The following is a 57,671-nucleotide window of genomic DNA, read 5'->3' on the forward strand; positions in this document are numbered from 1 at the left end:
CCCGCCCATGCGCTGGCCGGCCAACCTGACGGCGCGGCGGCTCCTGTTCAACGCCACGCTGCCGGCGCTGCTGCGCACATTTCGCTACGACCTAGTGCTGGGTTTCGATATCGACGGCTGGCAGTGGTCGCGGGCACGCGGCGGCACGCCCTACCTGGCGAGCATCAAAGGCGTGATTGCCGAGGAAATGCAGCATGAAGGCGGGCAGGTGCGCGCTTTGTTCGAGGTTCTGTCGCGGCTGGAAGGGGCGAATGCGCGCCACGCCGACGCGGTGCTGACCACCAGCGACTACTGCCGGCGCGCGATTGGGCGGCACTATGGCATTGTGCAGGAGAAGGTGCGGCTCGTGCCGGAAGGGATCGACCTGCCGCGCTGGCAGCGCCTGGCCGCCGAGGAAGCGCACACGAGCGACGGCGCGACCATTCTGTGCGTGGCGCGCCAGTACCCGCGCAAGCATGTGGCCGACCTCCTGCGGGCGCTGCCGGTGGTGCGGCGGGCGGTTCCGCACGCCCACGCAATCATTGCGGGCGATGGCCCCGAGCACGGCGCACTGCGAGCGCTTGCGGCGCAGTTTGGCCTGGGCGAGGCGGTGCGCTTCACCGGCGCGCTGTCCGACGACAAGCTGGCGCGCTTGTATCGCCACGCCGACGTGTTCTGCCTGCCGAGCGTGCAGGAAGGCTTTGGGATTGTGTTTCTGGAGGCAATGGCGAATGCGCTGCCAGTGGTCGCAACCACGGGCGCGGCCATTCCCGAAGTCGTGCCGCAGCGCCGGGCTGGCACGCTCGTCGCGCCGGGCGATCACGCCGCGCTGGCCGATGCGCTGATCGAATTGCTGAGCGACGCGGCGCTGCGGCGAGCGTATGGGCAGGCCGGGCAAGCGCATGTCGCTCAGTTCGATTGGGAGCGCGTGGCGGGCGTGTTTCTTGAGCAGGTAGCGGCGTTTGCGGGGTGAGGGTTGTAGGTTTGCACGTTCGCAGGTTGCAGGTTCAGATGCTCATCGCGCTCTTTGTGCCCTTTGCGGTGAAGCGCAATGGCGTGCGGCACCCTTCGATACGCGGCTGCGCCGCACTCAGGATGCCGCAAGTGCAAGCCCATTCTCCTGCGTTCTTCGCGCCCTTTGCGCCCTTTGCGGTGAAGCGCAATAGCGTGCGGCACCCTTCGATACGCGGCTGCGCCGCACTCAGGATGCCGCAAGTGCAAGCCCATACTCCTGCGTTCTTCGCGCTCTTTACGGTGAACCCTCGATCGTCGGTCGTCAGTCGTCGGTGGTCGTTTTCGCCGCATCCAGCGCCGCCCGCCCAATCAGCTCCAGCGCCGCGTCGTCGTTCGGCGGGTGGGTCAGGCCGGCGCGCGCGTCGCGGTACAATCGCTCAAGCGGCAGCGCGCGGGTGAGCGCAAAGCCCCCCGCGATGCGCAGCGCCTGATCGGCGGCGTCGACGGCGGCGTTGGTGCAGAGGTATTTCGCCAGCGCGATCTGCGCGGCCATGCCCATGCGCGCGTCGGGCTGCTCGGCCCAGGTGCGCGCCGCGTCGTAGAGCACCGTGCGCGCCGCGCTCAGCGCGGCCTGGCCCTGGCCCACGCGGCGCTGAATGGCGGGCAGCGTCGCAATCGGCTTGCCCAGCGCACTTGGCACGCGCTCCTGCGCGTAGCGGCACACCGCGTCGATGGCGGATTGCCCAATGCCCAGGTAGGTCGCGCCCATGGTCAGCGCGAACCAGGCCGAGGCAGTCGGCGGGCCGGGCGGCGGCTTCTGCCCAACCGGGTTGCGGTCGATCAGCCAGTCGTCGGGCACAAACACATTCTGGTAGAACACATCGTAGCTGCCGCTGGTGCGCAGGCCCAGCGCGTCGCCCCAGGTGTCTTCCAGGCGCAGACCCTCGGTCTGGGCGCGCACAATCGCGTTGGCGGTCGCGCCTTGCGGGGCGTCGGGGCCGGGCGGCAGCGCCACGCTGGTGACGAAATAGCGCAGCGCGGGCGCCATGGTCACAAACTGCTTGTGGCCGTTGATGAGCCAGCCGCCCGCCGTGGGCGTGGCGCTCGTGGCGGGCAATCCGCCGCGCGACGGGCTGCCAAGCTCGGGTTCGGATGCCGCGCCATTGATCAGCGCGCCATGCTCGGCAATGTCGCGGCAGATCGCTTCGAACACGGGCGCGGGGTAGTTGCCAACTTCGCGCACCCTGCCGATCAGGTGCATGGTCATGTTCGCGGCCATCGCCGTCGCGCCATCGCCCTGGGCCAGCCGCTCCTGCATCAGCACCGTCTCGAACAGGTTCGCGCCCGCGCCGCCATACTCTGTCGGTACGATCTGGCGCAGGTAGCCGCTACGGTGCAGGTCGGCATAATTCTCGATTGGGAAGCGCCCGGCGCGGTCGTTCGCATCCACACGCGGCGCAAGCTCGTCGGCCAGCGCGGCGGCAATCGCAAGCATGTCGTGCTGGCGGGGTGACAGGTTCATCGCGTTTCTCGTCTCTCTTCTCAGCTCGTTCGCGCCTATTATACCCAATTCATCCAGCGCCAGCCGCGCATTCTTTGCGATAATTCGCGCAATGTTGACACTAAAGTACTGTATTGATACACTGTGTATCAGGCAGTGAAGTACTTTTTACCACAGAAACCAGCCTGTATTGCATTGCCGCCCCTCTCCTCTCCTCTTCCCAAGCGCTGGCGCATACTCGCACTGTGCGCCAGCGGCCCCTTTCCGCGCCGAACACAGCTGCGGCGGGCGTGGTATACTGCGGCCGACAGGAACAGCACAGCTTCAAGCCACAGGAAGCCCATGTTTGATCGAATGTTTCGGGCCGGCCGGCAGCTGCTGGGCGCGACGCCAGAACCCGCGCCAGCGCCGCCCTACACCGGCGCGCCGGTGCGCCCGCGCGTGCTGCAAATCATCCACAACCCGCCGGTTGCGTCGGAAGGCGGGCGGCGGCTGACGCAGATTTTCGGCTGGAACGACCCCGACCGGCTTGCGCGCCAGTATATCGACGACCTGGCCACCAGCAGCCACGGCTTTCTGCACTACCAGATCGTCGAGCGCGTCGAGGCCGACTGGTTTCCGGCCAAGATCGACGGGTTTCACTACAGCGGCGAAAGCTATGTGCAGGGCTGGCGCAGCCGCCGCATGCACGAGCCCGACCGGATCGACTACCCGGCGCAGGTGCGCGCTTTCAACCTGATCGAGCGCTACGAGCGCGGCGAGTTCGACGAGGTCTGGTTCTTCAGCTTCCCTTACTCGGGCGATTTCGAGTCGACGATGGTTGGGCGCGGCGCGTTCTGGTGCAACTCGCAGCCGGTGGCGGGCACCGAGCATTGCCAGGGCCGCTTTGTGATGATGGGCTTCAACTACGAGCGCGGCGTCGATTGCATGCTCGAAAACTTCGGCCACCGCACCGAATCGATTATGAGCAAGGTCTTCGAGCGGCACGCGCCCGCGCAGAATCTGTGGAACCTGTTCATTCGCTACGATCAGGTTGCGCCCGGCCAGTCGCACTGCGGCAATGTGCATTTTGCGCCCAGCAGCGCGCGCGACTACGATTGGGGCAATCGCCGCCCGGTGCACAGCTTCTGCGACAACTGGCGCAATTTCCCCGACCTGAGCGGTCCGGGGCGCACCGTCAGCGCGAACGAGTGGGGCGGCGGCGACATGCGCGCACACCATATCTGGTGGCTGCAACATCTGCCGCATGTGGCGGGCGAAACCTTTGGTGTTAGTAATAATTGGTGGCAGTACATTGTTGATCCCAACCTCGTCCGATGAGCGCCGAACGCATGGCAGCGCTGGACGCGATTGTGGACATGCTGGCCGCCACGGCGCAGCACTACCCGTTTGTGCGGGCCGCGCGCCTGCCCGGCATCGCCCTGACGACGCTCAACCGCATGCCCGCGTGGCAGCGCGACGACCCACAGCTGACGGCGGCGCGCTACCTGGTGTGGATCTTCGCGCTCGACGACCTGAGCGACGATTGGTCGCTGCCGCTGCCCGAGCTGCTGGCGCGCCACGCAACCTTTCGCGCAGTGGCAGCCGGCGCGCTGCCCCCGCCCGGCGACGGCGAGGCCGCGCTGCTGCACGAAATTGTTGCGGAACTGAGCGCGCTGCCGCTGTGGCCGCTGCTGGCCGACACATGGCGCGCCTCGTTGGGCGGCATGCTCGATGGCATGGCCGCCGAGCGCGACCCGTCGCCGCGCGCCTCGCTGGAAGCGTACATGGCGCTGGCGCACCTGAGCATCGGCGCAATGCAGGATGCCTGGACGGTGCTGATGCTGCTTGGCGACGGCACTGTGGCGCGGCAGATACCCGAAATCACGGCGGCATTGCGCGCCGAAGCCCGCGTGATCCGCTTTGCGAACGACCTGAACAGCGCCGACAAAGAGCTACTGGAAGGCAAGCAGAACGCGCTGACGGTGCTGGCCGCCCACGGCGACGGCCGCGCGCTGACGCAAGCCGCGCTGGAAGGGGCGATCCCCGATTTTCATGCGGCCATAGCGCGGGTTCGCACCGCGAGCGGGCGCTTCGAGCAGTGCATCAGCACAACCGTCGCGGCGACGGTGGCCTTTTATCGCAAGCACACCTTTCACGAGTACGATCATCGCGTGGATGGCGCTGAGCCACCCGCCTAGCGCATCACCAACACGAGGAGTTTATGGCGCGTCCGATTGGCATTCTGGCGCTGGCTGGCCTGAGCTTTCTGGCAGCGCAGGGCACCGGCATCCGCCTGTTTTTTCACCTGTTCTACCTGCTGCTGGCGCTGCTGGTGCTTTCCTACCTGTGGGCGTGGTTTAATTTGCGCGGCCTGCTGGTGCAGCGCGAAACCTTCACGCACCGCACGCAGGTGGGCGAACACGCCCGCGAGCGCATCACCATCCGCAACCTCTGGCCGCTGCCCAAGCTTTGGATCGAGCTGCAAGACCATTCGACCATGCCCGAGCACGGCAATGGCTTTGTGACCTACCTGCCAGCCAACGAGCGGCGGCGCTGGGTGTCGCGCACGCCCTGCACGATGCGCGGAAAGTTCACGCTTGGCCCGGCCACGCTGGTCAGCGGCGACCCGTTTGGTATTTTCAAGCTGGAACGCAAGGTCGAAGGCACGGGCGAGGTGTTGGTGTACCCGCAAACCACCGCGCTGCCGGGCTTTGTGCTGCCAAGCGCCGAGCTTCCCGGCGGGCAGGATGTGAAAAGCCGCACCTACCATGTCACGCCCAACGTATCGTCCATTCGCGAGTATGCGCCGGGCGACAGCTTCAACCGCATTCACTGGCGCAGCACCGCGCGCAGCGGGCAGCTGATGGTCAAGGAATTCGAGCTTGACCCCACCGCCGACGTGTATGTTGTGCTCGACATGCAGGAGCGCGTGCAGCAGCAACTTCCCGGCGACACGCCGCCAACGCCGGGCCGTGCCGCCCGCGAGCTGCGCGTGGCCGAATCGACCGAGGAGTATGGCGTGCTGGCGGCGTCCTCGATTGCGCGGCACCTGCTGGAGCTAAACCGCACCGTTGGGCTGGTTTCGTGGGGGCAGCACCGCGAGGTCATCCCCGCCGAGCGCGAGTCGCGCCAGCTGTTTAAGATGCTGGAGGCGCTTTCTGTTCTGCGGGCGCATGGCGCGCAGCCGCTGGCCGAGGTGCTGGCCGCCGAAAGCGTGCGCTTTGGGCGCAACTCGACGCTGGTGGTCATCACGTCGTCGCTGGACGAGCGCTGGGTGGTGAGCTTGCAGCAGCTGCTGTATCGCGGCGTGCGCGCCGTGGTGGTGCTGGTCGACCCCGAGTCGTTTGGCGGCTGGCGCAACACCTACACCGTTCAGGCGCGCCTGGCCGAGCTGCGCGTGCCGACGTTTATCTTCAAGCAGGGGCAATCGCTGGCCGACGCGCTGGTGCGGCCGGTGGCGCTTGGAGCTGTGCCGCATAATTAATGCGCTTTCAGCGCAGGGGTTAGGGTATGGGGAATAGGGATTAGCAATGCTGACGTTCTTCCCTGATTTCCGTATCGCTTTCCTGATAATGCATTCGAGCCGCAAGCATACCAATTGGGCCACAGAGCGCACGGAGATTACTCAGTACTCTGGAAAGAAAGTTCTTTTCTACAACGGGCAAGCTTCCAGGAAGCTCATCTGGCTACCAGATTGAAGCAAAACTGGCCTGAGCTTCCTGGAAGCTGAGTACAAGGAAACTTAGTTGACAGAGTACTGAGCAGGGTAACTAAAACTCGGTGTTCTCTGTGGCCCAATACTTCTGCGCTTTACTCTAGCGCACGGCCGGCAGCCGCGCAGTGGTCGCTGCCGGCTTTTTTGTTGGAAAGGGAGCGACGATGGACCTTCAGCTTGGCGGGAAAGTGGCAATCGTCACTGGCGCGAGCCGCGGGATTGGCGCGGCGATTGCGCGCACGCTGGCCGGTGAAGGAATGCGCGTGGTGCTGGCCGCCCGCTCCGCCGACCTGCTCGAGGCTGTGGCGGCAACGCTGCCGGGCGAGTCGCTGGTGCACGCGTGCGACCTGCGCCACCCCGACGCGCCGGACGCGCTGGTGGCCGCCACGGTTGCGCGCTTCGGCCAGCTCGATGTGCTGGTGAATAATGCTGGCGCAACCAAGCGCGGCGATTTTCTGGCGTTCGCGGATGCGGATTGGGCCGATGGCTTTGCGCTCAAGTTCTTTGGCGCGATGCGCTGCTGCCGCGCCGCCTGGCCGCACCTGCAAGCCTCGCGCGGCGCAATCGTCAATATCGTTGGCGTGGGCGGGCGCACCGGCAGCACCGAGTTTGCGATTGGCGGCTCGGTCAACGCCGCGCTGCTGAACCTCACCAAGGCGCTGGCCGACCGGGGTGTGCGCGATGGCGTGCGGGTGAACGCGATCAACCCTGGCTCGATTGCGACCGAGCGCTTGCAGACGCGCATCCGCACCTTTGCGTCGGCCCATGGGCTCGACGCGGCGACGGCTGGGCAGGAAATGGCGGCGGCGATGAAGATTGCGCGCTTCGGCGAGGCGGGCGAGATCGCCAGCGCGGTGGCGTTTCTGGCCTCGCCACAGGCGGCCTACTGCCAGGGTACGATCCTCGACGTCGATGGCGGGCAGACGCGCACGCTGTGAGGGCCGGGAACCGCAGAACCGCAGAACCGAGAACCAAGAACCGAGAACCACAGAACCACAGAACCGGGAACCGAGAACCGCAGAAGAGCGTATTGCAATACGCCCAGACCAACGATTGAACATGCGCCTGTCGTCGTTCGTCGGTCGTCGGTCGTCGATTTACGTGCGTGCTACTGGCACAAACACGCGCCGCTCGGGTGCGCCCGAAGGCGTGCCGGTGGGACGCGGCGTGCGAGTCGGCGTGCGCGTGGGCGTTGCGGTCGGCGCGGCGCTGCTGCGGTTCCAGCCCATATCGGCAAACATGCCTCGCGTAATTGGGCCGGGGTCGAGGATCGCCTCGCCCTGGTCGAGCTGCGGCGTCATGAGCGAGTTGGGGTTGCCAGCCGGGTAGGTGTTTTCGTCGAGGTGTGAGTAGCTCGAACCGGGCTGCCAGCTTGAGGGCGCGTACAGGCGCGGCTTGCCGCCCGCAGCGGCGCTTGCAGCCGCGCCATTAAAAAAGATGTTGCCGCTCTTCAGCTGATCGCCCAGATCCAGGCTGCCATTCGGGAACAGCGAGCGATTCACCAGCGACTGATTGCTGCCATTCACCACAAAGCGGTCGTAGATCACGGGCGTGCCGCTCAGGCCAATCGAACCGCTGCCAAGCGCAGTCACGCTGGCGCTGCCCACAAAGCCCAGCCCGTGCCCAAGCTCGTGCAGCACGACGGTCATCAGGTCGTACTGGCCGGCGGGCGTGTTGCCATCGGTGCCGAAGTACCAGTTCGGGAAAGCACTGCTGAAGCTGGCGTCGATGTCGGCGTCGGCGGGGGCGAGGTCGCTGCCGGCGAGCTTGTTGGCCAGCGCGATCGGGTACCATGTCGTGCGGTCGGCCGCGCCCGAGAAATTCTTCGCGAACACACTTGCGCCCGCCGAGCCAAGAATCCCACTGCCGAGCGGCGTCCAGCTTGCGTTGACACGAATCGGCACGGGCGAGCTGATCTGGCTGGCCCAGATGTCGACTGCTGCCTGGAAGGCGGCGCGTGCCGGCGCTGAGAAGCCGCTGTAGCTGACAATAAAGGTGGCGGTGGCTGCCTGCGGGTGCGCGCCGGTGCTGGCCGCTGGCGGGCCGATGCGCGAAGGCGGGCGGGCCGGGCCTGCCCGCAGATCGACGATTGCGCCGGGGCGGAGCGTGGCGCTGGCTTCGGCGGGGCGCAGGCCGGCCTGCACGAATATCAGCGCAACAAGTGCGGCGGCAATGCCCACTGGCACCCAGCGCGCGTAGACATGACGCTTGCTCTTCGACATATGCGACTCCTCGACAACGCTGTGTGGGGAGCAAAAGCGGTGGGCATGGGCGAGGCATCCGCCAACGTCGCTGCCTGAGGTACACCCTTCTTTCTTCCCCTCCATTCGCAGCACAGTATAGCGGAATTTAATTGGTGGTGGACATAAAAAAGGGGCGTGGAAGCTGACGATTTGTTCACGGCGCGCTGTGGGCTATGCGGCGGCCTGGGCCAGCGCGCGCAGCAAGGCGCGGCGCGTGAGCACGCCAGCGAGGCGGCCGTCTGCACTGGTAACGATCAATCGCTCGTGATCGCCGTCGAGCAGCGCCCGAATAGCGTCGTCCTGCGCGGCCTGCTCGGGCAGGGTCGGCACGCTGCGTTCGGCCAATGCGCCAGCGGAGGCAGATTCGCCATCGGCCAGCGTTGCGTGGGTCTGACCGGGCATATGCAGGGCGGCGAGCCAGGCGCTGCGCGCGGGCGCAAGCAGGTGCTGCGTAAGCGTCGTGTCGCTGATGATGCCAAGCGGCCTGCCTTCTTCGAGCACCACCACGGCGCGTTCGGGCGCGGCCAGCACCTGCGCGATGAGCTGCGGCAGCGCGGCGGAAGACGGCACGGTTGGCACGACGCGCTGCATCACCAGGCTGACGGGCGTGGGCGGCTCGGCGTCGCGCACATTCGCTCCAGCGGCGGGCGGGCGCAAGGCTGCGCTCAGCGCCTGCTCGGCACCAAACACGCCCACCAGCGCGCCCTCGCGGTCGAGCACGGGCAGGGTGTCGATGCCCCACTCGATCAGCGGGCTGAGCGCCTGCGGAATCGAGGACTCGACATAGACCGAGCGCACGTCGCCGTTCATGATCTCGGCCAGCGTGCGCTCGGGCAGTGCGGCCAGCAAGCTCTGGCGTTCGCTGTTGCTGAGCGCGGGCAACAGCCGCAGCGGCAGGTGCATCTCGCCGCGCTGCGCGAGATCGGCCGCGCCAACCGTGCCCACCAGCGCGCCGCGCATATCCACCACCGGCAGCAGCACCTGCGCGCGCTCGATCATCAGCTCCAGCGCGGCGCGCAGCGGAGTGTCGGGGCGGGCGCTGGCAGGCTCTCGCTGCATCATCTGGCCGACGGTGCGCTCGCCAAAAGGCCCGCTGGCGCGCAGCACGGCGCGATACACGCGCAAGCTCTCGACGGTGACAAGCGCCTCGCCCAGCAGGTCGTCGAGGGCGGGCAGCACGCGCCCGACGCGCTCGGTGCGGTCGACCCACTCAAGCACGATTGGTGTGCTGTTGAGCGCGCCCGCGCCGCTGGTACGCAGCCGCTGGCCCGCGCCAAAGCCAGCGATGCCGCGCAGCACCGTCGCGCCGGTGGCGCCCTCGCGCTGCAAACGGTCGAGCACAGCGAGGTAGAGCGCCTGCCCGCCGGACTGGTCGCGCTCGCTGAGGTAGATGCGCACGCGGGTGATTGATTCGGTGCCTTCCATTGCGTTTCCCTTGATGATTCTGCGCTGCATTATAGCACGGGCTGTGGGCGATTTTCGGGGCTGCGCGCCCCTGTTGTTCTTGCGAGGGCTACGCGCCCTCGTGCTCTTTCGAGGAAGACTTGTCTGGGCGGACCTGCGTGTCCGCCCGCTTTTGCGAGGGCTACGCGCCCTCGTGCTCTACTTCTTCGGAGGTCATCGGGGCTGCGCGCCCCGAACCCGCGCCAGGAGACCGCCGCCGGTCTCCTGGACCTCTCCGCTGGGGCGTTGCCCCAGACCCCAAAAAGAGCGTGGTACAGGGACGAAATGATTTTGTGTCATGCCTCCGTTGTGGATACAAGCAAGGCATCAGGCGAGAACTTCTGTACTATCGTGTAAATATGTGTGCTTCTCTTATCGGTCGCTGCCAGCTTTGTGGCATAACGGAGGCATGACAGATCATCTTTGTACAAGCCAACCACCTAAAATTCGGGGTTCGGGGCGATAGCCCCGACGCCGGGTGCCGGGGCGGCGCGAGCCCCGGCGGCCCTGCGGCCTGAGCAAGCTGGCTCGCATTCAAGAATGCATTTCAAAGAAGCAAAAAAAGGCCCTGCGGCCTGAGCAAGCTGGCTCGCATTCAAGAATGCATTTCAAAGAAGCAAAAAAAGGCCCTGCGGCCTGAGCAAGCTGGCTCGCATTCAAGAATGCATTTCAAAGAAGCAAAAAAAGGCCCTGCGGCCTGAGCAAGCTGGCTCGCATTCAAGAATGCATTTCAAAGAAGCAAAAAAAGGCCCTGCGGCCCGAGCAAGCTGGCTCGCATTGAAGAATGCATTTCAAAGAAGCAAAAAAAGGCCCTGCGGCCTGAGCAAGCTGCGCGGAAACAGGCACTGCTTGCGGCCCTGCGGCCCGAGCACACGACACATCCCCCATCTATGGTACAATCGCCGCCAATGCCATTCCAAAGGAGAAAGCTATGCGCGTGCTAGAGACGCGAGTATACCGCGGGCCCAGCCCCTACGGCTACCGCCCGGTCATCCGCCTGACCATCGACCTGGAAGACCTTGAGCAGCATCCCTCGGGCGAGATCCCCGAGTTCAACGAGCGCCTGCTCACGCTCATCCCCACGCTCAGCGAGCATGGCTGCTCCTACGGCCAGCCGGGCGGCTTTGTGCGCCGCCTCTCCGACACGAACCGGGATGGCACGCGCGGCACCTGGCTCGGCCATGTGATCGAGCACGTTGCGATAGAAATTCAGTGCCTGGCCGGCACGCCCGTCACCTATGGCAAGACGCGCTCGGTGCCCGGGCAGGACGGCGTCTACTATGTGATCTACTCCTTCACCGAGGAGCAGGTTGGCCTCGAGGCCGGCGAGCTGGCGATCACGCTGGCGCGCAGCCTCCTGCCGGCCGACTACCCCAGCGCGCTGCCGGCCGACGAGCTGGCGCGCTTTGATTTTGCGCGCGAGCTGGAAGGGCTGATCGAGCGGGCGCAGGAGATTGCGCTGGGGCCAACAACTGCCTCGCTCGTGGAAGAAGCGCGTCGGCGCGGCATCCCCGCTATTCGGCTCGACACGAACAGCCTGGTGCAGCTTGGCTGGGGCAAATACCAGCAGCGCATCCGCGCCTCGGTGACGGGCAAAACCGGCAATATCGCCGTGGAAACCGCCAGCGACAAAGAGCTGACGATCAAGCTGCTTTCCGATGTCGGCATCCCCACGCCGCGCCACCGCGTCGCCCGCAGCGCCGAGCAGGCAGTTGAAATTGCCGAAACAATTGGCTACCCGGTCGTCACCAAGCCGCTCGATGTCAGCCACGGGCGCGGCGTCTCCATTCGCCTGACAACCCCCGACGAAGTGCGGCGCGGCTTTGCTGCCGCCAACGAGTACACCAACTCCGTGCTGGTCGAGACCTTTCTGGAAGGCAAAGATTACCGCGTGCTGGTGATCGACGGCAAAGTCGTGGCAGTGGCCGAGCGCGTGCCAGCGCACGTCATTGGCGATGGCGCGCACACGATTGCCGAGCTGATCGAGATCGTCAACCGCGACCCGCGCCGTGGCATTGGGCATGAAAAAGTGCTTACGCGCATCAAGATCAACCATCAATCCGAGCTCCTGCTCAAGCGAGCGGGCTACGCACTCGATACGGTTCTGCCCGCTGGCGAGGTTTTTTCCCTCGCCGCAACGGCCAACCTTTCCACCGGCGGCACCGCCATCGACCGCACCACCGACATTCACTACGAAACCCGCGAGATCGCCCGCCGCGCCGCGCTGGTGATCGGCCTCGACATCGCCGGCATCGACATCATCACGCCCGACATCACGCAGCCATTGCGCGAAGTGGGCGGCGGCATTGTCGAGGTGAATGCCGGCCCTGGTTTCCGCATGCACTTGCAGCCGAGCGAGGGCCAGGCGCGCAACGTCGCCAAGCCGGTGATCGACATGCTGTTCCCGCCGCGCACGCCCGCCCGCATCCCGCTGGTCGCGCTCACCGGCACAAACGGCAAAACCACCACGGCGCGCATGGTCGCCCACATCCTCAAGATGAACGGCGAGCGCGTTGGCCTGACAACCACCGACGGCATCTACATCGACGGGCAGATCTACATGAAGGGCGACATGACCGGGCCGTGGAGCGCGCGCGTGGTGCTGAAAGACCCGACGGTCGACTCGGCGGTGCTGGAAACCGCTCGTGGCGGCATTCTGCGCGAGGGCCTCGGCTTCGACCGCTGCGACGTTGGCGCGGTGCTGAATGTTTCTGCCGACCACCTGGGCCTGCGCGGCGTCGATACCATCGAGCAGCTCGCCGAGGTTAAGCAACTGCTGGTGGAAGTGGTGCGCGAAGACGGCGCTTCGGTGCTGAATGCCGACGACGAGCGAGTGGCCGCGATGGCCGCGCACGCCGAGGGCCGGATCGTCTACTTCTCGATGCACGGCGGCGAGGGCGCAAGCACGCTGGTGAAAGAGCACATCCAGAAGGGCGGTACCGCCGTGGTGCTTCAGCCCGGCGTGCGCGGCGAGATGCTTGCGATCTATGATGCCGAGCAGTACATTCCGCTGCTGTGGACGCACCTGATCCCGGCCACGCTCGAAGGCAAGGCGCTTCATAACGTCGCCAATGCGCTGGCCGCCGCCGCAATCTGCTACGCGCGCGGCGTCTCGGTCGAAAATATTCGCCAGGGCCTGCGCACCTTTGCCACCAGCTTCTACCTCACCCCCGGCCGCCTGAACGTCTTCGACGAATACGCCTTCCGCGTGATCGTCGACTACGCGCACAACCCGGCCGCCATCGCCGCGCTGGGCGATCTGGTCAGCCGCCTGCGCCCGAACTACCGCCGCACCATCGGCGTGATTGCCGCGCCCGGCGACCGCCGCGACCAGGATATTCGCGAGTTTGGCGAAATCGCCGGCAAGACCTTCGACCTGCTGGTGATCAAGGAAGACGACGACCGGCGCGGCCGCCAGCATGGCTCAATCGCCGCGCTGCTGCACGACGCCGCGCGCGGGGCTGGCATGCCGCCCGACCGTATGATTACCGTGCTGGATGAGCTCGACGCAGTGCGCCACGCGCTTTCCCTCGCCGAGCCCGACGACCTGGTGGTGATCTGCGCCGACGCAATTACAGCCGTATGGAAAGAAGTGATCTACTTCCAGCCGCGCCCCGTCCCCACCGACCCGCGCCACAGCGGTGCGCAGCGGCTGATGCGGTAGGTTCGGGGTTACAGCTTAGAAGGTTGCAGGTTCGCAGGTTTGCAGGTTTGCAAGTTGCAGGTTGCTGCTATGATGCCAGGGGCAGAAACATAGCATCCTGAGTAGGCCGAAGGCCGTATCAAAGCGAAGTTCTGAGCTTGCCGAAGAGGGTGCAGGCAATAAGCGATAAGGCACTGAGCGTATGGAAGCGCTCGGTGCCATCTATATTTGCGGCGGCGCTTGGTGCCTTGAATAGCAGTGCAAAGCTTCCAGGAAGTTGAGCAGGCACTCACTTGAAGTGGCAGCTACCCAAGCTTCCAAAACGCTGGCGACGCTGTTGCAACGAATGGCAGTGCGAAGCTTCCAGGAAGCTGGCGACGCTGGCCTATTCGGCGATGCCCAACCGACGCTTGACCTCGTCAATAGGTACGGTTTGTGTTTGCCGGGCGCGTTCGTCGAGAAGCGCCATCAACTTTTCGTTCTGGCGTGTCTGGGCAATCTCGACATCAAAGTCATCAACTACGCTTAATAAGAACTCACGGCCATCGGCGAGGCGAACGACTACATCTTCCTCATTCGCCTGCTCGAACAGTGCAGTGAGCTCGGTTGTGGGATTCGCTATATTCACGGTTTTCATAGATCATACTCCTCGCCGTGGATAAACAATGTGTTCCCTTGTTTGTATCCAATTGCTATGATCTTCACCACCGAACGATCAAGATCGACATCATAGAATATACGAAACGGAATGATGCGTAACTCCCATTCGGCAAGCATATTCGGGCGTAGTTTCTTTCTGTTTCGTGTGGTCGCAATCGGTTGATGCGAAAGTTGCTCTTGTACCGTTGCGATGATGTGTCGGCGATCAAATGCGCGTAACTGCTCGACGTCTTCAATTGCCTCAGGAGTGAATTCGATTTGAAACATTGGCACAATCCCGCTGCAATGAAGTCTGCATCCGATTGAAATTATATCATACGGTTGCGGCGCTTCTGTCCCTGTTCATCAGCATCTTCACCCAGGGCACGCTGCTCAGGATGTCGTCCTTGTAGGTCTCGAAGCAGGCCGCACAGTAGTAGGCCGGCACGCCGCCGATAGTCCGATGGATAGGTCGCTCGTCATACCAAATACGGGTGAACACTTATGGTATGGTCGGTTTGGGCCACCAGTGAAAGAGGGTGTGCGTGCGAATGATCTCCGGCTGCTCACGCAAGCGACGGCAGCGTTCTGTTTGTGCCTCAATCAAGGCGTCCAAATCACTGAAATGCTCATTCACCAGCGCTTCGTCGCTCAATGTCCACAACCGTTCGGCCGGCTGCACCTCCGGCGAATACGGCGGCTGAAACACTCCATGCACGCCTTGCGGTACTACCACCTTACTGCTACTGTGCCAGCCGGCTTGATCGATCACCAGCACAATCTGTTTGCTCGGACCAGCCCCGACTGCAGCGGCAAACTCGGCCAGCACCAGCGTCCACACTGCCACCGCGACCCGTGGCAGCAGCAGCCAGAAACTCTCGCCCCGTTGCGGACAGACAAACCCATACAGGTAGGTCCATTTGTAACGCGGCTGAACCGTCACAAGTGGCCGCTGCCCTTTCTTGCACCAGACCCGCCGCAGGATCGGTTTGAGGCCGATGCGATGTTCATCCTCGCCCCAGACCTCCACGCTGGCGTCAGGATGCTCGGCTTGGATCTGGGCGACGGCTTGCGGAAGCGTTTTTTTTAAACTGCTCTTGCGCCTCAGTATCGGCCTTGATATGGCGCGGACGCGGGACATAGGAGCGATAACCAAGCTGCTGCAAGACTTCCCAGCCGCGTGGCGCGTGTACCTTTCGAGCGAGCTTGCTGCTCATCCAGTCGGCGACTTTCGGGCCAGTCCACACGCCACCATCGGGGGCAGGACCTTCGAGGGCTTTGTCGAGTTCGGCACGCAGGGCGGGCGAGAGCAGCGGAGCCTGGCCAGGGTTGTGATGACGGCGGTCGCCGACGTGGTCAGGACCATCGGCGTTGTAGCGGCGGACAATCGCGTACAACCAGGTCAGCGAGTAACCACAGACCTGTGCGATTTCGGTAGGGGAACGGCCTTGGCTCAGCAACCAGAGCATCTGCCAATGACTGCGAGCGACAGGATCGGCGGCCTGGCGATAGCGCTGCCCGAGTTCCTCAACCGTCAGATGTTCAGCCAGTTTCAGTCGTCTCATGCTGTAAGTATACACCCGTATTTGGTATCACAGATGCAGCAGATGTTGCCGTCTTCCAGTAGGGCCACGCCGACCTCCTTCGCACACACAAAAAGGCCGCCCCGTTTGGAGCGACCCTCACAGAAGATATTCGGTTTTCTCAGACACGAAAAGACCGCCTTCTGTAGGGCGGCCTCTCGGTGTCTATCTTTAGTATAGCGCCTTTACCAGTAGGTTTCGGGACACTCACTTTGTTATATTTCCTGCTCACACAACTAGCAGTTGTATCGCACTTCCAAACGTGGTACTCTACTGGAAGAAGCACTCCGAACACTCAGTCGAGGACGTTATGCCAGCAGCTTTCAATTACATCGATGCAGTGAATTACGTATGTCGAGAAAAGTCTGCCGCATATGCTTTCATACCAACGGGGCGCGGTACAGCGATCGTCGGAGGCGCAATCTATATTATCGCGTACAACGAATTTCATAATATCGACCCCAACGAATACCCTAAATATAATGTCTATTATATGGGTGGCTTATTCCATTCTTCCAGCGGTGAGGAGGAGACGTATCTTCCTGAAGATGTACCGGAAGCAGCACAGCAGGTAACATACAAGCCCACCAAATTTGACACAGGTTATATAGACTACGAGATACAGATAGCCCTCAAACTCTTAGAAGGCAAGACCCTAGAGGAAGCACTCAGCGAAGAATAGCTGTAATACCGCAGGAAGACAATATGGAACTACTATCTACTATCCACTGTCCGCAGTGTGGCTTCAAAAAGGAAGAGATGATGCCAACGAACGCCTGCCAAGTGGTCTATGTCTGCGCGAACTGTGGCACTACGCTGCGCCCGCTGCCCGACGACTGCTGTGTGTTTTGTTCATATGGGAGCAATAAGTGCCCGCCAATTCAGGAACAAGAAGCGCAAGCATTTGGCGCGCCCTAAGCAACAAGAAGCAGGAGGGTTTATGCCAAAGCCGATGCTAGGTCTCCTCTGCGGTCTGCTGTTCGGGGCCGTCTCTGTTGCTACTATGATACCCTTGCCGTTTGATGACAAGCGAGCCGCAATGCTTGGGGCGTTTATCAATCGGTTTGCCATCGGCGTTGTCATAGGGGTGGCGGTTCTGCCGTTTCCCGGATGGCTGATAGGTCTACTCTTTGGTCTGCTCCTAAGTCTTCCTGATGCCATCATTACAAAAGCCTATGCGCCTATTATTGGGCTTGGTACGATTGGCGGACTGATAATCGGGTTCGTCGTTGGAAGTTGGGGGAGCTAGTGATGACTGAGACAACACAATCCGTAGATGCTCTTTTTGTGGGTAAGGATGCGGTGGTTCCCGCTATCTATCATCGGCTGATCGAAGTCCTGCACGCACTTGGGCCATTTCGGGAGGAGCCGAAGAAAACATCTATCCATCTCGTCCACACATCGGGCTTTGCAGGTATTCATCCACGCAAGAGCTTTCTATATCTCAACTTGCGAATGGATCGACCTTTGCAGGGCGAGCGAGTTGCAAAAAGCGAGCAGGTTTCTAAGAACCGCTATCACAACGAAGTTAAGGTTACCGCTCCTGACGATGTGGATGGTGAGCTTATCGAGTGGCTCAAAGAAGCATACGCACTTGGGTAATGCGCTGTGCAGCCGACTTCTCATAAGCCGTCAAAGTGTGATGCGGCGTGGCAATCGATGCTATACACTGCATCACAGTGGGGAATTACGAGGAGGTGAACTCTAACAACCTTGTGGAAGGAAGTAATCTACTTCCAGCCGCGCCCAACCCCCACCGACCCGCGCCACAGCGGTGCGCAGCGGCTGATGCGGTAGCTTCGGGTTGTTGCGGGTTAGAAGGTTGGCAGGTTCGCAGGTTTGCAAGTTGCAGGTTGCAGGTTGCTGCTATGATGCCAGAGGTGGAAACATAGCATCCTGAGTAGGCCGAAGGCCGTATCGAAGCGAAGTTCTGAGCTTGCCGAAGAGGGTGCAGGCAATAAGCGATAAGGCACTGAGCGTATGGAAGCGCTCAGTGCCTTGTGCTGGAAATTCTATTTTAGCGTTGCTTTGCCAGATTCTCCGTTATACATCTCTGCGAAATGTTCCATAATATAGCCGCCGCCGACCTTGCGCAGAAAAATCCGCTCGGCGCAGCCGTCGAGGAAAGGGAAGACGCAGGGGCAGCGTGCGCTCAAACCCTGCACGCTTGTGATCAAGCCCCACGAGCTTGTGTTCAAGCTCCGCACGCGAGTAATCAAACCCCGCGAGCTTGTGATCAACGCCCGCACGCGAGTGATCAAGCCCCGCGAGCTTGTGATCAACGTCCGCACGCGAGTGATCAAGCCTTCTGAGCTTGCAATCAAGCCCCGCGAGCTTGTGATCAACGCCCGCACGCGAGTGATCAAACCCCACGAGCTTGTGAGCAAAGCCCGTGAGCTTGCGATCAAGCCTTCTGAGCTTGCGAGCAAGCCTTCTGAGCTTGCGATCAAAGCCCGTTTGGCGCATCGGGTTGCGCGGGCGAAACCAAACGACCCACGGGCGTACTGCCGCGTGGGTCGTTTGCTTGTTGGCGAAGCGTGCCGCTACGGCGCGACTTCTTCCGCAGGCTCAAGCGGTTTCTTCGGCACAAAGCGCGACAGCAGAATGCCGAGCTCGTACAGCAGGTACATTGGCACCGCCAGCAACATCAGGTTATATGGGTCGCCAGTGGGCGTGATGACCGCCGCCGCAGCTGCCGCAGGGCGCGACGTTGCGCATCGCAAACCCCAAGCCCTAAACCCCTGCGCTGAAAGCGCATTAGTTGCCACAGGGCGCGACATTGCGCCAGTTCTCCACGGTGTCGCTGACGTTCTGCGTGCCATTGCTGCCGTAGCTCAGGGTGAGCTGGCGGTTGCCAATTTCGCCGCAGGTGCCGTCCTTTTCGACATAATCCCACGAGCTGAGCGCATACTTGTACTCGAGCTGGGTGGTTTCCTTGCCGGTAAAGGTGATCTTCCAGTGGGTCGCGTCCACGCGCGTGAGCTTCACCGCCGTTGGGTCCCACTGCGGGTAGCCGCCATCGAGCCGATCCAGGAAGCCGGCAATTGTGACATCGCGGGCGGCTGCATCGGTGGTGGCGGGCACGGTGACGGTGATGTTAAGCGTGATGGTGCGCAGCTGCGCGGTGGCGCTCACCTGGTTCGAGTTGCCCGAGCGGTTGAACGAGGTGTCGACGGCGCGCACGACGTAGTAGTAGGTTGTGCCTTCGGTCACGGTCGCGTCGGTGTACTCGGTGCCGCTGGTCGCCAGCGCGATGCGCGTGTATGGCCCGCCGCTGGTGCTGCTGCGCAGCACTTCGTAGCCATACACGGCAGCGTTGTCGGTAGAGGTGTTCCAGGCGAGCTGGATGCCTGCCGGCGAGGCCGACAGCGTGTGCAGGTTGCCCGGAGTCGATGGGGCGGTGGTGTCGCCGCTGGAGTTGACCGTCAGCTTGCCGGCCTGTGCTGCGCTGTAGCCGTTGCCAATGCCATCCAGATCGGCATATACCCAATCCTTGCCGCCGTTGGTGCTGTAGCGGTAGGCGTAGTCGTAGCTGCCGGCCTGCTCGGGCTGCAAGCTTGCCACGAACTCGTCGTTGTTGCCGGCATCGCCATTAAAGCCCGCGTCGAGCCACTGCCACGCGCTGTTGCCTGCCGGGTTGCTGCCGCTCGGGCCGTAGCCAAGCTGCGCCATCAGGCTGGGCGTTGCGCCGGGCTGGTTGGTCGCGCCCGCGATGTACACCTGCCCGTAAACATTGTCGGTGCGGGTGGCGGTGTTGAGCGTGTAGCTCAGCGTGGGCGGCCACTGCAGGTTGGCCCAGTCAATCGTCAGGTGGGGCAGGCCAAGCACCTCATTCGAGGCGGCGCTTTCGTTACCCGCGCCGTCGATAGCCTTCACAACGTAGAAGTAGCTGCGCGCGTTTTCCAGCCCGCTGTCGGTGAAGGTGGTGCCGCTGAGCAGGCTGCCGTTGACCTTCACATAGCCGCCGCCCGTCACCACACTGCGGTAGACGTTGTAGCCGCTTGCGCCGCTGACGGCGTTCCACGACAGCGCGACCGTGCCATTGCCTTCGCTGGTGACCCTGAGCTTGGCGGGCGCGGCGGTTGGGTTCAGGTCGGTGCTGCCGGTGGCGAGCAGCAGCCCGCTGAGCGGCTGGAGCACAACCTGCAGCGCGCCACTGGCGACGGTGATGGTTGTGCCGGTGCTGTTGCCCACGCCATAGAGCGCCTTGAAGACCACGCCGTTCGGGATATAGCCCGCCAGCGGAATGCTGAGCGTGCGCGCCTGCGTGCTGCGGTTCAGCGCCACAATCGCGCCCTGCGCAGTGGTCTTGCGGCCATAGGCAACCGTGTCAGCGGTGTCGTCGGCCAGCAGCACGCGGAAGTCGCCCGCCGTCAGCGCGGCGTTTTGCTTGCGCACCTTGGCCAGGCTCTGGTAGTGCGCGAACATGGCCGTGTCGGGGTTGCCGCCCAGGTCGGCCCACGGGTAGGTGCGGCGGTCGTCGGGGTCGTCGTCGCCGGTCATGCCAACTTCGTCGCCGTAGTAGACGGTTGGCGCGCCGGGCACGGTGAACTGGATGAGCGCGGCCAGGCGCTGGCGCAGCTTGCCAGCGGCGACGTTGGTGGCGTCCTGCTCGCGGGCGGCCTGCGTCTCGGCACCGGGCGTGAGCGTCCAGCGCAGGCGCTCGGTGTCGTGCGAGTCGAGCAGGTTCATCAGCGAGAAGAAGCTGGCGTCGCTGTAATCCTCGCGGATGGCGGCCAGGCGCGCGGCGAACTCGGACGGCTTGATAATGCGCCCGCTATCGCCAAAGCCCTTGGAGTCGAAGCTGCCCGGCGTCAGCAAGCCAATCACGGCGTCGCGCAGGCGGTAGTTCATGGTGCTGTCGGCGCGGTCGCCGCGCAGGAAGCGCAGCAGGGTGCTGTCTTTCTGCCACAGCTCGCCAATGATCAGCGCGTTCGGGTCGGTGTTTTTCACGGCGGTGCGGAACGTTTCCCAGTAGCCGTTCGGGAACGAGGCATCGCCCATCACGTCGAGCCGCCAGCCTTCCGCGCCGGCCTTCAGCCAGTGCTTGGTCACGCTGTCGGTGCTGGTCAGGAAGTAGTTCTGCACGTCGGCGTTGGTTTTCGTCAGCACCGGGATGCTGTCGAAGCCGAACCAGCCATCGTAGGTGGCCGAATTCGCGCCCGCGCTGCCAACGCATGTGCCTGTGCCGGCCGCTACATCGTGGAAGGTGAACCAGCTACGGTACGGCGAACTGAGCGACTCACATGCGCCAACCGTGCTGTAGTGGTGGTAGCGGTCGAAGAAGGGGCTGTCGGACGACATGTGGTTGTACACGCCGTCGAGCACGATCCGAATGCCAAGCTGGTCGGCGTGCTTGTTCAGGTTCTCCCAGTCTTTCTGCGTGCCGAAGTAGGGGTCGATCTTGAAGTAGTCCTGGGTGTCATAGCCATGGTTCGAGCCGGCGTCGAAGATCGGGTTGAAGTAGAGCGTGTTGACGCCCAGCGACTTCAGGTAGTCGAGTTTCTGATCGACGCCTTTGAGGTCGCCGCCCATGTAGTCGCGGCCGCGCGGCGTTTCTTTCTGCCCCACGCCCCAGGCCGGCGGGTCGCCAAAGCGCCACGGGCAGGTGGCCGTGGTTGCGTCGGCGTAGTTGCGGCAGTAGCCTTCTGGCAGCGTGCCCCACGGCAGCTTGATCACCGGGTCGTCGTAGCGCACATCGCCGGTTTTGGGGTCGTTATTGCTGCGGCCGTTGCGGAAGCGGTCGGGGAAGATCTGGTAGATCACTGCGTCTTTGGCCCAGCTTGGCGCCTGGAAGCCCGGCTTGTACACCATCAGCGCCCAGCTCTGGTCGATCGGGTCGCCGGTGGTCGCCCCCAGCCCGCCGTCGAGCGCGCTGGTGTTGTCGGCGTAGTAGGCGTTTTTGGTGCCGTCGGTGACGATAAAGCGGTACCAGTAGTTATTGGGCGTGCTGTTGGGCAGCGTGGCCGCCCAGAAGTCGCAGCGTTCGGCTTCCAGGCCGGCCTGCGCGCAGGGCACGTTGCTGGCGGCAATGCTCATTGGCACAATGCTCTGGCCGCCCGCATTCAGATCGTATACGCGCAGTTTCACGCTTGTGACGTCGCTGTGGAAGGTGCGGAAGCGCAGCGTGACGGGCGTGCCAGCCGGAACCGCGCCGCCCGGCGTGCGATACAGCGTGTCGCGCGAGTCGTGGCGCAGGCCATCCCACTCGACATTATTGTCGGCGGCGTGGCCGGCCAGGATGCTCAGCACGTGCGAAGAGGCGTTGTAGCTGAATGACACTTTGGCGTTGTTGGTGGGCACGGTGAAGGCGATATTCGCACCACCGGGCACGCCGCCCTGGCCGTAGTTCACGTCCCAGTTTTCGTTCAGCGCCACCTTGCCCTCGTAGGAGCCGGCTGGCAGCGCGGTTGTTTCATAGGTGTAGGTGCCATCGCCATCGACATCTTGCAGCCACGAGCGCAGGCAGTCGGGCTGCCAGTCGCCGGGGCAGCCAAGCTTGCTCTGAAAATCGCCCACAGCCACGGCAATCACCGAGGTTGTATTGTCGGTGACCCAGTGGGTTTTATTGTCGTAGTAGAACTTGACGGAGGTGCTGCCGCCGAGGTTGAGCAGGATGTTGTCTGAGCCGGCGTGCAGGCCATAGCTTTCCGTCCACGCATTGTCGAGCGCAGCCTTGTACTGCCAATTGCCGGCCGGCACTGTCCATGTGCCCTGCCAGACATCGTCTGCCGCGTCGTTGGCCATGTGGGTCGCTGCGCAGTCGGCCTGCCAGTCGCCCGGGCAGCCCAGCTCATTTTGCAGGTCGCCGGCGATCGTGACGCTGCTGGGGCCGGCGGCGAGCGCCACCGGGACGCGGATGGGAAGTGCCAGCGCGCCAAGCAGGAGGCCGGCAAGCGCCAGCAGGTTGAACCAGCCGAGGTTCCGAGATCGGTACATACTTGCTCCTTCGCACGAAACCGATAATTGCCGCCGTCGGCAGCCAGACGCAACACTACGGGCGCGGGCCTGCGTGGCGCCGAGCGATTCCACAAACAAGAAAAAGGATGTCCGAAAGTATAGCATTCCGTCCTAAACCGGTCAAGAGCTTTTCGGCTCGCGCCGAGCGACGGATCGCATCAGGGCGCGTTCGAGCCATGCAAAGATGAATAAAGTGTAAAATTGCCGGGAATGAAGAACCGTATGGGGGTCTGGGGTCTGGGGATTAGGCTCAATACCATCAAATAAGGACGACAGGAACGTTCACCACAGAGACACAGAGGCACAGAGGGCTTTAGAATACTTTTGAACTTGGTGGCTTGGTGGTTATCTTAACGGTACTAGGTTTACAAACCTTCAAACTTGCGAACATTCCAACTTGCAACCCCCTCACCTGCAACGCTCTGCGTTCTTGGCGCTCTTTGCGGTTCATTCTTACGGCTGTCGGTCGTCCCATAACCTGCAACCCTGCAACTTGCGAACCGCAGGCGAACGAACAGGAAAAATCAATGCTGCAAGCGATCGAGATGTTGGGAATTGTGGTGTTTGCGCTTTCGGGGATTGCCGAGGCGCAGCGCAAACGCATGGATCTGGTGGGCTGCTACGCAGTAGCGTTTATGACGGCCTTTGGCGGCGGCACGCTGCGCGACCTGCTGCTCGACCGCACGCCGCTGTTCTGGGTCGAGCATCAGGAATACGCCATTCTGGTGCTGGTGCTCACCGTGCTGGCCCTGCTGTTCCCGGCCTTCACGCGCATCCCCGAGCGCTGGCTGGTGCTGCCCGACGCGCTGGGGCTGGGCTTGTTCAGCGTGGCGGGCGCGGCCTATGCGCAGGCGGCAGGAACATCGCTGTTTGTGGCGGCGATCATGGGCGTGATCACGGGTGTGTTTGGCGGGGTGATTCGCGACGTGGTGTGCAACGAGATCCCATACGTGTTTCGCAACACGCACTGGTATGCGACATGCGCCTTCCTGGGCTGTCTGCTCTACCTGGTACTGGATGCGGCTGGCGTGTCGGCGGCGATTGCGCTGCCACTCGCGGTTGCGGGCATCACGCTGCTGCGCCTGGCGGCGCTGCGCTACAATTTCCGCTTGCCGGGCGGGGAGATTTGAGCTTGCCAACCAAGCCACAGAGCACACAGAGGGCACGGAGTTTGGTTACTTCCTCCGTGCCCTCTGTGTGCTCTGTAGCTAAACGCGTGAGCGAGAAAACTACGCGCCACGCGCCAGCGCGATCATGCGCTCGACGAACATCGCGATAAAGCGCTCGCTGTCGAACTCGGTGACGGCGCGCACATTTGGCGTGCTGCGCACCTTCGAGCCCCAGCGCATCGGCCACTGCGCCCGGTCGAAGCCAAGCTGGTCGTGCTCGTCGGGCTCGCGCTGGCTGTCGCCCACGTAGGAAATCACCGTCTTGCCGGCCGTCAGCTCGCTGCTGTACTCAATTGCGACGTGCATGGGCGTGGTGCGCGCCAGGTCGGGCATGAAGGCCAGCGCCAGCGCCACCGGGTCGTTGATCGAGCAGCCCGAGAAGCCAAAGCACAGCTCGTGAAACTCGATATAGAAGCGCGTGGCGTCGGCAATAAAGCGCGTGATTGGCGACGAAACTTCGAGCATGCGGTCGATGTCGGCCTGCACCAGCATCACGTCTTTCGAAATGTCCCAGGGCAAGAGCGTGATCGGCATGCCACTTTCGAGCACAATATGCGCAGCGTGCGGGTCGACATAAAAATTGAACTCGGCCAGCGAGGTGGTGTTGCCGTCGGCGCGCAGCGCCCCGCCCATAATAATCACTTCGCGCACATTTTCGACAATGCGCGGCTCTTTGCGAATCGCCACCGCCACATTCGTCAGCGGCGCAACCGCCACCAGCGTTGTTTCGCCCGGGCGCGCCATGATTTCGCGAATAATGAAATCGACGGCGTGCTCATCGACCGGGCCGACCGGCGAGGCTGGCAGGCGCGCATAGCCCAGGCCCGTGTCGCCGTGCGTTTCGGGCGCAGTGAAGGCCGGGCGGATCAGCGGCAGCGCAATGCCGGCGTGCACCGGCATGTCGGTGCGGTTGGCAGTCGCCAGCACATTCAGCGCGTTGCGCACGCCGTCGGCCAGCGCGCAGTTGCCGCCCGTCACCCCCACCCCAGCCAGGTCGATCTCAGGCGACGCAAGCGCCAGCAAGATCGCCAGCGAGTCGTCGATCCCTGGGTCGGTATCCATCACAACACGTTGCGGCATACAATCCTGTTTCTTCCCGTGCGCAGAATGCATAGAGTGGCGATTATACCACGCTTTGTCGTTCGGGCCTGCTGCGCGCGCCGCGCTTGCCAATGCCACAGCCATATGCCATAATGACACGGTTTCGCGCCGGCAGCGAGTGAGCGCCTGCATGCGCGGGCCGTACCAGAAAGCAGGCCGATGCGCGCATACCTCGATATCGAGACGACCTTCAGCAACACGATCAGCGTTATTGGGATCTACCGGCCCGACTGGGGCACCATCCAGCTCGTTGGCGCGGGCGTAAACGACCTTGCGCTGTATGCGGCGCTGGAAGGCGCGCAGACGCTGGTGACCTTCAATGGCGGCTCGTTCGACCTGCCCTATATTCGCAAAACGCTGTATGCCGACCTGAAGCGCGAATACGAGCACTGCGACCTGATGCATGTCTGCCGGCGCCATGGCCTGCGCGGCGGCCTGAAAAAGATCGAAGAGCGCCTGGGCATTGGCCGTGCCACGGCCGGCATCACCGGCTGGGATGCGCCGCGCCTGTGGAACCGCTACGAGACCTATGGCGACAAGGGCGCGCTGCACACCTTGCTCGACTACAATCGCGAAGATGTGGTCAACCTGGCCGTGCTGGAACACCACCTGGGCATTTCCGAGCCAACGCCGGCCTGCGAGCTGGTGCGTCATGTATTCGCCTAACGTCGTTACAGGTTGGCAGGTTGCATGTTTCAGGTTTTCGATGAGCGCGGCTTTCGGTAACTTGCAACCTTCTCACTTGCTAACCTGCCAACAGTGATCAATAGAATGCAACAAAAAGTTCTCAACAATCGCTATGAGCTAGAGCAGAAACTTGGCGAAGGCGGCATGGCGCGCGTGTACCGCGGGCGCGACTTGCGGCTGAATCGCCCGGTGGCGATCAAGGTGCTGCATAGCCACTATGCCTCCGATACCGGCTTTTTGCAGCGCTTCCATCACGAAGCCCAGGCGGTCGCGAACCTGCGCCACAGCAACATCGTCGATGTGTACGACGTTGGGCAGGATGGCGATATCCATTATATTGTGATGGAATACGTGCCTGGCAGCGACCTCAAGGCGCTGATTTTGCGCGAAGCCCCGCTCGCGGTTGATCGCGCAGTGTCGATTGCCGAAGGCGTGGCGAATGGCCTGGAAGCCGCGCATCGCCTGGGCATGATCCATCGCGACATCAAGCCACAAAATATTATTGTGAGCGATAATGGCGCGGTCAAGATCACCGATTTCGGCATTGCAAAGAGCAAAATGTCTACAGCAATGACGGAAACGGGCGTGACCTTCGGCACCGCCGACTATATTTCGCCCGAGCAGGCCCGTGGTCTGCCCGCCACCCCGCAGTCCGACATTTACTCGCTGGGCATCACCCTTTACGAGATGCTGACCGGGCGGCTGCCCTTTACCGGCGACAACGCGATTGCTGTGGCGATGCAGCACGTCAGCACCGAGCCGCCGCGGCCGCGCATGTACAACCCGCGCATTCCGCCGCAGCTGGAAGGCATTGTGCTGCGCGCGCTGAGCAAAGACCCGGCCGACCGCCCGGCCTCGGCGCGCGACTTTGCCCGCATGCTCGCCAACTACCTCGCCGTCGGCAACGAAGACACGGTTATTCGCCCGGTTGCGCCGCGCCCGGTGCAGCCGCAGCCTGCGCCGCAGCCGCGCCCAATCAGCAATACGACCGTGCCGCGTCAGACGCTCCCGCCCCCGCGCCCGGCGGTGGCAACGCAGCGCCCCGACACCAGCGGCGGCGGTTTTGGCGGCTTTCTGCTGGGCTTGCTGCTGCTTGGCGGCGTGCTCGGCCTGGTCTACCTGTTTGCAATTGGCGCATTCGATGGCTTGTTTTCGCTTGCCAGCGGCGTGAACCGCCCACCCGCCGCCGCAACTGCCACGCCCGAAACGCCCACTGCCCTGGTGCCCGAGGTGCCGGTGCCTGACCTGGTGGGCAAAACCGAGGCCGAAGCGCGCGCGCAATTGCAGGCGCAGGGCCTGGGCGTGTTTGTGGCCGAGCCGCGCAACAGCGATGTGATCACCGCCGGGATGGTGATGGAGCAGTTCCCGCCCGCGCAGGTGCCAGTGGCGCAGGCCGCTTCCAGCATTGTCACGCTCACGCTGAGCCTCGGCCCTGAGCTGGTGCTTGTGCCCGACGTGCAGCGCACGCGCGCCTCCGACGCGCAGAACCTGCTGGCGGCAGCGGGCTTTCAGGTGCAGGTGCAGCAGGAAGCCAGCACGATCAGCGAGGGCTTTGTGATCCGCCAGGACCCGGTGAATGTGAAGCTGCCGCGCGGCCAGACCATCACGATTGTCGTGAGCATTGGCAACAAGGTGGCGGTACCCGAGATCACTGGCATGAACGAGGCCGAAGCGCGCGCAGCAATTCAGGCGGCTGGCCTGTTTGTGTCGTTTGTGGATGTGCAGGGCTGCGACAAGCTGGGCGACCTGTGTAACCAGTTTGGCCCGGGTACAATTGTCAGCTCCGTACCGCGCCCCGGCACGCTGGTCGAGCGCGGCTCGGGCGTCACGCTGGGCCAGCGCGCGCCGTAGACGCCGACGCAGTAGGCAGCGGGCAGGAACCTGCGAACCTGTAACCTGCAACTTTCAAACATTCAACCTGAAAACCCTTTGCGTCCTTCGCGCCCTTTGCGGTTGTGTATATCGCCCGCCGCTCGCCCCATCGTCAATCGCACATCGCACATAGACGGAGCCTATGACACTCACAACACAGCCAATCGAGCCGCGCCTGGCCCGCGAGCTTAACCTGGCGCTGAGCCAGGTCGAGCGCACCGTCGCGCTGCTCGACGAAGGCAACACCATTCCCTTCATCACGCGCTACCGCAAGGAAGTGACTGGCGGGCTGGATGAAGAGCAGTTGCGCAAATTGGCGGATCGCCTCGAATACCTGCGCAACCTCGAAGCGCGCCGCGCCGAAGTGTATGCCGCGCTGGAGCAGGGCGGGCACCTCACGCCTGAGCTGGAAGCGCAGCTCGCCGCCGCCGAGACGCTTCAGGCCGTCGAAGATATTTATCTGCCGTTTCGGCCCAAGCGCCGCACGCGCGCGCAGATTGCCCGCGAGCAGGGCTTGCAGCCGCTGGCGGAAGTGCTGCTTGCGCAAGACACGGGCGGCAAATCGCGCGATGATCTGGCGTTGGCGTTTGTCGACCCTGAAAAAGGCGTGGCCGACCTTGAGGCGGCCTATGCCGGCGCGCGCGATATTGTGGCCGAAACCGTGGCCGAAACCGCCGCCGTGCGCCAGGCCGTGCGCGAAGCAACGCGCAAAACCGGCGTGCTGCGCGTGGCGCGCAAAGACGAGGCCGCCGACGCCGAGGGCAAATATCAGCTCTACCACGAGTTTGGCGAAAACCTCGCCACGCTGCCGCCGCACCGCATCCTGGCAATCAATCGCGGCGAGCGCGAGGGCGCGCTGAAAGCGGAAGTGGAAGCCAACCACGCTGCGTTCGTCACGACCCTCCAGCGCCGCTACGCAAAGGCTGCTGGCTGGCTGGGCGACGAAGTGCGCGCCGCCGTGGCCGATGGCTACAAGCGCCTGCTTGCGCCCGCAATCGAGCGCGACCTGCGCGGCGAGCTGACCGAGCGCGCCGAGGCGCACGCGCTCACGATTTTCGCGGCCAACCTGCGCGGCCTGCTGCTCCAGCCGCCGCTGCGCGGGCGCGTGGTGATGGGCCTCGACCCGGGCTTCCGCACCGGCTGCAAGGTCGCCGTGGTCGACGCGACTGGCAAATATCTTGAGGGCGGCGTGGTCTACCTGCACCAGCCCGACCGCGCCAAAGACAGCCTGCTGAAAACCGCGCAGCGCTGGGGCGTGCAGATCATCGCGATTGGCAATGGCACCGCCTCGCGCGAAACCGAGGCGCTGGTAGCTGAAGTGATCAAGACCGCAGCATTCCCGCTCAAGTACGTCATGGTCAGCGAGGCTGGCGCGTCGGTGTACTCGGCGTCGGAAGCGGCGCGCGCGGAATTTCCCGATCTGGACGCCACGCAGCGCGGCAATGTCTCGATTGCGCGGCGCCTGCAAGACCCGCTGGCCGAGCTGGTGAAGATCGATCCGAAGGCGCTGGGTGTTGGCCTCTACCAGCACGACGTCGACCAGAAACGCCTGGGCGAACAGCTTGGCACGGTGGTCGAAAGCTGCGTAAACTTCGTCGGCGTCGATCTCAACACTGCCTCGGCCGCGCTGCTGGGCTATGTCGCGGGCCTGAACAGCAAAACCGCCAGGGCGATTGTGGCGCATCGCGACGAAAACGGCCCGTTTGGCGCGCGCAGGCAACTACTGAAAGTCAAGGGTCTTGGGCCCAAGGCCTTCGAGCAGTCGGCCGGCTTTTTGCGCATCCCCGAGGCCAGCGACCCGCTCGACAACACCGCCGTTCACCCGGAATCCTATGCGGCGGCGCGGGCGCTGCTGGCGCGCTATGGCGAAAAGAACACGCGCCTGCCCGAGGTGGCCGCGCGCGTGCGCAAGCTCTTTGCCGACAAGGAAAGCACGCCCGCGCAGCTTGCCGCCGACCTGAGCATTGGCGAGCCAACCCTGAACGACATGCTCGACGCCCTGGCCCGCCCTGGCCGCGACCCGCGCGACGACGCGCCGCCGCCGCTGCTGCGCGCCGATGTGCTGAAAATGGAAGACTTGCAGCCGGGCATGCAGCTGCGCGGCACGGTGCGCAATGTCGTCGATTTTGGCGCGTTTGTGGATATTGGCGTGAAGCAGGACGGCCTGGTGCACGTTTCCGAAATGGCCGACCGCTTTGTGCGCAACCCGCTCGATGTGGTGCAGGTCGGCGACATTGTGGACGTGCGTGTGCTGAGCATCGATCACGCACGTGGGCGGATTGGCCTGAGCATGAAGAAGGGTAGCTAGCCGCTGAGCGCGCTGAGCGGCGGCTCGTTTGGCAGCACAATCGTGAAGGTCGTTCCAACGCCAAGCTGGCTGGCTGCGCGAACCGTTCCGCCGTGCGCCTGCGCGGCAAGCTGGCAGAAATACAGGCCGAGCCCATTGCCGCGGCGCGTGCTGTCGGCGGCCTGGTAGAAGCGGTCGAAAATATGCTCGAGATCAGCAGGCGCGATACCTGGCCCGGTGTCGCGTACGCTGATCTCGATTTGTTTGCCCGATGGGGCTGGCGCAACGCCGATGATGATCGATTCACCGGGCGGCGTGAACTTGATCGCATTGCCAAGAATATTTTGCACGATCCGCGTCAGCACGCTGCCATCGCCCCACAGCGTGTGAACGCGCTGGTCGACTGTGACCGTCAGGTGGAGCTTGCCCTGGTCAATCAGCGGCATCAGCGGCTCGATTGCAGCATCGAGGATGGTGCTGGGTGTGTGTGTCTGCCAGTTCAGGTTGAACTGGCGGTTGGCGAGCTGATTCGTGTCGAGAATGAGCTGGATCAGTGTGCTCATATTCCTGACGCTGTTTTGCGCAATCTGCAAAATGTCCTGCGGCGTCGCGTCGGTCCAGTCGGTTTTGAATTGCAGGAGATTGAGCGCCAGGCCAAGCCCTTCCAGCGGCGAGCGCAGATCGTGCACTAGGCTGGTCGTCAGGTCGTCGCGCCAGCGCTGCTGGGTGGTAAGCGTGGTGGTGGTGGCGGTTAGCGAACGCTGGAGCTGCTCTTCAAAATGAATCATCTCGCGGGTGAATTGCGAGATGATCTCAGGCTTGGGCGAAGGCGGCGGGAAGCTGCGGCGCGCTTCCTGAAGCCTTGCAAGCCGCTCGGGCCGATACTGCCCAACCACCTGCTCCAGCCGGTCGAGCACTTTGTCGATCACCTCGGGCGCGAAGGTAAACATGGTGTCGAACTGGCGCAGTGCCTCGGTTTCCGCGCCGACATGCTGATCCTGCCCGCACAGCAGCACCGCAAACTCTTCCGACAGCAAGGCCAGAAACCACTCCTGGCGCAGCGGGTCGTCGCCCTGGAGTACCACATGCATCTCGCTGGCGCGGCTTTCGGGCGGCAATGTGCCGCCCGCGAAAATGCACACCTGCTGCGCCACTTCGGCCAGCGCGCGGTAGCGCTCGGTTTCTGCGCTCCAGTGCGATGATTCCTGAAAGCCAGTGAAGAGCAGCGCGGGGAGACGATTCTTCAGCACGAGGTCTTCGATCGTGTGCGAGACGTGGACGAGGGTTGTTTTGGTGCAGCGCAGGAGAGGCAGCTGCTGGCCAAACTGCTCGCGCAGCAGGCCAAAGAGCGAAAGTGGCAGGGGCGGGGCGCTACTCATAGGCGCTTATCGCTTTGCGCTAGACGGAGCCGTGCCCTGAGACACGCGGAAATTGTGAGAATACGCTGCTTGTATAATAACCGTTTCTTTTCTTTGCAACATATTATTTTGATGACAGATTACAGCGTTTGGCGCGCGTTGTCTAGTAGTTTGTTGCGCCGCGCATAATTTTGTAATCCAGCCAACAGCTCCGCCGCCACTGGCGACAGCGGCGCGTCGCGGGCGGCACGCACCAGCGCGCTCTCGCGCCACAGCGGCGCGCCCGCGAGCGGCACCGCGCAGATCTCGCCACTCGCCAGCAGGTCGGCCACGAACGGGCGCGTGAAAAAGCCAATGCCAGCGCGGGCGCACAGCAGTGTGCGCGCCGTCTCGGGCGGCACATTCGCCACTGCGCTGGCCTGCCCGGCGATCCGCGCCACGCGCGCGTGCGTGGATTGCCACCAGCGCACCAGCAAGAGCGGCGCGCAGTGTGCGGCAACCTCTTCATCCGTGGCGGCTGCGCGCCCGGCCAGCGGGTGATCGCGCGGCACCGCCAGCACCACCTCTTCGCGCAAGTGCAGCACCGGCGCCAGCTCGATCATGGGCGCGTCGACGCAAGGCCAGGCCAGCAAGCCCAATTCGACCACGCCATCGCACAGCAGCTCGACCACCTTCTGCTGGCTGCCGCCGCGCACATACAGGTCGAGCGCGGGCCGCTCGCGCAGCAAGTCGGCCAGCACCGGCCCAAGCAGGCAGCCCGCCAGTGAGCCCAGCACGCCCACGGCAACACGCCCGCGCTGGCCTTCCTGCGTCTGGCGGGCCACTTCGACGCCCTCGCTGAGCATTGCCAGCGCGCGGCGCGCATAAGGCAAAAAGCTTGCGCCCAGCGGCGTCAGGCTGGCGCGGCGGCTCCTGCGTGTGAACAGCGCGCCGCCCACGGCTGTTTCCAGCGCCGCGATGCGCGCGCTAATCGTTGGCTGCGCGATCTGCATGGCCCACGCCGCCCGGCTGAAACTGCCCTCGCGCACAATTCGATCAAAGGCCTGAAGCTGATTGATGTCCATACCCTATCCAAAAAATCAATAGAAGCCATAGCTGAAATCGGCTTGTATTATAGAACGGCGCACGCTAGAGTAGCAAGGATGCCAAGTTTTTGGCGGGACTAACGTGGCTCGATAAGCCACAGAGCGCACGGAGAGCACTGAGTTGCTTAAAACGAAAGCGTAAGCCTTCCATCCAATACCTTTCAAATAACCACCGAGACACCAGGGCACCAAGATTTTATAGCATCCTCACGCTCTTCGTTTCTTCGTGCCTTCGTGGTAAACGTCCCTGGTGTTCTTATATGAATAGTATTGGTCATACATCAATCGAAGAAAAGGAGTACAGCAATGCATATTCTGGTAACTGGTGGCGCGGGCTACTGTGGTAGCGTCGCGGTGGCCGAATTGCTCGCGGCTGGGCATTCGGTGGTCGTGTTCGACAGCCTGGCGACGGGCTTTCGTGCGGCGGTCGATCCCGGCGCGGCATTTGTGGAAGGCGACCTGTGCGACGCCGACGCGGTCGCGCGCGTGTTTCAGCAGGAACACGCATTCGATGGCATTCTGCACTTCGCCTCGGCCTCGCTGGTGGGCGAGAGCATGCGCCAGCCGCTGCGCTACCTGCGCGATAACCTTGTTGGCGCGACCAACCTGCTTGAGCAGGCGGTATCGCACGGCGTCGAACGCTTTATTTTCTCGTCCACGGCCAATCTCTTCGGCACGCCCGACGCCATCCCCATTCCGCCCGACGCGCCGGTGACACCCGGCTCGCCCTATGGCGAGTCGAAGTATTTCATCGAGCGCACCCTGCACTGGTTCGGGCAGATATACGGCTTGCGCTACGCCTGCCTGCGCTACTTCAACGCTGCCGGTGCCACCGAGCAGCTTGGCGAAGCCCAGCAGCCGCCCCAGCGCTTCATCCCCATGCTGCTAGACGTGGCGCTGGGCCGGCGTGAGCAGATCACTATCTTCGGCGGCGACTACGCCACGCGCGACGGCAGCTGCGTGCGCGATTACATTCATGTCGTCGATCTGGCGCAGGCGCATATCCTGGCCCTCGGCGCGCTCGATCGGCTCGGCAGCCGCACCTACAACCTGGGCAGCGGCGCGGGCTTCACCAACCTCGAAGTTATTGCGGCGGCGCGGCGCATCACCGGCCACGCGATTCCCTGCACGGTCGGCCCGCGCCGCCCGGGCGATGCCGCCGCGCTGGTGGCCGACGCCACGCTGGCGCAGAGCGAGCTGGGCTGGCAGCCACAGCACAGCACCCTCGACGCGATGATTGGCAGCGCGTGGGCGTGGCGGCAGGCGCACCCGCACGGCTATTAGGGCGCTGTGATGCCTGCGTGGACTTGTATATCCACCCTGTGGCTGGGGCTGCCCCTGGCTCTGTCGAGGGCTGTGCGCCCTCGCGCTCCGCAACAAGGTTGTTGTCTGTGCAGAAGTTAGTCGAGGGCTGTGCGCCCTCGCGCTCCGCAACAAGGTTGTTGTCTGTGCAGAAGTTAGTCGAGGGCTGTGCGCCCTCGCGCTCCGCAGCAAGGTTGTTGTCTGTACAGAATTAGTCGAGGGCTGTGCGCCCTCGCGCTCCGCAGCAAAGGGCCGGCCGCGGCCCTCTGCACTCCCCGGCCGGGGCGCTGCCCCTGGACCCCGTAAAGAGCGTGATCAGCGGGCGAAAGAGCCGTTGTCATGCCTCCGTTGTGGATGCAGGCAAGGCATCGGGCGAGAGAATCAGCCTCGTTGAGAGAGCCCCGCAAATTCGTTTGACATTATCGCTTGCTGCCAGCGGCAAGCATAACGGAGGCATGACCCACAACCGCTTACTATGATGACCACCTAAAATTTGGGGTTCGGGGCGACAGCCCCGACGCCGGGTGCCGGGGCGGCGCGAGCCCCGGCGGCCCTGCGGCCTGAGCAAGCTGGCTTGATGCTGGCACTGGTTTTCACCAAGTAAGTACAGCCTTGCCAAAGTTGGTCGAGGGCTGTGCGCCCTCGCGCTCCGCAGTAAAGGGCCGGCCGCGGCCCTCTGCACTCCCCGGCCGGGGCGCTGCCCCTGGACCCCGTAAAGAGCGTGATCAGCGGGCGAAAGAGCCGTTGTCATGCCTCCGTTGTGGATGCAGGCAAGGCATCGGGCGAGAGAATCAGCCTCGTTGAGAGAGCCCCGCAAATTCGTTTGACATTATCGCTTGCTGCCAGCGGCAAGCATAACGGAGGCATGACCCACAACCGCTTACTATGATGACCACCTAAAATTCGGGGTTCGGGGCGATAGCCCCGACGCCGGGCGGGTACCCACGAAGTGGGTGGGGCGGCGCGAGCCCTGGCGGTCCTGCGGCCTGAGCAAGCTGGCTCAACGCTGTCACTGATTTTCACCAGGAAAGTATAGCCGTGCCAACAGGCAAGCCTAGCGGCCGTGCGGCCCAAGCACCTCTCGCTTGTCGTTTTCCCCAAACCATGTCACAATAGCTCGCATGTTCAAAAGCATCGCACCCCTGCCCGAAGAATACCCATGAACGAGCCATGGGACGAACTGCTGACCGCCGCGCTGCTTGGCACGGCCCGTCGCGCGCCGAGCCTCCACGCGCCCGACCCGGCGCTCCAGGCCCTGCTCGCACGGCTCGACGCGGCGGACGCCGAGGGCGCGCTGCTGGGCGCGGCCGCGCTGCTGGCACAGTATCGCGCTGCTGGCGCAGTGCCCGCGCCGCCCCTTGAGCGTGCCTTGCCGCCCGCGCCCGCTGAAGCGCAGCTGATCTGCCCGCCGCGCGCCCAACCGCACCTCCACGCCATGCTTGGCGGCAGCCACCGCGCACTGCTGCCCGAGTGGCTGGCCGCGCTGGAAGCGGGCGGCTGGCGCGTGCCGCCGGGCGTGCTGCCCGAGCTGCTGGAGCAGGGCCGCCTCCATGCCGAGATGCGCGCGGCGATTCTGCCTGCGCTTGGGGCGCGCGGGCGCTGGCTGGCGGGCCAGAACCCGGCCTGGGCCTACGCCGCGCCACTGCCCGACATGGCCGCGCTCGACGAGCGGGCGCTGGCCGAGGCGTGGGACACTGGCACGCGCGCGGCGCGGCTGGCGCTGCTGGCCGATCTGCGCCCGCGCGCGCCGGCACTAGCCCGTGAGCTGCTGGCACGCGACTGGGCCAGCGAAAAGGCCGACGACCGCGCCGCCTCGCTGGCGGCGCTGGAGCCGGGCCTGAGCACTGCCGACGAACCATTTCTTGAGCATGCGCTCGACGACCGCAGCAAAGAAGTGCGCCGCGCCGCCGCTGCCTTGCTCGCCCGCCTGCCCGAATCGCAGCTGGTTGCGCGCATGCGGGCGCGCGCCACTGCCATGCTCAGGCTGGCCACCGACCGCGCCGGGCTGCTGCGCCGCGCGAGCGAGCGCCTCCATGCCGAGCCGCCCACACAGTGCGATGCCGCCATGCAGCGCGATGGCATCGAGCCGCAGCCGCCCGCTGGCCGCCAGAAGCAGGGCGAGCGCGCCTGGTGGCTGCAGGGCGTGCTTGGTGCCATGCCGCCCGCCACCTGGAGCGCCGGCTGGGAGCGCGCTCCGGCTGACCTGATCGCGCTGGCCGAGCGCAGTGAGTGGAAAGGCGCGCTGCTCGATGGTTGGCGGGCCGCCGCGCAGAACTTCCGCGACGCCGAGTGGGCCGAGGCGCTGCTGCGGCATACTCCCACCGACACCGAATTGCTCCTGGTGCTGCCGCCCGCGCGTCAGGAAGCTCTGCTGCTCGACATTCTGCGCGGCGATTGCACGCCTCTGCACAAGCACCCGGTGCTCGATCTGCTGCGCGCCACGCGCCACACCTGGAGCCCCGCGCTCACCCGCGCCGCCCTGCGCGCCGTGCACCGCCACATGCGCGCCTGGCGCGACAGCTACGACTACCAACTGCGTGGCGCGCTCACCGATGAGTTCGCCCGGCGCCTGCCGCCCGCGCTGCTGCCCGAAATTGCGAACAGCTGGCCCAACGACCCCGGCGTGCGCGAGCGCTGGCAAGGCGTGATCGACAAGCTCCTGATCACGCTCCAGTTCCGCCACGACATGCTGCGCGAGCTGGGACAATGACGACCGACGGCGGATAACTTACCACAGAGACACAGAGGCACGGAGATTTTGCTTTTGGTGCGTGGCTACTACCAAACGAGTACCACTTGCGTCCTGAGTAGCACGAAGTGCGTATCGAAGGGCGCAGGTAATGAAGCCTCTTGGCGACCGACGACCGAAAGAATGAACCGCAAAGAGCGCAAAGAGCGCAGAGTTAGAGCCATAGGTGAGAACTCAACATTCAAAACTCAAAACTTCGCTGCCGCAGGCAACAACGCGCCAGCAGAATTTTCGCTTGCAGCGACGCCCGTCATCAATTCCTTGACACTGCCCGCCGCAGTCGTAAAATCCGCCTGAGCGAAAGTCCTAACCTGTAACTGCCAACTGAGCATTCAAAACGTAAAACTCAAAACTTCGTTTTTGATGAAATGAAAGACATTGCCAGAATGGCTGACGTACCATTCAACGAAATCCTGCGCGAGCTCATGCAGGCGCAGGTCCACAATTCCAATTTGCTTCAGTTCGGCAGCCTCGTGAGCGCGCGGCAATACTTGCGCGCCTACGATCTGGTGCGCCGCTACGTGCCGCCCGGCCGCCGCGTGCTCGACTGGGGCGCGGGCAACGGGCACTTTTCCTACTTCCTGATCAGGAGCGGCTACCGCGTCACTGGCTTCGATTTCTTTGGCACGCCCGCCATTTGCGCGCCCTTCGATCCTGCGCACTACACCTACCAGCTCGCCACCACCAGCGACCCGGTGGCGCTGCCCTTTGAGGATGCTGCTTTCGACGCGGTGGTGTCGATTGGCGTGCTTGAGCACGTGCGCGAGCACGGCGGCGACGAAGCCGCCAGCCTGCGCGAGATCGCCCGGCTGCTGCGCCCCGGCGGCGTGTTTGTCTGTTTCCACCTGCCCAATCGCTACAGCTGGATCGAATTTCTGCTGCGCCGCCTGGGCCGCTGGTCGCACACATACCGCTTCACCGCCGCGCAGATTCGCACGCTGTGCGCGGGCGCTGGCCTCGAGCCGCTCCAAATTCGCCGCTACGCCCTGCTGCCGCGCAACATCTGGTGGTGGAAACTGCGCCGCCTGGTGCGCGACGAAACCCGCCTGGCGCACTGGTACGACCGCGCCGACTCTTTTCTGGGCGTGCTCGTTTCGCCCATCTGCCAGAACTACCTGTTTGTCGCGCGCCGGCCCGAAAGGTAGTGAGCAGAGGCCCGGTTCGGGCGTATTGCAATACGCCCTTCGTCATCAGTTTGGGCGTATAGCAATACGCTCTTCGTCATCAGTTCGGGCGTATAGCAGTACGCCATTCGTCATCAGTTCGGGCGTATAGCAATACACCCTTCGTCCATACTCAGGAGCTTCCCGATGACAACACTTTTGCGCGAACACGCCGAGCAGCAATATGCCGACGAGCTGGCCGCCCTGGCCCGCCACGACCAGCGCACCCGCCCGCCGAGCTGGCGGCTCTCGCCCTGGGCAGTGGCAACCTACCTGCTGGGCGGCACCCTGCCCGATGGTACGGTTATTTCGCCCAAGTACATCGGCCAGCGCCGCCTGATCGAAATCGCTATTGCCACGCTCGCCACCGACCGCGGGCTGCTGCTGATTGGCGTGCCTGGAACCGCCAAAAGCTGGGTGTCCGAGCACCTCGCGGCGGCGATTGCGGGCGACTCGACTATGCTCATTCAGGGCACGGCTGGCACGAGCGAAGAAGCGATTCGCTATGGCTGGAACTACGCCCGCCTGCTGGCCGACGGCCCCTCCGATGCCGCGCTGGTCGCCAGCCCAATGCTGCGCGCCATGCGCGAAGGCAAAATCGCCCGCATCGAGGAGCTGACGCGCATCCCCGCCGACGTGCAGGACACGCTGATCACGGTGATGTCGGAAAAAACGCTGCCGGTTCCCGAGCTGAATAGCGAGGTGCAGGCGGTGCGCGGCTTCAATATTATCGCCACTGCCAACGACCGCGACCGTGGTGTGAACGAGCTTTCCAGCGCGCTCAAGCGCCGTTTCAACACGGTGGTGCTGCCGCTGCCCGACACGCTGGAAGAAGAAGTGACGATTGTGCAGGGTCGCGTCGCCGCGCTCAGCCGCGCGCTTGAGCTGCCCGCCGAACTGCCCGCGCTCGATGAGATTCGCCGCATTGTGACGGTGTTTCGCGAGCTGCGCGCAGGCGTTACCGCCGACGGCAAAACCAAGCTCAAATCGCCCAGCGGCACGCTCAGCACCGCCGAAGCGATCTCGGTCGTGAACAGTGGGCTGGCGCTGGCCGCGCACTTCGGCGATGGCCACCTGACTGCGCAGGATGTCGCGGCCGGCCTGATTGGCGCAGTGGTGAAAGACCCGGTGCAGGATCGGATTGTCTGGCAGGAATATCTCGAAACCGTGGTGAAGGAGCGCGCCGGCTGGAAAGATGTATACCGGGCGTGCCGCGAGGTTGGGGGGTAAATACGTTGAACCACGAAGACACGAAGGCACCAAAGTTTATGTTCCTGCCGCTCTTCGTGTCTTGGTGTCTTGGTGGTAAATTTTCGTAGTGTGGGAATAGAAACTATGCCCCCAACCCCCAACCCCCAACTCCCATCCCCCTATATTTTCGGTATCCGCCACCACGGCCCTGGCTCGGCGCGGAGTTTGCGTGCCGCGCTGGAGCAGCTTCAGCCCGATTGCTTGCTGGTGGAAGGGCCGCCCGACGCCGACGCGCTGATTCCCGCCCTAGCGAAAGAAGGCATGCTGCCGCCGGTCGCGCTGCTCCTGTACATGCCCGATCAGCCGCGCCGCGCCGTCTACTACCCGTTTGCGCAGTTCTCGCCCGAGTGGCAGGCGCTGCACTTTGCGCTGGCGCACGGCATCCCAGCGCGGTTTATGGACCTGCCGCAAGCCTACCAGCTGGGAGAAGTTTTGAATGTTGATCGCTCAGTTTTGAGTAATGAGCCGCCCAACGTTCCTGCAGAACAAGGAGAGGATGATAAACCGGAGAACTCAACACTCAACACGCAACATTCAGAATTCAACCCCCATTCCGACCCGCTTGGCTGGCTGGCTGCGGCTGCGGGCTACAGCGACGGCGAGCGCTGGTGGGAGCAGATGGTCGAGCATCGGCGCGACGGCGCGGAGATTTTTGCCGCGATTCTGGAAGCGATGGCTGCGCTGCGCAGCGAGCTGCCGACCGACCCCGACCCGCGCGAGGCGCAGCGCGAAGCCTGGATGCGCCAGACCATCCGCGCCGCGCAGGCGCAGGGCTACAAGCGCATTGCGGTGGTGTGTGGCGCATGGCACGCCCCCGCGCTGGTTGATCTCGCCAGCGCCAAAGCCGATGCCGCGCTGCTGAAAGGCCTGCCCAAAACCAAGCTCCAGGCCACCTGGGTGCCGTGGACACACGGCCGGCTGGCCTATGGCAGCGGCTACGGCGCGGGCATCGAGTCGCCGGGCTGGTACGAGCACCTCTGGCACGGCATGAGCGCCGGCCACGCGCCCACCGAGGTGGCCACGCGCTGGCTGGCGCGGGTGGCGCGGCTGCTGCGCGAAAAGGATTTCGATGTCTCGTCGGCGCACGTGATCGAGGCGGTGCGGCTGGCCGAGGCGCTGGCCGCCCTGCGCGAGCGCCCGCTGCCCGGCCTGCCCGAGCTGAACGAGGCCGTGCTGGCGGTATTCTGCGGCGGCAATGTGCTGCCCATGCGCCTGGTTCACGAGCAGCTGATCGTTGGCGAGACGTTGGGCGCGGTACCCGACGACACGCCGCTCGCGCCGTTGCAGCAGGACTTGCAGCGCGAACAGAAGCGCCTGAAAATGCCAGCCAGCGCCAGCTGGCGCGATTATGACCTCGACCTGCGCAAGCCCAACGACCTGGAACGCAGCCACCTGCTGCATCGCCTGAATCTGCTGGGCATTTCGTGGGGCGAGCTTCAGCGCAGCGGCGGCGGAAAAAGCACCTTCCATGAAGTGTGGCGCGTGCAGTGGCAGCCCGAGCTGGCGGTCGGGCTGATCGAGGCGGGCGTGTGGGGCAACACGATTGCCGACGCGGCCACGGCACGCGCGCGCGATGCCGCTGCCGCCGCCAGCGACCTGCCTGCGCTGACGCGCCTGGTCAATCAGGTGCTGCTGGCGGAATTGCCCGCCGCGCTGGACGACGTGATGGCGCGGCTGCGCGACCGCGCCGCGCTTGCCAGCGACGTGGGCCACCTGATGGACGCGCTGCCGCCGCTGGCGAATGTCCAGCGCTACGGGAATGTGCGCCGCACCGACACGGCCGCCGTCGCGCAGGTGATCGAAGGCCTGGTGGCGCGCATTGGTGTGGGCCTGCCCGCCGCCTGCGCCGCGCTCGACGACGATGCCGCCGCCGAGATGTTTGGCCGCCTGCTGGCGGTGAACGGCGCGCTTGGGGTGCTGCAAAACGCCGAGTATTCGGCGGCGTGGCAGGCGGCCTTGCGGCGTGTGAACGATCTGCGCGGCGCGCACGGGCTGGTGGCTGGCCGCGCATGCCGCATCCTGCTCGACACGGGCGCGCTCGGCCCGGAGGAAGGCGCGCGCCGCCTGAGCCTGGCGCTTTCGCCGGGGAATGCCCCGCCCGCTGCCGCTGCCTGCCTGGAAGGAATGTTGCGCGGCAGCGGCGCGCTGCTGGTGCACGATCCCACGCTCTGGCAGATCATCGACGGGTGGCTGCGCGACCTGCCGGGTGAGCTGTTTACCGACACGCTGCCGCTGCTGCGGCGCACCTTCGCCACCTTTCAGCACGCAGAACGCCGCATGCTGGGCGAGCGTGCCCGCACTGGCGGGGCATCCAGCACGGCATCGCAAGCTGGCACGGCGCGTTTTGATCAAACTCGCGCTGCCGCGACCTTGCCGCTGCTTGCCCAATTGCTGGGGCTTGCAGCCGCAGAAAAACATCAGGAACAACAATGACCGAAGCAGACGACGAGCAATTGCGGCGCTGGCGGCTGGTGCTGGGCGGCGCGGCCGACGGCACCGGCATGCAGCTCAGCGGCGAGGCGCTGGGCATGGATCGCGCGCTTGAGGCGCTCTACGACGCCGAGCGCAGCGGCGGGCTGGGCGGCTCGCAGCCGAACGTGGCGCGCTGGCTGGGCGACATCCGCAGCTATTTTCCCAGCCAGGTCGTGCAGGTGCTGCAGCGCGATGCGCTCGACCGCCTGAACATGCGGCAAATGCTGCTGCAGCCCGAGCTGCTCGCCGCCGTCGAGCCGAATGTGCATCTGGTGGCCGATCTGCTCGCGCTCAAGAGCGTGATGCCCGCCAAGACGCTGGAAACCGCGCGCGAGGTGGTGCGCGGTGTGGTGGAAGAACTCCAGCGCCGACTGGCCAACCCCACGCGCCAGGCGGTGCAGGGCAGCCTCCACCGCGCCATGCGCAATCGCCGCCCGCGCCACAACGAGATCGACTGGCAGCGCACGATTCGCGCCAACCTTAAGCACTACCAGCCGGCCTACCGCACGATCATCCCCGAAACACGGATCGGCTATGGGCGCAAACGCGCCGCCCTGCGTGACATCATTCTGTGCGTGGATCAAAGCGGCTCGATGGCCAGCTCGGTGGTGTACAGCGGCGTGTTTGGCGCGGTGCTGGCTTCGCTGCCGGCGGTGCAGCTGCGCATGGTTGTGTTCGACACCGAGGTGGTTGATTTGACCGACGAACTGCACGACCCGGTCGAGCTGCTGTTTGGCGTGCGGCTGGGCGGCGGCACCGATATCAACCGGGCGCTGGCCTACTGCCAGGGGCTGGTGCGCCGCCCGCAGGAAACTATTCTGGTGCTGCTGAGCGACCTGTGCGAGGGTGGCGACCGCGCCGAGATGCTCAAGCGCGCGGCGTCGCTGGTCGGTGCGGGCGTGCAGGTGATCGCGCTGCTGGCGCTCAGCGACAAGGGTGCGCCCAGCTATGATCACGCGGTGGCGGCCGAGCTGGCTGCGTTGGGCGTCCCCGCCTTTGCCTGCACACCCGATCTCTTCCCCGAGCTGATGGCCGCCGCAATCAACCGGCAAGACATTGGGCAATGGGCGGCGGCGCGCGAGATCGTCACGGCGCGGGGGGAGTAGAGTTTATTCTTTTGGCAGCGTAAAGAAGAAGGTGCTGCCCTGGCCCGGCTCGCTGCACACGCCCACCTCGCCGCCCAGCTTGGCCACAATGCGCTGCACAATCGAGAGCCCCAGCCCGTGGCCTTCAGCAGCGCTGGCCTGCAGGCGGCTAAATGCCATAAACAAGCGTTCCTGCTGCTCGGCGCTGATGCCCGGCCCACTATCGCGCACCCAGAAGCGCACAAAACCCGGCGTGCATTCCTCTGCGCCAAGCGTAATCTGCGGCGCGGGGCCGCCATATTTCATTGCGTTGCTCAGGTAGTTGGTCCACACTTCTTCGAGCCAGGGCGCGTAGCCAAGCGCCGCCGGCCAGCTACCTGGCAGCGTAATGGTCGCCCGCGAAGAAGCTTTCAGCGGGGCCAGCCGCAGATCGACCTCCTGCAAAATCTGGTTCATGTCGAGTGCCGAGCGCGCCACTGTGCCGTGCTTGCGCACACTCGCCAGCAGCAGCAGCTCGTCGATAATGCGCGCCATTTTCTTGCCAATACGCACAATCAGGTCGACCTGCCCGGCAAGGTCGCCGGTGTCGCGTTCTTCCAGGCAGATCTGGAGGATCTCGCTGTTCCCAAGCAGCGCCGTCAGTGGCGATTTCAGATCGTGCGCAACCGTGTGGGCAAAAGCGTCGAGCTCGGCGTTCTGTGCGCGCAACGCCGCTTCGGCCTGCTGGCGCTCGTCGATTTCGCTGAGCGCCAGATTGTACAGCCGCGCGTGCTCGAGCACCATGCCAATCAGCTGCGAGAAGAGCTGGCCTTGCTGCACCTGCACCGGCGAAAAAATCTGTTCGACTGTGCGACCAAGCGCCAGCACGCCCAGGCTTCGGCCACCTACCAGAATCGGGAAATTGGCAGTGGCATGGAGCGGCACAGCAGCGTAGATCGCGCGGCGCTCGGGCCAGACCGAATAATCGTTGATTACCACCGGCTCTTGTGTATCGAAGGCCTGCCAGGAAAGCAGCGCCTCGCCGCGCCGCGCGCGATCGCCCTGCAAATACGGCTGGTTGGCTGTCCATGCCTGCACCACCAGCTCGTCGCCTTCGTGGAGCATCAGCTCGCCGTAGGGCGCGTCCAGAATAATGGCGGCCCGATCAACAATCGTGTGCAGCAGCTCGGGCAGTGCGCGCCGATCCAGCAGATCCAGCGTGGTCTGGTGCAGCGAGGTCAGGTAGGCATGCTGCTCGGCAATCGTCTGGTAGGCGGCCAGCGTAGCGTCGTGGGCCTAGGCCAGCTCGTGGGTGCGTTCGGCTACGCGCTGTTCAAGCAGGGCGTGCTCGTGTTCGAGCTGCTCGCGGGCCTGAATTTCGCGCATCCATGCCTGCGCCAGGCTTTGCAGCAGCGCGTTCATACCGGCCTGCACGCCGCCAACCGCCGCCAGGAAAAGAATGCAGGTTGACACAACATCAATCCCGGGTGGCAGGCGATCGGCGCGGAGCAGCTGCCAGCCAATCGCCGCGAGCGTGAAGGTGCAAAGCCACAGCGCGGCCAGGCCGGCGCGCCAGCCAAAAAACATCAGCGTGAACAGCGCACACGTCACAAGAAAGATTAGCGAATCGATGCTGTAGCCGAAGTGGAGCAGCTCATTGAGGCCAAGCGCGTAGGTAATGACGATCAGCGCGCCGCCGCGCAGCGTGTAGTTGATCGTGCGGCGCAGCGCCAGCACCCAGCCCAGCCCAAGCGCCACGGCGTAGCTGGCCAGCAGGCTGAACAATCCCAGCCGCAAGCCCGGCAGCACGGCAGCGGCAAGCGCCACACTGCCGGCCAGCGCGGCTGCGCGCGCAATCGCTGTGAGAATCTGTTCGCGCGCCTGCGCCAGCTCGCTGGGCAAGCCAGGAGGCCCGGCCGTGGTGCTGGTGGGCGGCACAATAATCCAGGCAAGCAGTTCGGGATAGATGCGCTTGCTGGTATGTGAAAAAAAGGCCTTTGGCATGGGCTGCAATGGTGCTTCCGTTCGTGGGAAGATGATTGCTTATACGTATCAGACGTCGTCCCAAATATCATACCAGAAATGCATACCAAAACAACACCGGCAGCAGGTAGTATTCAGCTGCGAGCCAGCAGATGCGCCCGGCGCGGTGCCAGCCCGATGCGCGCAATCGCCCCCGAGTTGAAGTCCAGCGCGTCGCTTTCGATGCCATCGCTGAAGATCACGCCGCCGTCGGGCATGTGCGATGTGATGAGCAGCTCTGCGCCGGGGGCAAACTGCCCAAACACCAGGCCGGCGCGCGACGTTTTCGAAACGAATGGCTCGCGCACCGCGTACCACAGCCGCTCGTCGGCCCAGTCGAGCCGGAACTGCGCCGGCTGGGGCACAGCTTCGCCCGCGCCAAAGTACTGCACCACTCGCCAGGCCCCGCCGACGACCGCGCTGAGCCAGCCGCTGCTGCCCGCCCCGGTTGAAATGATGATCCCGCTGGAGCTGTGCGGTTCGCGCTGGCCGGCCAGCTCGATGGTGTAGCGCGCCGAAGCGTGGCCGCGCCGCCCAACGAACAGGTCGTTCACGGCGTCGAGGGTTTGCCCGTCGTTGAGGGTGGCGCGCGCCATTGCTACGCGCTTAACTGGCGCGTCACCGCGCAGGGCGCGCCCGATCCACGCGCCCGCCTCGGCCACGCCGAAGGTTGCCAGCACCCCGTCGATGCGCGCCGGGTCGGGGTTGAGTGCCAGAATGGGCTGTGTGTCGAGATACTTCGCAGCGTTGATCACCAGCCCGTCGGGGCCAATCGTCACTACCAGGTCGCGCGCGCCGAACTGAAAGCTGGGCAGCAGCGCACGCTCGATCTGTACGTGTTTCACGCTGCGCGGCAGTTGGGCCAGCAGCGCCGCCACAGCGCGCTGGTAGTGCGCGTCGGCCTGCTCGTACTCGGCGAAAGGCACGCCATTCTGTTCGAGGTAGAAGCGCGCCTGCGCCCGCGTGTTGAGCCGCTCGGTCAGCTCTTCCAGAGGCGTGCGCCGCGTGACAATCACGATCTTGTCGAAGTTCACGATGCGCCCCTGTTTTCGCCCGCGCCTTGCCGCAGCGCCTGCTCCAGAATGTCGGCGGTGATGGTGAGGTTGCCGATTTTGTGCGCGTTGCTGGCGAAATCGCGGAAGGCCAGCGCCAGCATCAGGCGCGTGTCGAGCGATTGATAGGGCGCGAGCTGGATGCGCGCAGCGTCGGCGGCGAACTCGGCCTGCTCGCGGGCGTTGGTGCCTTCCAGCGCCACCAGGTCGCGCCGGCGCTGCTCCAGATCCACGGCGGTGGAAAGCTCGTTCTGCTTGATTTTGCGCTCCTGCTCAACCGCTTCGGCGCGGCGAGCATAGATCGCCTGGTCGGCGCGCTGCTGGAGCGCCTCGCGATATTCGGCTTCGAGGGCGCGGGTGACCTCGGGCGCGGCCTTGATCGAGGTGAAGAACAGGCCCATTGGCGCGACGCCCAGCGCCGCCAGGGTGGGGTCGCTCGCAAGCTGGGCCATGACGTTTTGCGCCAGGGTTTCGGCACCGCGCAGGGCGTCTTCCAGCCCAAGCTGCTGGAGCGCGCTGCGGGTGTAGGTTTGCACCACGTTGATGATCCGCGCATTCAGCTTCGCCGGGTCGTCGGAGCGATAGGCGCGTGTGCGTGGGTTGATTGTGAAGTTGAGCAGCTGTGCCAGCGTACTTGGATCGGCGATCCGATAGGTGATCTGGCCCTGCAGCGTGATTGGCTGGAAATTGCCGGTGCTGTCATTCAAGGCAAACAAGGCGTCGATTGTGCCGGTGGGAACCAGCACCAGCGAGGTGTTGGGCTTCCAGTACCAGAAGGCCAGGCCCACCCCCTGGCGACGCGGCGTGCCGCCGGCAAAGGCGATCACGTATTCAGTGGGCTCGGCTTTGAAGTATGCGAGTGGGAACATGCGTTGCCTCTTTCTAATAGTGTTTATTTAACACTAATTATAGTGAAGAATTGGCACTAAGTCAAGTCATGCTTTTTCGGCCCTCGTTCAATATCTCACAATCTCCACACGGCCCCTTAACAATCTCTGAAGAACGGGCTGGTATTATAGCGTCATTGAAACGATAGTTCCGGCCGGGCAACCGGCCCGCAATAGTAGCGAGGTATATGATGAAACCGAACAACACCGCCCGCCGCCAGCAGTTGGTCGCGAGCACCAAGGCCGCCGTTTCGGCCGCCGCAGTTGTTGCCGCCGTGGGTGGCTGGGTGGCTTTTGGCGCGCAGTCGAGCGATACGACCACCAGTGTGGCCTCGGCCACGACCGGCGCGGTTGCCGTGGTAGATACGAGCGCGAACACGACGTCGAGCAGCGCGGCTGCCGCGAGCGTGCCGAGCACAACGACCACGACCAGCGCCAGCTCGCCAAGCACGCCCACGACATCGAGCAGCGCGACCACTGCAAGCGCGCCGAGCACGACGACCACGAGCGCGAGCACAACGACGACGACGACGACAAGCACACGCTCGCGTGGCGCCGTTGCAACGACCCGCTCGTCGAGCTAAAGGAGACGAGGATGCGCACACTTGAGTTTCGCGCCATGGGCTGCCATATGCTTGCCGTGCTCGATCGTGACGACGAGGCGGCGGAGGCGCAGCTTGCCGAGGTGCCGGCCTGGTTCGAGGAGTGGGAGCAGCAGATGAGCCGCTTCCGCCCCAGCAGCGACCTGATGCGGCTGAATGCCGCCGGCCACGCCGAGCAGGTGCCCGAGGCGCTGTTGAAAGTGGTGCGGGTGGCGCTGCAATCGGCGCGCGAAAGCGCCGGGCTGGTTCGCCCGACGGTGCTGGATGCGCTGACGGCGGCGGGCTATGATCGCTCGTTCGATCAGCTGCCCGCCGAGGGCGCAACCAGCAGCGCCGCCGCCCCCGCGCCCGACTGGCGTGGAGTCACGCTCGACCTGCCGGGCCGCAGCATTACGCTGCCGGCGGGCGTGCACCTCGACCTGGGCGGCGTGGCAAAGGGCTGGGCGGCCGACCAGGCCGCGCGCGGGCTAGCAGCCCACGGCCCGGCACTGATCGACGCTGGTGGTGACATTGCGGTGAGCGGGCCAATGGCGAATGGCGCGGCCTGGCCGATTGCTATTGCCAACCCGCTCGCGCCAGATGACACGCTGGGCAATTTGCTGCTGGCGCGCGGCGCAGTCGCTACCTCGGGGCGCGATTTCCGCCGCTGGCAGCGGGGCGGGGCCGAGCAGCACCACATCATCGACCCGCGCACCGGGCGGCCCGCCCGCACCGATGTGCTTGCCGCCACGGTGATCGCGCCCGACGGCCCGAGCGCCGAAGTGGCCGCAAAGGTGGCGCTGATGCTGGGCAGCGGCGCTGGCCTGGCCTGGCTGGATGCGCGCCCAACGCTGGCGGGCCTGCTGGTGCTGGGCGACGGCACCCTGGTTCGCAGCCGGCGGATGGATGTGTATTTGGAAATGAACTCGTAGTCGCGGGAACATTCCTGCAGGAGCATAAAGATGAACACCGTACAGATGCCTGTGCCCACTGGCCGGCCGGCTGATCCGCAGCCGCCAGCCCGCCGCCCGCAAGCGGAGCCGGAAAGCGCGCTGATGAATGTTCTGCCGCCGCTGCTGGGCGCGGTGGTGGGGGTTGTGATACTGGCCGGCGTCGGCGTGATGCTGGCCGGGCAGGCGGGCGGCCTGGCTGCACTGGGCAGCGCCCTGATTGGCGCACACAGCGCGTGGTACTTGTCGCGCGCCAGTGCCTTTGTGAGCTATGTGCTCGTGTGGTGGTCGATGATCCTGGGCCTGTCGATCACCAGCAAGGCGGCGCGACTGTGGCCCGGTGGCCCGGCCGCTAGCGCCCTGCACGAGCACGCGAGCCTGCTGGGTTTGGCCTTTGCCGTGCTGCACGCGCTGGTGCTGCTGGCCGACAGCTACATCGGCTACACGCTGCCGCAGATCCTGATCCCGTTCGCCAGCAGCTACATGCCACTGTGGGTTGGCTTTGGCCAGGTGGCATTGTACGCAATGGCGCTGGTGACGTTCAGCTTCTACGTGCGGCGCTGGATTGGCGCACGAACGTGGCGCACACTGCACTTCCTGAGCTTCGCGCTGTTTGTGCTGGCGCTCGGGCATGGCGTGGTCACTGGCACCGACACGAGCGCGATCTGGGCCACGCTGATGTACGCAGGCACTGGCCTGAGCGTGCTGGCGATGACGGTCTACCGCATTGTAGCGACCCGCCGCGCGCGGACAGCCGTTGTGGTAATCGGCGCATAAGAACGCTTCGAACTCACGCAGCGCGCCTCCTCACAAATATGTGGGGAGGCACGCTGCGTTGTGCGCTTTTGCGCAAGTCAAAGGGTTATGTATGCATCACAGAGGCACAGAGACCACAGAGATAAAAAGGAAACCTCGTGTCAGGGTTATTCGGCCGGCGCGCAATGCACGCGCACACAGTCGATGCAGTCGTCCATATTTGCGCAGGGGCAGCGCAGCCCGCGCATCAGCAGGCGCTGCACCTCGCGCGCGTGCGTGATAATGCGCCCAACGTCGGCCAGCTTCTGCTGTGCCAGCGACTGCCATAGCTCGGGCAGGGGCGCGCTGGCCTGCTGGTGCTCGAACAATGTGTGAATTTCGTTCAGGCTAAAGCCCAGGCGCTGCGTGATCTGAATAAAGGCCAGCCGCTCCAGCACGCTCGCGTCGTAGCGGCGCTGGCCGTTCACGCGGCGTGGCGCGGGCAGCAGCTCAAGCTCCTCGTAGTAGCGAATAGTTGAGGCGCGCACGCCGGCCTGCCGGGCAACGGCGCTGATGGTTAGTTCTTCCACGAAAATTCCCTCTTGACTTCAAGCCAACTTGAAGGTGTATGCTCCTATCGTACTGCTTGCTGCAGCGTGCGGCAAGCGACTAAAGAGGGATGTTGTAATGGCTCACCCAATAGCTGTGACGGATGAAACCTTTGCGCAGCAGGTGCTGAATTCGCCGCTGCCGGTGGTAGTGGATTTCTGGGCGCCGTGGTGCCCGCCCTGCCGCGCAATTGCGCCAATTCTGGCCGAGCTGGCCGAGGAATACGATGGCCGCCTGATCGTTGCGAAGATGAACGGCGACGACGAGCTGCGCACCGTGGCGCAGTATGGCGTGCACGGCCTGCCAACACTGATCGTCTTCCAGGGCGGGCGCGAGGTCGAGCGCCTGATTGGCGCGCGCAGCAAGAGCGCCTACCGGGCGCGTTTCGACGCGGCGCTGGTGGCAACGCAGGTTGCCTGATAGACATAAATGGCACGACTTACGCGGCCGGGGTTTGGGGGGCAGCTTGCCGCCCCCCAAAACTTTCTTCTTTTTGGCCGAGAGCGGCCAAAAAAAGGATCCTTGGGCGTCAGCCCTCCAAACCTCCCGCTGAAAAGGCGACCGCGTACGTCGTGTAAATGAGCACATGAGTACTTCGGAAACTAAATTTCCCTGCACTCAGCTTCCAGGAAGCTGAAGCCAGTTTCCTTTCAATCTGGTAGCCAGATGAGCTTTCTGGAAGCTTGCCCGTTGTATACAAGAACTTTCTTTCCAGAGTAATGAAGCTGCTGCTTTGCCGTACTTTTCTACTCAGAGTAAGCGCCGGCTAAGCGAAGAGAAAATAGGCGAAAATTGTTGTGCTTTAGTTCACAACCTGCTTAAGCTATTTCCAGCTAATGAGGATAAGGTGTGCAAGGTGTTCACATGACCACCTATCGTCTCATCTGCTGGAGAATGCCATGTTCGCCCCGCTGCCCAAAAAGATTGGTCTTTTTTCCCTGCGCCTATCGATTGCCTTATTTCTCACGCTTGGTTTATTCGGGTTTCAGAATATTGCGTATGCAGCCGCGCTGCCAAGTGTTACGCTGTCCGTGCCCTCAAGCGTTCAGATTGGCGCTGATTTTGTCTTCACTGCAATGTTCGATGGCAATGGCACGACGGGGTATGGGCCATTTATCGACCTGATCTTCCCCAGCACGGGCGCCGACGGCAACGACGGCATTAGCTTCACGAATGCAACCTACCTGGGCCAGGCGCTGACCGCGAAACAGTTCATCTTTCCGGCAGGCGGGTGCGTGAGCCACCCCTATGCCGAAGACACCACCCACGCCGCATTGCAGGTGTGCGGCACGCCGGGCGATACACTTGTGGTATTGCAGCTGCCTTTCGGCTCGTTCACGCCGGGCCAGCCGCCTTTGCGGGCCACAGTAAACGCCACGCTGAGCAATCTTGCCGACCTTGGGACGCCGCTCACCATTCGCGCACGCGGCGGCTTTCAGTATGGCAACGACGCGCTCGACAACCCCTGCTGCGACCCATCGATTGTGAGCCCGGCCAGCACGAACAGTGCGCTGTGGCCGGGCAGCCCGCTCACGCCAAGCCTGATTTCGCTAACCAAAACATATATTGGGCCAGAAGATGAAACCGCAACTGGGCCAAATTTCCCGCGCCAATATCGCATCGATGTGGATATTGCGCCGGGCCAGACGATCACAAACCTCGACGTAACCGACCTGTTGCCGAACAACGAAGCATTCCTCAGCGTTGCGAGTAGTTCGCCGGCTGGCGCAAGCATCACCGCCTCGCCGCCGCTTGGCGCGCCCGCAAATGCGCCGAACAACCGTTTGACACTGCGCTTCCCGAGTGTGACGGGCGGAACCGGCAACGCCGACGCCTCGGTCACGTTCAGCTTCTATGTGCCGCTGAATGATGCAAATGCCGCGCCTGTGATTAACGCTACTAGCGGCGACGATGTGCAATCACTCAATAATGCCCGCACGCAAGGCACCTGGGTGCCGCTCGACGCGCGCGACCCAAGCAGCCCGGGCAATGCGGTTGTCGATGGCGTTGGGCCCGAGCATACGCTGACCGACAAATCAATCGCCATTCAAAAAAGTGTTGCGATTGTGAATGATGTTGGCGCGGCGGGCTATTCAGTTGGCGATACGCTTGAATATACACTTCAATTCCAGGTTTCCGATTACTTTGCGTTTCAAAATGTTGTTATCAGCGACACAATTTCCGATGGCCAGCGCTACGATGCGAGCTTCCAGCCAACATTCACCTTCGCTGGCAATAGCTTTACCACGGCAACCAGTGCGCTAAATGCAGCAAACTATACGATTGCGCCAAACTACACGCCAGCCGATAGCGCGCCTAACGATGGAACAACAACATTCCACTTTCGCCTTTCGGACGAGCTAGTGACGCGCGGCCAGCCAGATGGCAGGTGGATTGGCGGCTGTGTGCCTGCTGGGGGCACGGGCGGGCCGCAACCAGATTGCGGTACCTATGACGATGGCGCAACCAGTGGCACGCTCCGCTTCCGCGTGACAATCCAGGATCGTTTCAGCGACACCTATCCCTCGGGCGATCCCTACGTCAACTCGGGCGATCACCTTGACAATGATGTGACCATCAGTGGCGACCTGCTGTCGGTTGCCGATGCCGCCACCCCGACGGGTGCGAGCGAGGCGGACACCAGCGCAACGCGCGTGGAAATTATTTTTGGCGCGCTGAGTAAAACGATCTATGCAATAAACGGCAGCACATCATTCCCGACCTCGCCGGTGCAGGTGACACCTGGCGATACCGTCACATACCGCATCCAGTACGAGCTTGCTTCCAGCGACTTTGAAAATCTTCAGTTTGTTGACAACCTGCCGCTGCCGATTTTCACCGCCACCGAGCTTGCAACCTTCGATAGCGTTTTCGACGCTACTGGCGCGGCCCCAGCTGCCGGCCATATGAAGCTCGGTCCGGCCGACACCTATCATTCGCGCCCGAGCGCGGTGACGCCAGCATTTGCAACCAGCACAGTCGATAACAGCGTAGCTTTTTCCTATGGCACGTTTGACGACCCTGCCAATCAGCCTTCGGTCATCGATGTTCTGCTCACGGTCACCGTCAGCGATCAGCCGTTTGCAGATGGGCTTTTTCTGACCAACCAGGTGCACGAGAGCGACGGCTCAACGAACGGCGCGCAGCATGACGATGATGCCATTGTGCAGGTGAAAGTGACCGAGCCAGTGCTTCAGGTGAAGAAAGGCGTGATCGGCAGCAGCCACGCCGGCGCAACGCTGACACCAGCCACAGCCGGGCCGGTTGCGTTCAGCGCCCCGGGCTCAGCCGGCCCGCGCTGGTCGGGCACAATAAACTCGGCTGATCTGGCCACGATGCCGGTAGACAGCAATATCAGCGGTGTTGATGCGGGCGACCGCGTGAGCTTCGCAATTGTGGTCGAGAACACGGGTGCCAGCCAGCGCGGCGCATTCGACGTAACGATCACCGATACCATCCCACTTGGTTTGATCATCCCGCCAAGTGGCGCGGGCCTGAACATGCGCGTAACCTATGGCGATGGCACGCCGCTGACGTTTATTGGCCTGACGAATGGCGCGGGCGCGGCAGGAGATCTGTTTACAACCGGCATCCGCCTCGACGACCCGGCTCTGATTGGCGCGTGCCAGAAATACGACCCAGACAATGGCCACAACATCATTGTGATTACGTACGACCTGCAAGTCGACCCAAGCGCGCCGGCCGGCACCATTATCCCGAACCGCGCGGCAATCACGAACTATGCCAGCCTCGAAGGTGGGCCGAATTTCGTGCCGACCGATACCCCAACCGATAGCGCGACAACTACGATAGCTGCTCCGGCGGTCGCCAAGCAGCTGGTTAACACAAGCATTGTTAGCAGCAGCAACAGCAACACGCAGGCAGTGATTGGCGAGCTGGTTACCTATTCGCTCACGATCACGGTGCCCGAGGGCCTGACACAGAACGCGCAAATCGTGGATACGCTCGACGCCGGGCTGGCGTTTGTGGATGTGGCGAGTGTGACATCGTCGGCCAGTGTGAGCATGAGTACGCCGATTGGTGTAGGTTCTGCGCCAGCGAACGCCAGCATTGGCGCAAGTGGCCGCACGATTACATTCAACCCGGGCACGCTCACGAACAGCGATACAGACGATGCGCAGGTTGAAACCATCGTCATCGCCTATCGCGCGGTTGTGCTCGATATTGCGGGCAACCAATCGGGCACACTGCTGAACAACTCGGCGGTGTTCAGCTGGGCCAATGGTACCTTGCCATTGGTGGCGGCTGCGAATGTCACCGTGATCGAGCCGGCGCTAACGCTCGCCAGTGTTGCCACGCCCGCCACCGTCGATAGCGGCGATACCGTCACGTTCGAGCTCACGCTGGCAAATACCGGGGCTGGCACAACCGATGCCTTTGAACTTGCGCTCAGCGAGCTTGTCCCAGCAGGCATGACCTATGTTCCGGGCTCGTTCGTCAATGTTTCTGGCCCCGCCGCAACGCTCGACGCCTCGGGCGCGCCGAATCTGTCTGCTGCGTGGGCAACGCTGGCAGCAGGAAGCACCAGTGTGATTCGGTTTCAAGCCACGCTCAATGGGAGCGTGACGCCCGGCCAAACGCTGAGCGACAATGCCAGCGTGAAGTGGACCAGCCTGCCAGGCGCGCCGGGCCAGCGCTCAACATACAACACGAGCTCGACCGAGCGCACCGGCGCAGGTGGAATTGACGACTACAGCACCACTGATTTGGATACCGTGACCGTCAACAGCGTAGCGCTGACCAAATCGATAGTAACAACTTCGGAAGCGCATACCAGCGGCAGTGCCCTGGCAATTGGCGAAGTTGTGCGCTTTCGCCTGGCCGTGAAGCTGCCCGAAGGAACTGCGCCAGATTTCCAGATCAACGATAATCTGCCTAACGGCTTGACATTTCTCAACGATGGAAGCGCGCGGCTGGCATTTGTCTCGACGAGTGGGAACATTACGTCGGCCAGCGCGCAGGCCGGCGCGATCCCGGCGCTTGCGTGCGCAAACGATAGTGGCAGCGCGGCCGACCTGCTTGCGCTGCCTTCGGCGCAGGTCGATTGCGTGTTGGCCAACGCGAATATTTCGAGCAGCCCGAGCAGCAATGCCGACACTTACAACACTGGCACTGATGTGCGTTTCAAGCTTGGCACGCTGAGCAATGCCGATAGCGATGCCGATGCTGAATATGTAGTTGTTGAGTTCAATGCGCTACTCGATAACTCGGTTGCTGGCAGCAACGATGCGGGCGACACGCGCGCGAACACATTTGCCGCGTTTCTGAATGCAACGACGCAAAACGGCCCAACATCGAATAGCGTTTCGGTTCAGGTCGTTGAGCCGAACATCCCTTTTAATGCGCTCGTCAATAACAAGACAGTTGCGCCAACCAGTGGCGATGCTGGCGACACGGTGACCTACACGCTGGTGTATACAAACGCCACGGGCGCAACTGCCGCCAGCGGCTTTGAGGCCAACATCCGTGACGTTGTGCCAGCCGCCGCCTCTCTGAACCTTGCGAGCATCAGCACAACTGCTGGCGCTGCGTGTGCGTCGCCGACCTTCACAAACAGCTCGGCGGGAAATACGGTTGATATTACGGTTGACCAGGTTGCGCCGGGTTGCAGCATTACCATCACCTACCAGGCTACGCTGACGATGAGCGTCACGCCAGGGCAGCTGATAACCAACACGGCCACGTTGCGCTACAGCAGCCTGCCGGGCAACAATGGCACCATAATCAATTCAACAGGCTCCAGCACGCCCGGCACACCCAGCAGCACTACAGGCGAGCGCGATGGCTCTGGCACGGCACCAAACGATCTCACTGGCAGCGACCAGGCCCTGGTGACCGTGCGCGTGCCGACGCCGATCAAATCGCTTGTGAGCAGCTCGGAGGCGCACACCACCGGCAGCACACTGGCGATTGGCGAGATTGCGCGTTACCGCCTGCTTGTCGGCGTGGACGAAGGCGTATCGCCGAATATGGTGCTGGCCGATCATTTGCCTGCCGGGCTCATTTTCCTGAACGATTCAACGGCAACGGTTGCGCTGGTTTCGGATGGCGCTGGCCTTTCATCGTCTACGCTTGGTGGTGTCGGGCTGAACCGAACCGGTGACGAAACCAGCGCGGGCTCGATCACACCGTCCTTCGTGCTGCCAGCCAGCGCGATTACTGGCGGGACGGGCGCGGGCGGCACATTCCAGCCCGGCGACGACCCGAGCTTTAGCCTGGGAACGCTGAGCAACGCCGACAGCGACAGCAACGAAGAGCTCGTGCTGATTGAGTTCAATGCGCTGGTGGGCAATCTGCCCGGCAACCAGGCCGGGGCAGCGCTCGACAACACGGTGGATCTGCTGGTGAACGCCACTGTGCTGGCTACTTCCAACGCAGTCACAGTGGCCCTGGCCGAACCCAGCATCACGAACCTGCAAGAGCTTGTGGCCACCACCCCCAGCGATGCTGGCGACACGGTTGTGTTCCAGCTTACCTATTCGAACGGCGCAACAGGCGCATACCGTGCTGACGCCTTCGACGTGAATGTGCTCGATTCGTTGGGCAGCAATCTGAATCTGCTCAGCGTGAGCGTCACGACGCCGGCCGGGTCGCTTGCGACCGACACGTCGACGCTCGGCATTGGCGGCGTTGTGCGTGTGGCTATCGACCGGCTTGCGCCAGTGGTAGACATCCCCGGCGCAGTCAAATCGGTAACAATCACCATCACGGCGCGGGTGAGCAGCACAGCGCCGAATGCGCTTACGATACCGAACACGGCCAGCCTGACCTACACCAGTGTGCCGGGCGCAAATGGCACCGCCAGCAATGCAACCGGCTCGAGTGTGCCGGGCGCAAGTGGCGCAAGCGATGGCGAGCGAAACGGCGCGGGCGGGGTTAACAGCTACGCCGATAGCAGCAACGCAAGCGTCACGCTGTCGACCCCAACGGTGCAGAAGCTCGCGCCCGTTCCAGCCACCTACACCATTGGCGATGCCGTCGCCTACGACATTCGCGTACAGCTGCCCGAAGGCGCGACCCAATCGCTGACAGTGACCGACAGCTTGCCGGCTGGAATGGCGTATGTGAGCCATAGCATCGTGACGACGGCTGCGGCAAGTAATGGGCACCTGGCGGCCGACTACAGTGGTGCGCTGGGCGCACCCACCCTTGTAAACAATAGCGGCGTGCTCAGCTTCGATTTTGGCACGGTGCAAACGAATGGCAGCGGCCCGGCCAATGGCAGCAGCAACAACCAATTTCTGGTGCGGGTGGTTGCGCGCGTGGTGAATGTGCTGAGCAATCAGCAAGGCACAACACTGCTTAATAGCGCAAGCCTGAGCTATACGAACCCCAGCACAGCCGCCACTGTCGGCGTTTCGGGCGGCTCGCAAAGCATTACCCTGGCCGAGCCAGCATTGGCGATTCACAAAACGGTCTCGTCGCTAAGCGCGAATGTTGGCGATACGGTGACGTTCCAGATCGCAATTACGAATACATCGGCCATAGCTGCCTACGATGCAGTTATTTCCGATACGGTGCCTGCTGGACTGAGCTACGTGCCCGGCTCGATCCGCACCGTAAGCGGGCCGGCCGGCAGCACCAGCGACAGCGGCGCGCCAGCCTTGAGCTGGGGCTTTGCAGCGCTGCCGAGTGGCTCAACTGCCGTGGTGGCATTTGATGCGCGCCTCGACGGCAGCGGCCCGGCCATCATCACAAACACTGCCAGCGTCGAATGGACAAGCACCCCTGGCAGCAATCCCGACGAGCGCACAGGCACAGGCGGCGCGCTGAACGACTACAATGCCAGCGACTCAGCCGCGCTCCAAACCATCGCCTATATACTCGATAAGCGTCTGGTGAGCCCTGCCGATGGGCTGGCGTGGCTTGGCGAAACCGTGCGCTTCAGCATCACGGTGACGAATACGGGCGTGCCGGGATTGACAACCATCCCCCTGACAGACACGTTTGATGCAGCGCAACTTCAGTTCCTGAGCGCCAGCGTCGCACCCGATTCGGCCGGCAGCGGGCAGCTTAGCTGGAACAACGTTGGGCCGCTGGCATCTGGCGCAGCCCGGACGATCCTGCTTGATTTCAAAACACTGGCCGTCACCGACGCGCTGCCCGCGCGCGTGACGCTCAACCGCGCAGGCGTTCAGGGTGCGAAGGATACGAACAACTCAACGCTGAGTGCGCAGACAAGCACCGCGCCGGTTTCGATTGGCGCGCCCGAGCTGCGTATCACAAAAAGCGATGGGCGCGCAAGCGCCGCGCCAGGCGATACACTTACCTACACCCTGCTTGTGACGAACACTGGCACCTATACTGCCACCGGCGTCGTCATCACCGAAACCGTGCCGCTCAACACCAGTTTTGCTGGCGGAAGTGTGGCCTGGGTGGCGCAGGGCAGCGGGATGTACAGCTATGCCTTGCCGGCACCGCTGGGCATTGGCGAAAGCGCGGCACTGACCTTTGTGGTAGTAGTTGATAGCGCGCCATTGCCGGCGGGCATCCAAACGATCGACAACACGGCCAGCGTCACCGATGACGGGACGCATGGCGCCGACGCAATTCCGGCGAACAATCTCACCAGCGATTCCGATACGCTCAGCGCCGCGCCGGATCTGGTTATC

The 57,671-nt window shown here is 63.6% G+C and carries 43 protein-coding genes (2 of these 43 cut by a window edge); 24 read left to right on the forward strand and 19 right to left on the reverse strand.

Annotation, left to right across the window (positions count from 1 at the left end; translation table 11 throughout):
• Positions 1-952, forward strand: the 3' portion of a protein-coding gene (locus tag M1P90_RS03470; protein WP_483701265.1) for a glycosyltransferase family 4 protein. The gene continues 134 nt to the left of window position 1, outside the view; 952 of the gene's 1,086 nt are visible here — the last part of the coding sequence; its start codon lies beyond the left edge, outside the window; its stop codon occupies positions 950-952.
• Between the two features lie 303 nt (positions 953-1,255).
• Here the strand turns inward: M1P90_RS03470 and M1P90_RS03475 are convergent, their stop codons facing one another.
• Positions 1,256-2,455 carry an acyl-CoA dehydrogenase family protein gene (locus M1P90_RS03475; RefSeq protein WP_483701266.1) on the reverse strand — a complete coding sequence of 400 codons (1,200 nt, stop codon included), beginning with the start codon at positions 2,453-2,455 and terminating at the stop codon, positions 1,256-1,258.
• A 321-nt stretch (positions 2,456-2,776) separates the two neighbouring features.
• Here M1P90_RS03475 and M1P90_RS03480 point away from each other — a divergent pair, with 321 nt between their 5' ends.
• The 4 genes from M1P90_RS03480 (at position 2,777) to M1P90_RS03495 (ending at position 7,069) form a co-directional block, all read left to right on the forward strand.
• Positions 2,777-3,754: a hypothetical protein gene (locus M1P90_RS03480; protein ID WP_483701267.1), complete on the forward strand. Its 978-nt coding sequence runs from the start codon at positions 2,777-2,779 to the stop codon at positions 3,752-3,754.
• 11 nt (positions 3,755-3,765) lie between these two features.
• Entirely contained in the window at positions 3,766-4,614 is an 849-nt protein-coding gene (locus M1P90_RS03485; RefSeq protein WP_483701268.1) for a terpene synthase family protein, read from the forward strand.
• Between the two features lie 23 nt (positions 4,615-4,637).
• Positions 4,638-5,900 carry a DUF58 domain-containing protein gene (locus tag M1P90_RS03490; RefSeq protein WP_483701269.1) on the forward strand — a complete coding sequence of 421 codons (1,263 nt, stop codon included), beginning with the start codon at positions 4,638-4,640 and terminating at the stop codon, positions 5,898-5,900.
• A 395-nt stretch (positions 5,901-6,295) separates the two neighbouring features.
• The gene (locus M1P90_RS03495; RefSeq protein WP_483701270.1) at positions 6,296-7,069 is read left to right on the forward strand and encodes an SDR family oxidoreductase; all 774 of its coding nucleotides are present in this window, start codon (positions 6,296-6,298) and stop codon (positions 7,067-7,069) included.
• A 159-nt stretch (positions 7,070-7,228) separates the two neighbouring features.
• Here the strand turns inward: M1P90_RS03495 and M1P90_RS03500 are convergent, their stop codons facing one another.
• Positions 7,229-8,353 (reverse strand): hypothetical protein, encoded by a 1,125-nt coding sequence (locus M1P90_RS03500; protein ID WP_483701271.1) that lies wholly within the window; start codon positions 8,351-8,353, stop codon positions 7,229-7,231.
• A 192-nt stretch (positions 8,354-8,545) separates the two neighbouring features.
• Positions 8,546-9,799 carry a DUF190 domain-containing protein gene (locus M1P90_RS03505; RefSeq protein ID WP_483701272.1) on the reverse strand — a complete coding sequence of 418 codons (1,254 nt, stop codon included), beginning with the start codon at positions 9,797-9,799 and terminating at the stop codon, positions 8,546-8,548.
• A gap of 949 nt (positions 9,800-10,748) precedes the next feature.
• On the opposite strand from M1P90_RS03505, the gene cphA reads away from it, so the two are divergent.
• Positions 10,749-13,481, forward strand: coding sequence for a cyanophycin synthetase (gene cphA, locus M1P90_RS03510; RefSeq protein WP_483701273.1), 2,733 nt, complete (start codon positions 10,749-10,751; stop codon positions 13,479-13,481).
• A gap of 364 nt (positions 13,482-13,845) precedes the next feature.
• Here cphA and M1P90_RS03515 read toward each other — a convergent pair whose 3' ends face one another.
• The 4 genes from M1P90_RS03515 to M1P90_RS03530 all read right to left on the reverse strand — a co-directional run bounded on the left by M1P90_RS03515 (position 13,846) and on the right by M1P90_RS03530 (position 15,664).
• Positions 13,846-14,097 (reverse strand): hypothetical protein, encoded by a 252-nt coding sequence (locus M1P90_RS03515; protein ID WP_483701274.1) that lies wholly within the window; start codon positions 14,095-14,097, stop codon positions 13,846-13,848.
• A complete protein-coding gene (locus M1P90_RS03520; protein ID WP_483701275.1) occupies positions 14,094-14,387 on the reverse strand; it encodes a type II toxin-antitoxin system RelE family toxin in 294 nt (97 codons plus the stop codon). Before M1P90_RS03520 ends, M1P90_RS03515 begins: the two co-directional genes overlap by 4 nt.
• 214 nt (positions 14,388-14,601) lie before the next feature.
• Entirely contained in the window at positions 14,602-15,129 is a 528-nt protein-coding gene (locus tag M1P90_RS03525; protein WP_483701262.1) for an IS630 family transposase, read from the reverse strand.
• A gap of 7 nt (positions 15,130-15,136) precedes the next feature.
• A complete protein-coding gene (locus M1P90_RS03530; RefSeq protein WP_483699014.1) occupies positions 15,137-15,664 on the reverse strand; it encodes a winged helix-turn-helix domain-containing protein in 528 nt (175 codons plus the stop codon).
• Between the two features lie 328 nt (positions 15,665-15,992).
• On the opposite strand from M1P90_RS03530, the gene M1P90_RS03535 reads away from it, so the two are divergent.
• From M1P90_RS03535 to M1P90_RS03550, 4 genes are read left to right on the forward strand one after another with little or no spacing between them, the layout of a single operon-like run.
• Positions 15,993-16,364, forward strand: coding sequence for a hypothetical protein (locus tag M1P90_RS03535; protein ID WP_483701276.1), 372 nt, complete (start codon positions 15,993-15,995; stop codon positions 16,362-16,364).
• A 23-nt stretch (positions 16,365-16,387) separates the two neighbouring features.
• The gene (locus M1P90_RS03540; RefSeq protein ID WP_483701277.1) at positions 16,388-16,600 is read left to right on the forward strand and encodes a GDCCVxC domain-containing (seleno)protein; all 213 of its coding nucleotides are present in this window, start codon (positions 16,388-16,390) and stop codon (positions 16,598-16,600) included.
• Positions 16,601-16,622: 22 nt separating this feature from the next.
• Positions 16,623-16,931, forward strand: a complete 309-nt coding sequence (locus M1P90_RS03545; protein ID WP_483701278.1) for a hypothetical protein — start codon at positions 16,623-16,625, stop codon at positions 16,929-16,931.
• Positions 16,932-16,933: 2 nt separating this feature from the next.
• Complete coding sequence (locus M1P90_RS03550; protein ID WP_483701279.1) at positions 16,934-17,284, forward strand: DUF5655 domain-containing protein; 351 nt, start codon at positions 16,934-16,936, stop codon at positions 17,282-17,284.
• 441 nt (positions 17,285-17,725) lie between these two features.
• Here the strand turns inward: M1P90_RS03550 and M1P90_RS03555 are convergent, their stop codons facing one another.
• From M1P90_RS03555 to M1P90_RS03565, 3 genes are all read right to left on the reverse strand, one after another.
• Positions 17,726-18,148, reverse strand: a complete 423-nt coding sequence (locus tag M1P90_RS03555; protein ID WP_483701280.1) for a hypothetical protein — start codon at positions 18,146-18,148, stop codon at positions 17,726-17,728.
• Positions 18,149-18,225: 77 nt separating this feature from the next.
• Complete coding sequence (locus M1P90_RS03560; RefSeq protein ID WP_483701281.1) at positions 18,226-18,405, reverse strand: hypothetical protein; 180 nt, start codon at positions 18,403-18,405, stop codon at positions 18,226-18,228.
• Positions 18,406-18,439: 34 nt separating this feature from the next.
• Entirely contained in the window at positions 18,440-22,621 is a 4,182-nt protein-coding gene (locus M1P90_RS03565; RefSeq protein WP_483701282.1) for a pullulanase X25 domain-containing protein, read from the reverse strand.
• A 548-nt stretch (positions 22,622-23,169) separates the two neighbouring features.
• Here M1P90_RS03565 and M1P90_RS03570 point away from each other — a divergent pair.
• The gene (locus tag M1P90_RS03570; RefSeq protein WP_483701283.1) at positions 23,170-23,772 is read left to right on the forward strand and encodes a trimeric intracellular cation channel family protein; all 603 of its coding nucleotides are present in this window, start codon (positions 23,170-23,172) and stop codon (positions 23,770-23,772) included.
• A 99-nt stretch (positions 23,773-23,871) separates the two neighbouring features.
• Here the strand turns inward: M1P90_RS03570 and M1P90_RS03575 are convergent, their stop codons facing one another.
• The gene (locus M1P90_RS03575; RefSeq protein WP_483701284.1) at positions 23,872-24,891 is read right to left on the reverse strand and encodes a nucleoside hydrolase; all 1,020 of its coding nucleotides are present in this window, start codon (positions 24,889-24,891) and stop codon (positions 23,872-23,874) included.
• 180 nt (positions 24,892-25,071) lie between these two features.
• On the opposite strand from M1P90_RS03575, the gene M1P90_RS03580 reads away from it, so the two are divergent.
• From M1P90_RS03580 to M1P90_RS03590, 3 genes are all read left to right on the forward strand, one after another.
• Positions 25,072-25,578 (forward strand): ribonuclease H-like domain-containing protein, encoded by a 507-nt coding sequence (locus tag M1P90_RS03580; protein ID WP_483701285.1) that lies wholly within the window; start codon positions 25,072-25,074, stop codon positions 25,576-25,578.
• Between the two features lie 105 nt (positions 25,579-25,683).
• Positions 25,684-27,450 (forward strand): Stk1 family PASTA domain-containing Ser/Thr kinase, encoded by a 1,767-nt coding sequence (gene pknB, locus M1P90_RS03585; RefSeq protein WP_483701286.1) that lies wholly within the window; start codon positions 25,684-25,686, stop codon positions 27,448-27,450.
• Positions 27,451-27,613: 163 nt separating this feature from the next.
• On the forward strand, positions 27,614-29,779 hold the full coding sequence (locus M1P90_RS03590) for a Tex family protein (protein WP_483701287.1): 2,166 nt from the start codon (positions 27,614-27,616) through the stop codon (positions 29,777-29,779).
• Here the strand turns inward: M1P90_RS03590 and M1P90_RS03595 are convergent.
• Both M1P90_RS03595 and M1P90_RS03600 read right to left on the reverse strand, forming a co-directional pair.
• The gene (locus M1P90_RS03595; protein ID WP_483701288.1) at positions 29,776-31,137 is read right to left on the reverse strand and encodes an ATP-binding protein; all 1,362 of its coding nucleotides are present in this window, start codon (positions 31,135-31,137) and stop codon (positions 29,776-29,778) included. The two genes, M1P90_RS03590 and M1P90_RS03595, sit on opposite strands and share 4 nt — an antisense overlap.
• A gap of 119 nt (positions 31,138-31,256) precedes the next feature.
• Positions 31,257-32,180, reverse strand: a complete 924-nt coding sequence (locus tag M1P90_RS03600) for a LysR family transcriptional regulator (RefSeq protein WP_483701289.1) — start codon at positions 32,178-32,180, stop codon at positions 31,257-31,259.
• A 327-nt stretch (positions 32,181-32,507) separates the two neighbouring features.
• On the opposite strand from M1P90_RS03600, the gene galE reads away from it, so the two are divergent.
• The 6 genes from galE (at position 32,508) to M1P90_RS03630 (ending at position 42,244) form a co-directional block, all read left to right on the forward strand.
• The gene (galE, locus tag M1P90_RS03605) at positions 32,508-33,485 is read left to right on the forward strand and encodes a UDP-glucose 4-epimerase GalE (protein WP_483701290.1); all 978 of its coding nucleotides are present in this window, start codon (positions 32,508-32,510) and stop codon (positions 33,483-33,485) included.
• Between the two features lie 1,177 nt (positions 33,486-34,662).
• Positions 34,663-36,213, forward strand: a complete 1,551-nt coding sequence (locus M1P90_RS03610) for a DUF5691 domain-containing protein (protein WP_483701291.1) — start codon at positions 34,663-34,665, stop codon at positions 36,211-36,213.
• A gap of 425 nt (positions 36,214-36,638) precedes the next feature.
• Positions 36,639-37,397: a class I SAM-dependent methyltransferase gene (locus tag M1P90_RS03615; protein ID WP_483701292.1), complete on the forward strand. Its 759-nt coding sequence runs from the start codon at positions 36,639-36,641 to the stop codon at positions 37,395-37,397.
• Positions 37,398-37,562: 165 nt separating this feature from the next.
• The gene (locus M1P90_RS03620) at positions 37,563-38,645 is read left to right on the forward strand and encodes an ATP-binding protein (protein WP_483701293.1); all 1,083 of its coding nucleotides are present in this window, start codon (positions 37,563-37,565) and stop codon (positions 38,643-38,645) included.
• 105 nt (positions 38,646-38,750) lie between these two features.
• Positions 38,751-41,099: a DUF5682 family protein gene (locus M1P90_RS03625; protein ID WP_483701294.1), complete on the forward strand. Its 2,349-nt coding sequence runs from the start codon at positions 38,751-38,753 to the stop codon at positions 41,097-41,099.
• A complete protein-coding gene (locus tag M1P90_RS03630) occupies positions 41,096-42,244 on the forward strand; it encodes a VWA domain-containing protein (RefSeq protein ID WP_483701295.1) in 1,149 nt (382 codons plus the stop codon). Before M1P90_RS03625 ends, M1P90_RS03630 begins: the two co-directional genes overlap by 4 nt.
• A gap of 3 nt (positions 42,245-42,247) precedes the next feature.
• On the opposite strand, the gene M1P90_RS03635 is transcribed toward M1P90_RS03630, so the two are convergent.
• The 5 genes from M1P90_RS03635 to M1P90_RS03655 all read right to left on the reverse strand — a co-directional run bounded on the left by M1P90_RS03635 (position 42,248) and on the right by M1P90_RS03655 (position 46,704).
• Positions 42,248-43,483, reverse strand: a complete 1,236-nt coding sequence (locus M1P90_RS03635; RefSeq protein ID WP_483704596.1) for a sensor histidine kinase — start codon at positions 43,481-43,483, stop codon at positions 42,248-42,250.
• A 15-nt stretch (positions 43,484-43,498) separates the two neighbouring features.
• Positions 43,499-44,206 carry a hypothetical protein gene (locus M1P90_RS03640; RefSeq protein WP_483701296.1) on the reverse strand — a complete coding sequence of 236 codons (708 nt, stop codon included), beginning with the start codon at positions 44,204-44,206 and terminating at the stop codon, positions 43,499-43,501.
• Positions 44,207-44,319: 113 nt separating this feature from the next.
• A complete protein-coding gene (locus tag M1P90_RS03645) occupies positions 44,320-45,258 on the reverse strand; it encodes a diacylglycerol kinase catalytic domain-containing protein (protein ID WP_483701297.1) in 939 nt (312 codons plus the stop codon).
• On the reverse strand, positions 45,255-46,145 hold the full coding sequence (locus M1P90_RS03650) for an SPFH domain-containing protein (RefSeq protein WP_483701298.1): 891 nt from the start codon (positions 46,143-46,145) through the stop codon (positions 45,255-45,257). Before M1P90_RS03650 ends, M1P90_RS03645 begins: the two co-directional genes overlap by 4 nt.
• A gap of 61 nt (positions 46,146-46,206) precedes the next feature.
• The gene (locus tag M1P90_RS03655; RefSeq protein ID WP_483701299.1) at positions 46,207-46,704 is read right to left on the reverse strand and encodes a hypothetical protein; all 498 of its coding nucleotides are present in this window, start codon (positions 46,702-46,704) and stop codon (positions 46,207-46,209) included.
• A gap of 54 nt (positions 46,705-46,758) precedes the next feature.
• On the opposite strand from M1P90_RS03655, the gene M1P90_RS03660 reads away from it, so the two are divergent.
• Positions 46,759-47,676: an FAD:protein FMN transferase gene (locus tag M1P90_RS03660; protein WP_483701300.1), complete on the forward strand. Its 918-nt coding sequence runs from the start codon at positions 46,759-46,761 to the stop codon at positions 47,674-47,676.
• 30 nt (positions 47,677-47,706) lie between these two features.
• The gene (locus M1P90_RS03665) at positions 47,707-48,471 is read left to right on the forward strand and encodes a ferric reductase-like transmembrane domain-containing protein (RefSeq protein ID WP_483701301.1); all 765 of its coding nucleotides are present in this window, start codon (positions 47,707-47,709) and stop codon (positions 48,469-48,471) included.
• 146 nt (positions 48,472-48,617) lie between these two features.
• Here the strand turns inward: M1P90_RS03665 and M1P90_RS03670 are convergent, their stop codons facing one another.
• Positions 48,618-49,019, reverse strand: coding sequence for a MerR family transcriptional regulator (locus M1P90_RS03670; RefSeq protein ID WP_483701302.1), 402 nt, complete (start codon positions 49,017-49,019; stop codon positions 48,618-48,620).
• A gap of 97 nt (positions 49,020-49,116) precedes the next feature.
• Here M1P90_RS03670 and trxA point away from each other — a divergent pair, with 97 nt between their 5' ends.
• Both trxA and M1P90_RS03680 read left to right on the forward strand, forming a co-directional pair.
• Positions 49,117-49,458: a thioredoxin gene (gene trxA, locus M1P90_RS03675; RefSeq protein WP_483701303.1), complete on the forward strand. Its 342-nt coding sequence runs from the start codon at positions 49,117-49,119 to the stop codon at positions 49,456-49,458.
• 611 nt (positions 49,459-50,069) lie between these two features.
• Positions 50,070-57,671, forward strand: partial view of an isopeptide-forming domain-containing fimbrial protein gene (locus M1P90_RS03680; protein ID WP_483701304.1) — the 5' portion only. 1,545 nt of this gene lie beyond the right edge of the window; 7,602 of the gene's 9,147 nt are visible here — the first part of the coding sequence; it begins with the start codon at positions 50,070-50,072; the stop codon falls past the right edge of the window.

The sequence above is a fragment of the Kouleothrix sp. 19917 genome, assembly GCF_057073505.1.

Excerpts from the sequence above, each read along its gene's own strand:
- M1P90_RS03515 (WP_483701274.1), bottom strand. The coding sequence starts at position 14,097 with ATGAAAACCGTGAATATAGCGAATCCCACAACCGAGCTCACTGCACTG.
- cphA (WP_483701273.1), top strand. The coding sequence starts at position 10,749 with ATGCGCGTGCTAGAGACGCGAGTATACCGCGGGCCCAGCCCCTACGGC.
- M1P90_RS03540 (WP_483701277.1), top strand. The coding sequence starts at position 16,388 with ATGGAACTACTATCTACTATCCACTGTCCGCAGTGTGGCTTCAAAAAG.
- M1P90_RS03500 (WP_483701271.1), bottom strand. The coding sequence starts at position 8,353 with ATGTCGAAGAGCAAGCGTCATGTCTACGCGCGCTGGGTGCCAGTGGGC.
- M1P90_RS03595 (WP_483701288.1), bottom strand. The coding sequence starts at position 31,137 with ATGAGTAGCGCCCCGCCCCTGCCACTTTCGCTCTTTGGCCTGCTGCGC.
- M1P90_RS03575 (WP_483701284.1), bottom strand. The coding sequence starts at position 24,891 with ATGCCGCAACGTGTTGTGATGGATACCGACCCAGGGATCGACGACTCG.
- M1P90_RS03535 (WP_483701276.1), top strand. The coding sequence starts at position 15,993 with ATGCCAGCAGCTTTCAATTACATCGATGCAGTGAATTACGTATGTCGA.
- pknB (WP_483701286.1), top strand. The coding sequence starts at position 25,684 with ATGCAACAAAAAGTTCTCAACAATCGCTATGAGCTAGAGCAGAAACTT.
- M1P90_RS03580 (WP_483701285.1), top strand. The coding sequence starts at position 25,072 with ATGCGCGCATACCTCGATATCGAGACGACCTTCAGCAACACGATCAGC.
- M1P90_RS03555 (WP_483701280.1), bottom strand. The coding sequence starts at position 18,148 with ATGCGCCAAACGGGCTTTGATCGCAAGCTCAGAAGGCTTGCTCGCAAG.
- M1P90_RS03630 (WP_483701295.1), top strand. The coding sequence starts at position 41,096 with ATGACCGAAGCAGACGACGAGCAATTGCGGCGCTGGCGGCTGGTGCTG.
- M1P90_RS03475 (WP_483701266.1), bottom strand. The coding sequence starts at position 2,455 with ATGAACCTGTCACCCCGCCAGCACGACATGCTTGCGATTGCCGCCGCG.
- M1P90_RS03480 (WP_483701267.1), top strand. The coding sequence starts at position 2,777 with ATGTTTGATCGAATGTTTCGGGCCGGCCGGCAGCTGCTGGGCGCGACG.
- M1P90_RS03610 (WP_483701291.1), top strand. The coding sequence starts at position 34,663 with ATGAACGAGCCATGGGACGAACTGCTGACCGCCGCGCTGCTTGGCACG.
- trxA (WP_483701303.1), top strand. The coding sequence starts at position 49,117 with ATGGCTCACCCAATAGCTGTGACGGATGAAACCTTTGCGCAGCAGGTG.
- M1P90_RS03550 (WP_483701279.1), top strand. The coding sequence starts at position 16,934 with ATGACTGAGACAACACAATCCGTAGATGCTCTTTTTGTGGGTAAGGAT.
- M1P90_RS03520 (WP_483701275.1), bottom strand. The coding sequence starts at position 14,387 with ATGTTTCAAATCGAATTCACTCCTGAGGCAATTGAAGACGTCGAGCAG.
- M1P90_RS03590 (WP_483701287.1), top strand. The coding sequence starts at position 27,614 with ATGACACTCACAACACAGCCAATCGAGCCGCGCCTGGCCCGCGAGCTT.
- M1P90_RS03505 (WP_483701272.1), bottom strand. The coding sequence starts at position 9,799 with ATGGAAGGCACCGAATCAATCACCCGCGTGCGCATCTACCTCAGCGAG.
- M1P90_RS03665 (WP_483701301.1), top strand. The coding sequence starts at position 47,707 with ATGAACACCGTACAGATGCCTGTGCCCACTGGCCGGCCGGCTGATCCG.
- M1P90_RS03620 (WP_483701293.1), top strand. The coding sequence starts at position 37,563 with ATGACAACACTTTTGCGCGAACACGCCGAGCAGCAATATGCCGACGAG.
- M1P90_RS03490 (WP_483701269.1), top strand. The coding sequence starts at position 4,638 with ATGGCGCGTCCGATTGGCATTCTGGCGCTGGCTGGCCTGAGCTTTCTG.
- M1P90_RS03485 (WP_483701268.1), top strand. The coding sequence starts at position 3,766 with ATGGCAGCGCTGGACGCGATTGTGGACATGCTGGCCGCCACGGCGCAG.
- M1P90_RS03660 (WP_483701300.1), top strand. The coding sequence starts at position 46,759 with ATGCGCACACTTGAGTTTCGCGCCATGGGCTGCCATATGCTTGCCGTG.
- M1P90_RS03530 (WP_483699014.1), bottom strand. The coding sequence starts at position 15,664 with ATGAGACGACTGAAACTGGCTGAACATCTGACGGTTGAGGAACTCGGG.
- M1P90_RS03600 (WP_483701289.1), bottom strand. The coding sequence starts at position 32,180 with ATGGACATCAATCAGCTTCAGGCCTTTGATCGAATTGTGCGCGAGGGC.
- galE (WP_483701290.1), top strand. The coding sequence starts at position 32,508 with ATGCATATTCTGGTAACTGGTGGCGCGGGCTACTGTGGTAGCGTCGCG.
- M1P90_RS03565 (WP_483701282.1), bottom strand. The coding sequence starts at position 22,621 with ATGTACCGATCTCGGAACCTCGGCTGGTTCAACCTGCTGGCGCTTGCC.
- M1P90_RS03640 (WP_483701296.1), bottom strand. The coding sequence starts at position 44,206 with ATGCCAAAGGCCTTTTTTTCACATACCAGCAAGCGCATCTATCCCGAA.
- M1P90_RS03570 (WP_483701283.1), top strand. The coding sequence starts at position 23,170 with ATGCTGCAAGCGATCGAGATGTTGGGAATTGTGGTGTTTGCGCTTTCG.
- M1P90_RS03545 (WP_483701278.1), top strand. The coding sequence starts at position 16,623 with ATGCCAAAGCCGATGCTAGGTCTCCTCTGCGGTCTGCTGTTCGGGGCC.
- M1P90_RS03625 (WP_483701294.1), top strand. The coding sequence starts at position 38,751 with ATGCCCCCAACCCCCAACCCCCAACTCCCATCCCCCTATATTTTCGGT.
- M1P90_RS03615 (WP_483701292.1), top strand. The coding sequence starts at position 36,639 with ATGGCTGACGTACCATTCAACGAAATCCTGCGCGAGCTCATGCAGGCG.
- M1P90_RS03650 (WP_483701298.1), bottom strand. The coding sequence starts at position 46,145 with ATGTTCCCACTCGCATACTTCAAAGCCGAGCCCACTGAATACGTGATC.
- M1P90_RS03495 (WP_483701270.1), top strand. The coding sequence starts at position 6,296 with ATGGACCTTCAGCTTGGCGGGAAAGTGGCAATCGTCACTGGCGCGAGC.